The sequence below is a fragment of the Desulfomicrobium salsuginis genome (assembly GCF_054657795.1).
In genome coordinates, this window is record NZ_BAAHYA010000002.1 from 1 (window position 1) to 56,574 (window position 56,574).

Below are 56,574 nucleotides of genomic sequence, written 5' to 3' on the forward strand. Positions count from 1 at the left end.
TCGAATAAGATCTTTGATACGATTTTTTACATTTGTTTCAAAAGTGTCCCTAGAGACAAAGACATATATACTAAAGCCTTCATTCGAAACAACTGTTGCAACAGCAGGATAAAGTTCCCTGTTATTTGCATTTGAAGATACTGTTCTTGCAAATATTTCAGCTGCATTATCCTCTGAAGAACCAACTACTTGTGAATTTTTCGTATCGTAAACTATGAAACTTATGATATTATTTATATCTTTCCTGGTTGAATCCTGAATGCGCTCATTTTGAACATTCAGCAGAGACTCATCGAGGATCGGCCCCTTCCACGCATGTGAGCTAGACAAGAAATTAGAAACTGCGGCACAAATCTCGTTGTATTCTCGAGAAGTGTCTGTCTTTATAAATTCAATTTCTAAAATTGTTCTGTTTACCACATCGTACAAATGACGTTTTTTCTCTGAAATAATGCTTTGAGAAAGTTGCTCAATCTTTGACTGGTACTCTTTTTTCAAATTCAAAAAATAGGGCACACTCATTGACGCTGCAATGAATATTATCGCAACTATACCGCTGAGATAGTAATAAAAACGAATTTTTTGGCGAGCTATTAGTTTCATTTTTTGTTGCTGTTTTCCATAGGCTCAACTGTCCGTGACGGGGCATCCCAATTTGTCCAAATATCCAAACAGTCTGTTACCTAACAGTCCGAATTATTTCTTTCCGTATCGAACATTGCCCACACCTCGCACCTTTTGCAAGTACGAAATGGACGCCTGATTGTATCTCAAGCGTCCTTCAAGATACGTTAAGGCTAACCAGCAACCACGGCTGGCTGGAACTGAATTTTTAGGAAAAGGGGGAGGCGGATTCACAGGGTCCTGGGAATCCAGGTCGCAATTCTGTACGATCTCTACCGTTTTTCGAGTTCTCTTGCCTTGAACTGGTCAAACGAGATCATGATGTGATTGGATGAACGGCCAAATAGCCGTCCCCTATGATCATTTTTTATAATCTTTTTTAAAACTTATTATTTTCTATTTTTTTTAATCATTTCTTCGTAGATGCCTTTGCAGATCATGAACACAAGATGCGGATTGATTGTTAAAATTTCTTCGATTTCAGGTTCAAGCTCAATAATTTTGCGCCAGTTGTCTTTGATTAATCCGTAATTTTCTTTTCCATATTTATTCAGGCGAGGATAAAACTCGTTCTTAATTGCTTCAAGAGTCATGAAATACTGAGACTCAATCGGAGCTTCAAATACTTCTCCAGAATGAATGCAAGTTATCATTTTTGTTTTGGGGTGATTAAATAAGATATGCTTCTTATTTTCCCAGTCTTTTTTTAACTCAGTCGGTGTCACCAAATGAGCTACAGGAAGATAATACATTACAGTGCAATCAAAACAAAAAGTTTTCCAAGAATGTTTGGCTTCAACTTCAAATTCTTTTCCACAAATCCAGCACTTAATAATAACGTTTGGGATCATAGCAATCCCTCCTTAGGAGCTTCATCAAGAAGCTCCTTTTAATTGTTGACACGATTTCACAAAGAGATTTCTGGTAACAAGTTAATAGCTCTTTCTTTTTCTCCCTCCATGTAATGATAATAGGTGTCAGCGGTCATTTTCACCGTTGAATGGCCCATAAGTTTTGAAACTGCTGCTAAATCAGCATTATTTGTTAGCATTGTTGTGGCGAACAAATGACGAAGATCGTACATGCGAATTGGGTAATCAATTCCAGCAAGATCACATGCTGTCTTGAATGACTTTCTGATAGTTGTTACGGATTTTCCTCGAAATTCAATTATGTATTCCGAAGCTGCATGAGCTTTCATCATTTTGAGCTTTTCGAGAAATATTGATTTGACTGGAACGATCCGATAGGTGTTAGTTTTGCTAGCATAAATCTTCACCGTGGATCTTTCGAAATCTACTTGGTGCCACTTCAACGACAGGAGTTCAGACGTTCCAGGTCGTGTTCCCAAGTTAAAGCAGACTTCCATCGCCCACCGTACATGTGGTTCAGCGCAAGCCATGATCCGCTTCATGTCATCCACGGTCAGTTGAACTTCCCGTGGTCTTTCGCGAATTCTTTTCCTCATTTTCATTGGGTTAGAATTCATCAAACCGTTCTGGCAGCCGAAGTTGAAAATCGCATCAAGGTAATCGCAGTATCTGTTGACGGTTACTTTTGACCGTGGTTTGCCTGTCTGGGGACTATCTGCTTGAAAGTGCTTGATGAATGGCAGTATGTGATCGATGTAGGTCATATCATTCACAAGTGTATCCTTACCCAGAAGGGCAAAGAATGAATTCTTCAGCAGGACGGCAACGTTTTTGATGTGCTTCTCGGTTTTCCCAGAGGCCAGGAGATGATCCAGATGCATCCTGGAAAGTCGCCCAAACGTAATTCCTGTTGGACCAGTCTTTCCAATCTCCTCCTCCGGTTCTGATGTTTCTGGAGCAACAATCGCGTTGCCCAGAACCATTCCCGCCTCAACGGTGCATTGACGTGCAGCTTGATCAAACTTTTCAGCTTGCAGCTTCGCATCTTCTCCCCTTCCGAAAGATTTATCCCGCCTTCTCCCTTCTTCGAACCAATAAACGAGCCATCTACCATCACGTTGGTAAACTCCCATAGTTCCTCCATCAATATGAGTTATAAAAAGAATGGGGCTTATTCAGCCCCAGTTTCAAATCGTATGCATCAGGATTTCTTCGACTTCTTCTTCTTTTATCCCAAGATAACGTCGAGTTATCGATGGAGAAGAATGGTTGAGTCTCTTTGCGAGCACCTCCCAGCTTGTTCCGTGGATTTTCCTTTGTTGATAGCAAAAGGTCTTTCTTAATGTATGCGCCCCAACATGTGTTTTAATGTTGAGTTTTCTGCACCAATCTTTGATGTAGTTCATCACAGCATATGTTGTTAATGGAGCATTCTTTCCTTTTCGACTCTTGAACAAATAATGTTCTGGTGTTTTCGGAATATCATTCAGGTAATCCTCAAGTGCGCTGAAAATTTCAGAGTTGATGATTATGACATTGTCTTTTCCTGTCTTTTTCTCCTTGATTGAAATTCTTGATCCAACCTTGCACTCAAGCACGTCGCCTATTTTTAAGGCGAGAATGTCTTGTGCACGTAGGCCGGTGTTGATGCCTAAAATGAACAGCAAACGATCACGAGAATTGTCTTGCAACATTTTTTTGATACGCTTTATGTCTTTCGGTTCTGTTATGGCTTCAACTTTCATGTTTAATCTCCCAATTATTGTTTTCTAAAGAAAACCAAACGAAATCTGACATTCAAAACAAAGCTCAATCACCAAGAATATTCCTGGGACTTCTTATCCGCTTAATATCCTTGAAGATTGAGCTTGTATTTTATCGAATGTAAGTTTTTATGGAAAATCTTACATTTAAAATTGTATATCTTTATAGTTTTGTTGAAAATAACATGACTTCAACTTGCTCAATAAAGGAAAAGAAAAATGCCATGTTTTACCATGGCATGTTAAAGAAGGCTTCATTAGAGCTTTTCAAGGATGATTCGATTATCTTCAGAGTATACAGAGAACTCATCGTCTTCCTTGAATTCAAAATCACCCAAATCGTAATTCTTAAGAATCAGCTTGATTGTTCCATACTTTGTAACCTTCGCCTTAGAAGAACTGTTCATGTAAAGACCAGGAATTTCGTAAAATTGCTTGTCAGAACTAATCAGTTTCAAAACGTACTGCTTCAAAGTTTGCTTGTGCTTGATGTCCAGAATCTTCATGATTTGAACAGCATTGTTTCCGCCTTTAATTGCATCGCGTAACTTTGCTGCGTTGTACTTGCTTTCAATCCTCTTTTTCTTGGTCGTTGCTTCAGCTTTGGATTCGCCCATGATATTTCTCCTTATATGTTGGTGTAGTAAGGATAAATATCTGTATTTTGACCTCAAAAGTGACAGCTTTGAAGACACTTCACTAATCTTGAAGAAGGCTTTTGGGAGAATTCGCACAGAAATGGCCCAAGACGGGCTGTTATGGCGGTGGGTAGGTGTAATCCTCAGATTTTACTTCGGCGGCCCTCAGAATCGAAATATGGACGTCCAGCTTTTCACAGGCTCCTGTAAATTTTGGGCACAAAAAAAGCTCCCTGATCACTCAGAGAGCTGCCGTTATTCAATTCTAACATGACAGCCGCCCATGATTTCCAAGAATGATCCTTTGGAAACCATGGGCCATCGGTAGAATGGTCTGTCACCAGCCAAGCCCCGAATCACAACCGGACGTGCGGTTTTCCCGCATCCGGCTATCCCGAAATAACAACCCCAAAAACAATGTGTTCGAAAGAAAGACTGAATATATGTCGAATTTTGATTAAGCCCAAATTCAGGGGCATCTATAATTACAAAATTTTGATGTGTTTATTATTTGATAGAAAATACTTCTTCATCATCTTAATCGTCAATTTCTTACATTTATCTTTCCGAGGGTTGTTATTTCGGTGTACTCCTTACAAGTACTCAGCCACCCATTAAAAATGGGCTTCCCTTGGTCATTGTCGAATCCATTCAGAATCATCCAGCATATAATCGCTTGCATACATCCGTAAAAGGGATTGGTCTGAACCTTTTCCTGTGTTGAATCATAGATTCAACGACTTCAACTTGCCATGAGTCTCGTCTTATGTATGCGCCACCGTGATGTAGGCTAATTCCTCAGTCTCAGCCCCTCCCCCGTTATCGTTTCCTAAAACGGGTTGGCTGTTCTTCACAAAAAAGAACTTGGTATTTTTTGACTTCCATTCGTTCAGATACGAATGGTCCGCACAACAGCGGCACTTGGACTGGATCAACTGCAAGGCACCCATGACAAATATACTGTCTGTGATGTTTGAAATTGTCTTTCAGATAATGTTTCTGGTCTTTTGATCAAACAAAACGCCAAAACTTCTCATTATATGAAAGAAATATCTGTATCAAACGAATGAAAACTCTTCTCTTGATCAAGAAATGAATGTCAAAATAATATAGATATTTTTGAATCAATCATTGATTTGTTCAGTATTGTCGCGATTCGCCTTCCCCTTTATCGCCAAAAGCTCCGGTTACTTGAACGGCACAAAAGTTATTCAAAATCAAAAGAGTATGATTGTTATCAAAACTTGATTTGAACTTTTCTCAGTCTTCGCAGGTGACGCAGCTAAAGCAGCTAAATTTTCATGTATTTTTTTAATTTTTTTCAAAAATAATAAATAAATTGCTTGTTTTTCACCTTCGATGCCTGCTTCACCTGCGTTGACCATTGAAAAGGGAGGGGGGGGCTGAAGCCAATAATGACCAAGGGAAGGAAAAAATGAAATGCTCAACGAAAAAGGGGCCATTAAGACCCCTTATTTTGTACTTTCGATTAATCTTCAATAATGTAGTCGATGTAGTCTGTTGAATCATTGGTTGTAATGCGTCGAATGAAGTACTTCCTGCCGTTGCTGCCGTTCGATCCTGACATAACCTGAAGATTTGCTTGTTCAAGAATATCTTTGCAATCCTTCAAATTTCTGGACAAAATTGAAGGGTTTGAATTCACCAAATGAGGATCATCGGCTATATCCATAAGCTCGTTTTGAAGATCAATCATAGTTCCTTCCCAAAACTCGTTGTTTTCCATGAATTTGATCACAAGAGAAGCAACAGGGAAACTCTGTAATTTCAAAATACCCTTGGTTCTTAAATTGTTGGTCAAAGCTGTTTCGAATTGTTCTCTGGTGAATCCGAGTGCTTGAGCGGCGGCAATGCCTATTCTCTGGAAGTCTGCAAGTCTAATGTAGTCAGAAACTTCGATATCTCGATATGTTCTCAATGTTTCAACGGCAGCATCAAGGATTCCGCCAATGATCCTCGGCTTTTTTTCCTCAAATGCCTTCATGAGCATTTCTTCAGGAATTGTTTTTCTATCATTTTTGCTTTTTTCAATGACAATACACCTATCAAGAAGATCTGAAGCCGGATTTCCTAAAGAAATTGAGGCAAGAATGATCGGTTTTTTGATACTAAAGGTGAAGTCATCGTCATTGGTGTACTGCTTTCTTTTCGTAAAGTCTGTTCCAGTGAATGCAGCACAAAGCAGGTCAGATATTTCGATGTTAATCTTGGTGAAGTTATCAAAAAAAGGAACGGCGTGATGGTCAATGACCTGGGCCATCTCGCTTGTATTCCGGTACATGAAGTTGCCCCTGGAAACAGGGTCGATCAGTTTTTTGAGGCTCAGCGCCAGGGTAGTTTTTCCCGATCCCTTTTCTCCTACGAACCAAAGGTGGGGACGGGGCATGTTCGTAAACAGACTTGATACCAACCAGGTGCCGATCAGGATTTGCTCATCGGGATTAGTTATAGAAAAGATTGAAAACAGATCATCAAGACTTCCACCAGTTACCGGAGTTGGGATGCTGGTTTGGTGGGTAAACCGTTTGAAGATTACAGGGCTATTCTGAGTGATACTCCATTCTTCCGGTGTAATTTTGATGATGTCATCATTGGTGTTTTGTGTCTCAATGAAAATATCATCACCAAGTCGACCAATCCTATTATAAACCTCTACCTGTTTGCCATTGTTTAGCGCGAGGAGATTAAGGATTGGAATAAGATTTTTAATATCACTTTGTTTCAAGACTTTATAATATGCAGTTTTAAAATATGTTTGTACAAACGCGATGAAGTCTGATGATTCAATGGGCTTCCACTTTTTCTTATTTTGAATTTCTAGTTCGCAATACACAGTTTTATTCTGATCATAGCAATAATTCATCTGCTGAATGATCGTGCAGACATCATTGCTGTTCAACTTCGTAGAAGTTCCGGGTGCCGGCGGCATAATTTGATTAGGGATATGATTGTTATTTGTGTCCATGATTATCCTTGGCTTGACTGCCTATAAATGGGGGGGGCAGTGTTCGGCCCCCGGTTCGTTTGTGAGAAAAAATTCCCAGAGGTCTGTGAAATTTCTCTGGATGTTTAGAGGACAATTCCTTCCGAAATGTGGATGTCGGTTATAATCTGACTCAAATCGTTATAATAGACGGCATTTGCCAGCTCGCGGGAGAGCCCGGCTTTCAGTCCGAGGAAATCATCCATGGTCAAGTCCAGGCGTGCCTTTGTGAATGATTCAAAAACATCCAGATACTTGTAGTCATAGCGGGAGATCGTCCCATTCCGTTTTTGATCGAGGTAGTCCGGGAAGTAGATGATGTCGGTCTTGTTCTGTCCCTGCCGTTCAGGATTCCAAAACCTCACAACCCCTGTAGTTGCATCATCAAGCCATGACTTTGAATCGCATGAAAAGGCTGGACAACCGGCCAGCAAATCAAATTCCGTGATGCCAAACAGATGTACCTTCGCTCCATAATTGTTAAGATAATATACGGCAGGAAACAAATTACTCGGATTCGTTCGGCCTTTACACTGCCCGATAGCAATGTATTCAGGGTTATGTGACAGGTATGCTTCAATTTCACCATTGTTAAGGTTATGAATCACTGGTGCCACATCAATGCCCAGTTCTTCCATATCGAGAAAGTGTTCGTAATTCTTTTCGAATCCATCTGGACCAAATTCAAAATCTGGGCTGAAGATAATTTGATAACGATCTTTATGCTTCTCGCAGTGCTTCTTGAATTTGTGCAAAAGTTGACCTGTCGTCATTCCGATGTTCGAATTCAAGGCTGAAAACGCTCCATTGTCGAGAATAATCGTGCTGATGATTGATTCAAAATTCTTCAAAAACGCTTCATAGTTATTTGGCAAGATCGCCATGCTTACAAGGATATTCAGCCGAATTCCTTCGCATCTTAACATCAATTCCTGCATAAGCCTCTCTGAAGGCGAAGATAAATATACTTTCATTTTAGTATCCTGAAGCCCTCCCGATTTGTCGGGAGGGCTATTCTATGTTACTGCTTCAGTGTTTCTTTAGATGCTGTAAAGTTCTGGCGCAAAGCGGCCAGCGTATTGATAAGGGCATCAAGCTTTTCAAGGTCAAGATTGATCTTGGAAGGGGGGATGGTTAAAGCTTTAGATACGGTCTCACTCAGCTTTGTAATTTCTGCATTGACGTCCCGAATCTTTGGTTTATTGCTCTCGCTGCTTGCTTCAATAGTGATTGGATTGTTGTATTCACTATCTTTGTCGATATACTGGCGATAATCTACGCCGCTATTTTTCATCTCGATCATCTTGTCGATATCCTTCTTGTCAATTGACCTGCCATCTGCCAGTACAGACAAGATGTCGTTCATTGTAATTTCGTCAAGTCCAGATTTTTTAACTCTATAGTGCAAGATCGCTGCTTCACATTTTTCAGTGAAGTCATGAGCCACTCCCGTTGCCATGGTTTGATTGTCAATAGCGTCAATTATATCCTTGATGGGGTCTTCGTCATGAATCATTCCCCTTTTTTCAATTACACCTGCGAGCTTTCCAAGTCTGTCAATTCCAAGATGAAGATATGCTGCTACGTTATTAATTTGAGCAACTTTCGTATACACAGCAAGCGTATTTGGATGGATGTGTTTATCGAATTTTTCACGACGATACTGCAGCCATGCCTTCTTGCTAAGGTTGTTCATAATCACATCTTTTTTGATCAAATTTACAATTATACCAAGCTGCAAACCGACCGTGGCGATAAATTTTTGAGCCTTAGTGATATTGAACTGCGTCTTGTTGTGAACATCGACAAATTTATTGTACTTTTCATCCATGCTCATCTTGGAAACAGACTCATATAGAAGATGCATGGCCTTGACAGGGGTCACTTCCTTGGTCAGTGCTTCGTCGACGCTAGTAGGAATGCCGCCGATGCCGCCTGACCCTCCAATCATCACCTCAATAATTTCACGGTCGTTGTTGCGCAGTTCCTTTTCCAATGCTTCTTTGAAAGGATCAGTGTACGAAGGATGTGAGTCGGGATGAACGTGTGACTCTGATGACGGAGTGTTGCCAGGGCCTCCAGTAGACCCAGGCATGGAGAGGGGCGGGGCAAAAGGGTTCAGAAGGGCTGTAGGGGTGGAAATTTCAGAATCCATAAATACCTCCATAGGGTGGCGCGTCTTCCGGGATGGAAATGTTTGCGCCGTTAATAAACCCTAAAAAGGCAACCACCGTGCCAACAAAGGATGCGGTTATAATATGCAGATATTAAAGGTTTTTTAAGATTGAGGGTTGAGGAGAACCATTCTCTTCGATGGATTTTTGTTTGAATTTCGAAACTTTTCATCTACTTTTCGAAACGTTTTGTTTTTTGAGATTGACCCTTTTTTTCGACCAGCTATGTTGCCAACTTTTTCCTGCGTTGCTTTTCCGTTCCTCAAATGATGAAGGATTGTCTCGAAGTATAACTCCTCGAGGTCGTCCAAGGAAATTTTGTCTATAGGAATTTCTTGGCTTTCAAGATGGTTGATTTCTACTCCGTAAAAATGATCCAGAAAAATGTTGTCTTTGTTAGACGCATGCAAGTCTTTAAGTTGAAACTGCTCTGTAAGATTGATATGTTTTATTTTTGTTAAAAATTTAAGTGATTCGCAAAGACCTATTCGAAGGCACTCAGTCCATGTATAGCTGAGTTCTATGTCCGATTCATAAAATTCAAAACATGATTTTGAGTAGAGTGCTAAAATCATTTTTTTGTTTTTTAACAATTCTTTTTTCGTTTCATTGTCATAATTATGCTTATTTGGGTGTCCATTGCTCAGCGCATAGTCAAAAATTTTATCGGGGACATCTTTGTCGACATTGTCCGTTAGCAATATGAATGAATATAATCCATATATGTGAAAATGAAAGTAAAAATCATTATTGTAAGAATATATGTACAGAAGTGTCTTTTTTAAATCGTTAGAAATTTCTTTGCTAAAAGGAATGTCGTTTCTTTTTAATATTTCAAGGATGCCAGTCTGACCTCTCCGCTTTTCTATTTCCTTGCTTGTATGTTCTTTCATGTCAAAAATATCGTAGTTTGACTCTACATCTTGAAAGAACAATTTGCAAAAAATCAAAAAACCAGAATAGATAGTATTAATTTCAAGTATCTTTGAGCTTAAAAAATATTCTCCATACGTTTTCGATGATTTCGTAATTAACTCTTCAAATTCAAAATCCTTTCCAAAACCTTCTTTGTCATCATTCAAGCTAAGACCACTCGATAGCCAACACATTTCAAGATTTTCTATGTCGACTTCACTAGTGGCAAGTTTTTCTTTAAATATTTCTATATTGTTTAAATTTAAGTCTGTAAAATTTTTTTGTAATGAAAAGAATACACGTTGATCATAACAATCGATTTTTAAATTTTCTGTTAAAAAATTTGTGTTAAGACTATGTATTTCATTAAATATATATGATGCGTTTTGAATCAGTCCGCTACATACTTTTTCGATCTCCCGAACATTACCTGGCCAATTATAGGCCAACAGGCTAAATAGCATTTTGGGACTAAGAATATGTAAAATTCTTTCATTAAAGAATTTCATATAGTAAAGGATGTCAATTCTTCGCTTATGAATTGCTGGTATGGAAACACTGTCAAACCTGTACCATAAGTCATCCCTAAATTTTGTTTTTTGTACATTTGTTGTTGCGAGTATTTGGCACTCGAGTTTTATTGGCGTGACTGAGCCTAGTTTAGAGAAAATTCTGCTTTCTATTGCCAACAACAATTTTGCTTGCAGATGTTTTGGCATTTCTCCCATTTCTTCTAAAACGATTATTCCGTCCTTTACAGATTCAAAATATCCAATTTTATTTTTATCTGCTCCTGTAAATGCACCCTTAGTGTGTCCAAACAAAAGAGAATCAATTAGTGCCGAGGGTAATGCTGCACAATTTATATATGCGATATTAGGAGTTTTGCCTTTTATGTTTGTATATATAAATGCATAGTAGTCGACAAACATGCTTTTTCCTGTTCCTGTTGGCCCATGTATAAGCAATGGTCGACTGTCATTGTTAATATTGTTGATGCATTGAATTTCAAATCTTTTGATTGTCTCCTCAAGCCCTGGAGGGATGAGCCATGTATTTCTTGGTTTCCAGGGCAATCCATATTCTGTATCTTTGTTTTGAGTGACCATATTATGCTCTTGAAATAGTACTGTTTTGTTCAAAAATCAGGTTTTTTAGATTCATACAATGGATCATGAAATATCAGCAACCATTGGCTCTACCAATACGCATGGTTTAGAAACGGGCCTGTGGGTAAAATCAAATGACTAATGTTCCAGGCAACTGGTAAACAAAAAATGGTGTTTCGGTGCATGTATTCCCAGCACCTAATAACGATACGTTTGATGCGTTCAACGGCATCAATTTTTTCTTTGGTCTGTGAATTTTTCTGGTTCATGCCCATATCCTGCTAGTAGCAAGGAAAATAGGGGTTTGCCAAGTTGGCAAGCATCAAATCGATGAAATTTGAGTGGATTCAGAAAAGGTGATCCGGAATTCACGGGTGTCTGTGAATTTGAGACGGGAAAAATAAGACCAAAATGGCCAGTTTAGTGAAACTGGCTGAAATTTCGACTAATTTTACGATTCCGGTGGGGTCGTGGGAGATTTTTGGTCTTTGTTGGATTCTGATTGGTCCTGGCAGCTAGCACCGCAACGGTATTGTCTTGCTATTTCCATTGAAGGGGCTGTTTTTAGGTGTGGATGTCTCAAAACCGTAGGTTTTGACTTTTGGTTTTACCACTTATGGGGATAAATCAGCTATGATGTCACTGAAAATTACCACAATGAAGAATTGTTCGAAGGTGCAGATTAAAGAAGGGTTCAAAAAATCCCCCAATGGGGCGTCTGATCTGGAATATTCGCCAGATTGTCTTTGTAATACGGTCTATGTCTATCCCTGGATTAGTTGAAGCGCCATTTCTGGCAGGGCGTTGGCCTGAGCCAGCATAGCCGTTGCCGATTGTGTCAGGATCTGGCTTTTCACGAACTCTGTCATTTCCGTAGCCATGTCGGCGTCAGAGATGCGGGATTCAGCGGCCTGAAGGTTTTCTGCCTGAATCTCAAGGTTGGTGATGGTGTTCTCAAGGCGGTTTTGGGTAGCGCCAAGGGATGCTCGAATTTTGTCCTTATAAATAATTGCTTCTGTAATTTTATCCAGTGATTTTTGTGCTGATTCTTGTGTCGATATTTCAACATCATTAATCTGCATTCCTATTGTTGACGCGTCATATATTTTTATATGATATGAGTCGTTTTCTGTGTTTAATTTTCCAAAATGAATATTTATTTCTGTGCTAGCAGATAGTGAATCTCCTATTCCAGTATATAAAGCTCTTATTTCTTCGTCGTTAAGCCCTCTTGCGTATATTCTGACGTCATCAATTTTTCCATTCCAAAAAGATTCGTAGAATCCTCCTGTTCCTATATCCATCCTGCTTGATGAAAAGCTAAGTGTACCAGATACATCTCTTTCTGCAACAAGATTTCCGTCGTAGTAAATTCTTGATGTCGTTCCGTTGTTCGTGCCAACAATGTGGTGCCATTCATTGAATGTGACTAGGTCGCTGGACGTAGCTAGTCTGTCAGGTGGGAAACTTGAAAAAGCATCAAACATGATTGACTGGTATCCTCCAGGCCCAGTAGCATCTCCAACTTCGAGTTGAAATCCGAATGGGCCATTTACAATTTGATCATTATGCCCCTGTGATAATTGTTGTACCCATGCACTAATTGTTATTGCGGAATAATCCATGCTAAAGTTATTTACTTCAATTCCACTGTCAATTCCATTGAATAAATATGCGCTATCTGGATTATTAAATCTATCAGTTGTGAGTGTCGCGTTTACAACATTTGTTGGAAAGCCGTTCGATCCTGAATCGTCAGCATTTCCATTGAATTTTCCCCAAAAATGTAAATTACTGTTGAGATCAACACCGTTGACAAATAAGCTCCCCAGAGTCGGATTTTGTACTAGTGGGTTTGTATTATCGTTTATTGAAAGTAATTTTATTCCATTAAATTCTGTCGACGCTGCAATTCTTTCAATTTCTGCCTTCATTGCCTGAAATTCATCGTTGATGATTGCACGCTGGTCGGCGTTATAGGTTCCTGTCGCGGCTTGGGTAGCCAGTTCCTTCATACGGATCAGCTTTTCGTCGATAACCTGGAGTGCTCCATCCGCCACCTGGATCATCGAAATAGCGTCGTTGGCGTTTCGAATTCCCTGGCCGAGGCTTGCAATATCTGCCCTCATAATTTCACGAACTGCTAATCCGGCGGCATCATCCGCAGCAGTGCCGATTCGCAGCCCTGATGATAGTCTTCGGGTTGAAACCCCGAGGCTCCCATAGTGGGTAGATAAATTCCTGGCTGTGTTGATCGCCATCAAATTATGATTGATTGTCAGTGACATACAGCAAGTTCCATTGATTTTATGCTGATCTGTTTTTATGATGCGTTTTTTTCCTTTGGCTCACAGGAAACCTTTGTGGCCAAGCGGATGCGTCAAAAAACGCACTATAGCTGCTATTTTAGAGCAAAAAGTAAACCATGGTTGCTTAAAAGAAATTTTTACTGGGCATAAGCTATCCAAAAAGGATGGTCTTATGGTCAATCTTCTTGAATTATTTGGGAAAAGAATTCGAGGACTCAGACGCGCGAAGGAGTTGACCCAGGAGCAGCTGGCGGAAATTGCCGGGATATCCCTGCAGAATATGGGAGAGATCGAACGAGGCAAGGGGAATCCGACCTTGGTTACTGTGGAAAAACTTTCCGCCGCCTTGGATGAAGATCTATCCAGCATCTTTGATTTCGGTAGTTCTGTCCTGACGAAAGAAAAAGCCGTTCAAGAATTGGAGGACCTGCTTTCAGGTGCGACCAGAGAACAGGCCCAGGCAATTCTTGTCGTGGCTCAGATTATTCTTCAGGAGAAGTAGTCTGTTCCGGCGGGGTAGACCTAACCATCAGCCCTAGCCGTTCACGGAACCTCGCCGTTAAAACCATGCCTATCTCTGAACAAGCATAGACAAGCCTTTCCTCCCTTCCATCAACAGAACCCATCAACAAAAACAAATCTTCCAAAGAACGCAGACAACCAACCAAATCATCATAGCAAGAAAGCTTATCAAAATTTTGATTGGTCATTTTAATCATCCTCTGGAAGCATAATCGTCATTACTGGTTCTCGATCATCTCCTGGGCCAACATGAGCAATGATTGTTGGTCTGTCATATCCGCCTGATTCATTCAGAAACAAAACTTCGAAATATACTCGGTCAGAATCTTTGCTGTTTTGAGCAGCAAGATATGTCATCCAAAGAAGATCATGAAGACGACCCTCGAAGGATTGCCCCATATTTTTTAATTTTTCTGATGGTTCAAGGTATCTACCTAGGAGTGTTGCAGTAACAGCCGTAGGAAGGCGGAAGCCCCTTTGGGAAGCAAAGGCGGTGATGTCTATTAATACGCCGTCTGCAATTGCTTCATTTCTGCTGTAGCTGCTGATCAGCACCCATTCTTCGTCCATGTTGTCCTCCAATGATAAAAAGTGGTGAGATTTCGGAGAGATAATCTGGCTCATGGGGAAGGGTCACGGTGTCCAAGGGAAAAATCCCAGGACCCTGGAAATCGTACATTCCGAGTCTCCTGAGATTTTGGAGCCTGGGACTGCCCAATCATGGGAAACGGGGGGATCGGCCCAGGAAGGGGCTGTTTTGTCCCAAGGAGGGGGCTGGACGATGGTGCCGAAGTATTCAGACCCTAGTTCTAGGGCATGAATGATTGAAGTTTAAAACCAGAATTTTCATCATCTTCAAATCGATGATTTTATTATGAAGATAATCTGGTCAAGAGCCTGCTTGCCATGTCATCTGTTAATATGTATATTTGATAATGCGTAGTAATTGAAGCTAAAAATTCAAACATGAAGTGATGGAGGTTTGACATGGCTAAGGACACTCAAAAAAAAGAAGACAAAAAAAAGAAAATTGAAGAGATTGGAATAAAATTGCTTAAATTTGCACAGGAGAATTCGTCTGACAAAAAAGAGATCGATGTTTCCAGAGCAAAAAAAGAATTTAAGTGTTTTAGGAATGTCATACTTGAAGCATACGCGTTCGGACCAGTAGAACTCAAAGAGTACAAGATCATTGAAGGCAAGTCGCCTTCGCCATTAAAAGAAGTTGAGCCTCCATGCTTAAGTGGCAAGGGAACGATTACCATTAAGAAGTATTATGTTGACGAGTACAACGAGAAGTACTCAAACAATCAAATTAAACGTGAAAGTCCACTTGATGTAGCTTTCGAGGATGGAAAGATAATTCTTTCAAAAAAGTAGTTGTAGTTAATCAATTTTTAATAGTGCTGGGCTCCTTGTTGCTGTAGGCTGATTACAAATCGGGCTTGGTGGAATTCGTGGAATCCCGTCGAATTATCGAAAAGGTTATTGTCGCGCTGTTTCTAGAGACTCAATTACTGAGCATCTTTTTTTTGAAGGGTTAAATTTGAGATGTCTTTAAAAAATAAATTTATCATTTTTCTGAAAAATAAATTTAGTCCAAGTTCTATTAACAGGATTAAGGATTATTGCAGTTATGTGTTACGTGCTTTGTGGTTCGCTATGTATCCATATGCACGCTTTGTGTGCACACCATTAAATCTGCTCAAGAACAAAAGAAAAGATGAAAGAAGATTAGAAATTGGTCCGGGGCCAAGGCGTATTCCTGGATTTGAGACAATCAATGTTGTCTGGGGGAGAGACGTTGACTATATCGGCGATGCTTCAAAAAAGTTGCCATTTGCATCTGGAACGTTCGATCTTATTTATGCTAGCCATGTTCTCGAGCATATTCCATGGTATCAATTGCCGTCTGTTATTAAGGAGTGGGTGCGTATCTTAAAGTCGGGTGGATCTATTGAAATATGGATTCCGAATGGACTTCTAATTGCGCAAACATTTGTCAACGCAGAGCTTGGGATTAAAAATGAAATTGATAACGATGGGTGGTTTAAGTTTAACGAAGGGCGTGATCCATGCGTCTGGGCAAATGGTCGTATATTTTCATATGGGGATGGTACTGGTCGAAAAAATGATCCCAATTGGCACATGGCTGTTTTCTCGCCACGCTACTTGCGATCATTACTCACGGACTCAGGTCTGATTAATATTGACGAACTGAACAGTTCTGAGGTGCGGGGATACGATCACGGTTGGATAAATCTTGGCATGAGGGGATATAAGCCGTGAACTATCGGTCTGTCGCAGATTTATCGCATACCATACGCGAAAACCTGTACAAATTACCTTGTGATATTGATTTGGTTGTTGGCGTGCCTCGAAGCGGGATGCTGGCTGCGAACATGATTGCGCTTTCTCGTAATCTCAAACTAACCGATCTTGCAGGCTATCTGTCAGATAGCCCTTTAAAAATATTCGGGCGTACCCGTGAATGCCTGTTCGCCGAAGTTTTAAAACCAAGTGATGCCAAACATGTTTTAATTGTTGATGATAGTATCTGGTCCGGTGGTTCGCTGGAGAGAGTTCAGGCTCTGATTGCAGAACTCGGAAGGCCGCACGATCTCACCTATTGCGTTGTATATTCGACAAAACAATCCACTCACAAACCAGATATTTTTTTTGAAGTTGTGGAATTGCCAAGATTGTTTGAGTGGAATGTGATGCATAGACAGTTTTTGGAAAAGTGTTGCCTTGACATTGACGGCGTGCTCTGTTTGGACCCAACCGATTCTGAGAACGACGACGGACCGGCCTATATTCAATTTATTCACAATGTTCCTCCATTGGTTGTTCCTAGTTATCGTGTTGGACACCTTGTTACGAGTAGGCTGGAGAAATACCGCCTCGATACTGAACAGTGGCTTAAAAAGCATGGCTTTGAATATGGGCAGCTACATATGTTAAATTTGCCAGATGCCAAAACTAGGCGCAGATTGGGTTGCCATGCATCTTTTAAAGCCGAGATTTTTCTTAACCTTAAAGAAACCGAACTCTTTATCGAGAGTGAAGTCAGCCAAGCTGTAGAAATTGCTAATATGGCCGGCAAGCCTGTTCTTTGCTTTAGCACACAAAAAGTATATTACCCTTGTGCTTCCTATGCTTTAGTCGAGAATAAGGTACATACATTCGCAAGAAGAGTTTGCAATAAACTCATAAGAATCGCAAAGCGAGTGTCTCGGTTATGACCGAAGATAAAATAACGACTCGGCATGGCGTCACTTGGGTTGGGGTTTCACAGGTTGGGAAGGTGTTGATGCAGCTTGTGAGTATATTCACCTTGGCGCGGATCTTGCCGACCGAAGACTTTGGATTAATGGCCTTGGCGGCAACTGTTACCGCATTTGCTGGACTGATGCGAGATATGGGTACCGGAGCAGCCATTATACAGAAGCAGGATTTAAGTTTCGATTTGATAAATGCTGTTTTCTTATTCAACGTGCTGCTCGGTATTATAACTACAGTAATTTTGATAGCGGTTTCATCGTTGGTGTCAATTTTTTTTAAAGAGCCACGCTTGATTGATATTTTATTTGTTTTAGCACCTGTTTTTACAATCACATCACTTGGCACGGTCCACCAATCACTGCTTGAACGTGATTCACTATTCAAACATATTGCTAAAATTGAACTGACTTCTGGATTATGTGGACTAATTTTTGCAATAGTTGTAGCATGGCAAGGCGGTGGAGTATATGCGCTGGTAGTTCAAAGTATCGTGACAGCATCTGTAAGTACCATATTTCTGTGGATTGTCTCAGATTGGCGGCCAGTTTTTAAATTTAAATTTATGGCTTTGAAAGAGATATTTGGATTCAGCTGTAATATATTCTTGTTTAATTTTGTGAACTATTTTCATCGAAACTCAGACTCAATGCTGATTGGAAAATTTTTAGGCGTGGTAGATTTGGGTTTTTATAATGTTGCCTACCGTATTTTGCTTTTTCCTGTGCAGAATATTACATTTGTTATCAATCGCGCCATGTTTCCTGCTTATAGTCGTAAACAGAACAGTCGCTCATTAATTGAAAAACATTATATGGAAACACTTGAAACTATAGCCTTCATTACTGCACCGCTGATGGCCTTAATTTGGGCACTACGTGAACCGCTTGTCAGTGTTTTTCTCGGTGATCGCTGGTTACCTGCTGCGGATGTAATTGCTTGGTTAGCGCCTGTTGGATTCTTTCAGTCAATGGTTAGCACAAGCGGTTCTGTTTTGAATTCAATAGGGCGATCAGACGTATTACGCAATCTCGGGTTGATTGGAGTGCCGTTTCTGACAGCATCTTTTGTTGTTGGTTTGCCGTGGGGCATAGAAGGAGTCGCGGCAGCTTATTGTATTGCAAGTTTTTTTTGGATTTATCCTGTTATTAAAACCGTTCTTAAGTTGCTATGTGGTTCGTTTTTGGAGTTTGTCTTTGTCATTTTTAAGCCAACATTTTTGTCTATTTTTGTAGCATTGTTTGTTTGTTATTTTATAAGAAATATAATGACGAAAAATGATTTACATTTAGCGCATCTCTTTGCTGGAATATTTATAGGACTAGTCTCGTATTTGATATTATCATTATTTTTTATGCGAAAAACAGTAATTAGAATTTTTTTTACATTTCAAAAAAATTGTAATGAAGTTTTTTCATCTGTGAATAAATATATTTGTAAAATTTTGGTAAACTTGATATAGAAATATTATATCGTCAATTGGCAAGTAGTGAATTTTCCAACATAGAATATATAAAAAAGTGAATATTAAAGAGTTTTTGTTATAATTTTGGCAAGCTACACCAGTCTCAAGTCAGGTGGCAAGGTTTAGTCGATTAAAAAAAACAGGTTCCTGAGAGTATTATAGATGTACACGCATGCGACGGAGGGTGCTGTGAAGATAGAAATACAGTTTCAACATAAGTATGTGCAAGATTCTCTAGCGTAGATGGCGATGGCATATTTAATAGGTAGTTACACGATGAATGCAATTATGGGTAATTTATGAAGGTGTTGCATATTGTTGCTGGAGAGTTGAGTGGCGGCGCTGCAAGAGGTGCATACTGGTTGCATTGTGGATTGCGAGAAATCGGTATTGAGTCAAAAATACTTACTAATAGCCGCACAACTTTGGGCGATAATGGTGTTGTTTCTGTAACAAAAAGCAAAAAAGATAAAGCTTTTAATTTTTTTCGTTCTCATTTTGACCACATGCTTGCCGCTTTTTATGCAAAAAGGGAAAAGTTTATATTTAGCAGTGGTATAATTGGATATGATTTTACCAAAAATAGAGAATATGAAGAGGCGGATATTGTGCATCTTCATTGGATTAATGCTGGTTTTATAGATATGCAGCATTTGAAAAAAGTGAATAAGCCTATGGTATGGACTATGCGAGATATGTGGCCGATGACAGGCGGGTGTCACTACGCAATGGGTTGTGAAAACTATAAGATAGGCTGTGGGAACTGTAAGCAACTAAGAAGTGAATCAGGCTTAGACCTTTCGCGCTTTATTCTGTGGAGGAAGAAAAAATTCTTGCCTAAGTCAATAAAAATAGTTGGCATTAGTAATTGGTTGACTGAACAGGCGAAAGCAAGTGATCTTTTTAAATCTTACGACATCAGAACTATTCACAATAACGTGAGCTCGAATGCTTTATATCCAATTGATAAAATAATAGCCAAAAGTATCTTAGGGATTAAAACAGATAAGAAAGTGATCTTGGCAGGAGCAACAGATTTGAATTCGTTTTACAAAGGGTTCAGTAAATATATTGAGGCGCTTAAGTATCTTGATAAAAATCAATATTACCTCTGTTTTTTTGGAAGAGTAGATAACTCTGTCGTTCAAAGTTTGGGTTTTGAATATACTAGCTTCGGTTTTATGTATGATAATGTGTCTTTGATGTTGATATACTCATCTGCTGATGTATTTGTGGCACCAAGTTTGATGGAAGCGTTTGGAAAAACATTGGCTGAGTCTATGGCATGCGGCACTCCAGTGGTCTGCTTTGATGCCACTGGGCCGAAAGATATAGTGACTCATAAGTTTGACGGCTACAAAGCAACACCATTTGATCCTAAAAGTTTAGCGAAAGGGATTGAATGGGTTTTGGATTCGCCTGATTATAAAAAACTCAGTGATAATGCGCGAAGCAAGGTTGTGACGGAGTTTGAGAATAAGGTGGTCGCTGGCAAGTACGCTGAACTTTATGAAGAGATCTTAACCCTGTAGCACTGTTATGCGTACAGATGACTTATCAGGTCGTTGATAAATGGCGATTGAGCGAAAGCGGCCTGTTCTTCTTTTTCGTTTTTTTTTAACAACTTATCCAGACAGGAGTTTCGAAAATTTCAGGCCAAAAACACTGATTATCCGTCAGAGAACCATCACCGTCCAAATCACAAGCGTCTTTGGGTCAAATCGGTCATCACTCCCCATCCAGTTTCCTGAAATTTCTGATCCAAAACAGAAAGTAGGGCGGCAAAAAAAAACCCCTTGAAAATTTTCAAGAGGTTCTGTTCATTTTTGCTTCTTCAGGGGGAATGAATAGATCTCAGGCTGGCCCCTTCTGGGGGCGCCAACTTTTTTGTTTGGCGGGGGTAAACAAGAAAGCCGCCCTTTCGGACGGCTTTCTAGCGGCATTCAAGAATCATTTGAAGCGTTTATAAGTGGTGGAGCTGATCAGGATCGAACTGACGACCTCTTGAATGCCATTCAAGCGCTCTCCCAGCTGAGCTACAGCCCCACAACGCGAAGACGGTTACTGCACAAAGCTCGGCCAAAAGGCAAGCGTTTTTTTAATTTTGAATTTCGTCGAGCATTCTCAGTAGGTTAAGGTCAGATGCGCCGCTTGCGACCAGGGGGACCGATCGGCCGGGTTGGAAGATGCCGTCTGATTTGTTCAGCTCGACGAGTACCATGCCCATGCCTTTGGCCACGGCCGGTACGTATCTTGGGGTATCCTGGGAGGCCGATCTGGCGTCCCCAAGAATCACGCCTACATCCGGGGCTGATCCGAGCAGCGGCAGGATTTCGTCTCGTCCCGTCTGCGTCAGAAGCACGATGGCGTCGGCTTTTGCCACAAGCTGCGGCATGAGTTTGTTCAGGGCCAGCTCGGGAGCGATGAGGTGCGCCCCGGTGATCTTCACGGCTGGGTTCGTTTCGACGAGGCTGATGACGGCGATTGTGTATTGCCCCCGCTTGATGAGGACGTATGGCCTGATCCAGGGCAGGGCGTCTTTCTGGAATTCAAGATTTGAGCAGACGAAGGGAAAGGATGCAATGCTGGCGAGTTCCCGCAGAGGCACTTCGCCCATCTCCAGATCATAGGGGCCCAGGCCCATGGCGTCATAGCCCATGCGGTTCATGGCCCGCACCAGCGTTTTGTTGATGCGCTCGGCACGAGGAAACCCCGAGACGAAGGCGTCACCGGCGTCCAGAAGCACCAGGGCCGCAGCTTCGGCGCGCACCCGCTCGATGACGGGCAGACGCTGTGCGATGCCTCCGACGGGCCCCGTGATGCCGGGTTGTGGGAAGACAACGCCCTGGGTGTCGCCGGTGAAGAGGACGGTGATTTTCGTATTATTCTCGGACGGGTTCGTAGCAGGCTGAACCGCTTGCTCTGGAATGGGGGCCGGGGTCGTTGGTGCGGCCGCCTGTGCATCAGTAGCACCCGTAGATACGACTGCTTCCGACGTGGCGGGTAAGGTCCGGCTCCCGGCGTCAGGCGATGGCGAGGGAGTGTGCTCTTCAGCAAGTTGCCGTGTCGGCGCGGGAACGGGGGACGTTTGCGGCCCCTCGGTCTCGGCCATTGTGGTCGGTTCGACTGACGCGAGAACGTTCGCAGACTCTATCGGAGCGGTCAGAGGCTGGGCATGGATGGGAGCCGGAATTTCGACTGTCTGTCCCTCGCCGATTTGGTCGGAAGGGGCTGGCGCTGCGGCCGGTTGCGAAGCCGGTACCACCTGGGCCGATGTGGAGGACTCGGCCTGCTGCGGCTGTTCCGGCCCTTCAGATGTCGTAATGTCGCCCGCGCGAGAAGGTTCTTTCGTCGTGTTCTCTGCCTGCGCCGCGGGCATTTGAGGCGGCTGGGCGCTTAATTCTGCGTCGGCAATGGCGTCCGGTGCTCCTTCCTCCTCCGACAGCGGCGGCCCCGGAGTGTAGAGGGATGCGGTGAAACGCTTCTCGAAGCTGCGTGTGACCTGGCTGTCGTCCCCGTGAATCCGTGAGGCAATGGCCAGGCTCGCCAGGAGGCGGGCCCTTTCGGCCAGCTCCGGGTCCTGGTCCAGTTCCCGGACCCGCTGCAGCCAGTCCGACTGCGGGAAGTTGGCGGTGAAACCGTGGCGCAGGTAGAGGCGGTCGTTCCGGAACCCCTGGAACTGCCCGTACAGGTCGTTCAGGTGCGCAAATTGGGGCAGAACGGCGGGGGCCGTCGTCACCGGCGCCGGTGCGGGCCGCTTGGCGCAGGCGAGGAGGGACAGCAGGCACAGGGTGAGGACGAGTATCTTCTTCATGCGGCGCTCGGATCGGGTGAACATTGCCGGGGAGGTGAGGGCTCTGCGCGCCCGCCCATGTGTCTATCCGAGTGACTTGGTAAAATAAAGGATATCTTCGCCCGGGGCGTAATAGTCGCGGATGCGGGCCTCTTCGATGAAGCCGCAGGAACGGTAGAACGCCTGGGTCGGGGCGTATTGATCACGCGACGACGTCTCGGCGATGAGCTTGCCGCCGCCCGAGGCGTGCAGCCGCCTTTCGACCTCGTGCATCAGGGCCTTGCCGAGCCCCCGCCCTCTGCCGTCTGCATGGACCGCGATCCAGTAGAGGTCGAAGGAGCGAGCGGTGCAGGGCACGGGCCCGTAGCAGGCGTAGCCCGTCACCTGTCCTTCGGGCGACTGGGCGAAGACGAAGAGATAGCCGCTGGCAGGGCCTTTCTGCAGGTGCTCGCAGACCAGTTCCTCGGCCACTTCGATCTCCTCGGCCGAGAAGAAGCCGGTGGACCTGACGATGTCGCGAACGGACCGCCTGTCGGCCTGGATCACCGTGTCGCGGAACAGCCATTCAGACATGGGGATTGCCTCCATGCGCCCGGTGCAGGGCATCCTCGACGATGGCGCGCACGAGGTCGTCGTGCGTGAACCCCGCCATGCGTGCCGCGGCCACGAATCCGGAGTCCGGGGCGATGCAGGGGTTGGGGTTGACGTCGATGACGAAGATCTCGCCGCGCTCCGAAACGCGGAAGTCCACGCGGGCGTATCCCGCCAGTCCAAAGATTTCCCAGCACCTGAGTCCGGCACGGATCATTTCCGCCGTCGGGGCGCCTGTGCCGTCCAGATCGAAGCTGCGGACCGAGGCGGCGTAGGCCTCGCTCTCCCCGTGCCATTTGGCGGCGTAGCCGAGGATGGCCGGACCCTTCATGGCCGGGTCGAACAGCATTTCGGCCAGGGGCAGGGGGCGCGGCGTCCCGTCTGGTGCGGCCAGCAGGGCCAGGTTGAACTCCCGCCCCTTGACGTATCGTTCGGCCACGCAGTCCCCGGCCATGCGCGGGGCCAGGGTTTCCATGACCCGAAGCAGGGAGGGGGCGTCCGCGGCCTCGACGACGCAGTCGTCATCGAGCCCGAGAGAGGCGTCCTCGAAGCGCGATTTGACAATGTAGCATCCCGGGCCGGGGAAAATGCCCCGGCGCAGCTCCTGCAGGCTCGTCCCGGCGGGGGAGGGGATGCCTGCGGCCGCCATCATGCGCCGCGACAGGGCCTTGTCGGCGGCCGCGGCCAGGGCCCCTTCGTCGGACCCGGTGCAGGGGATGTCCGCCTTGCGGCACAGGGCCGGAGCGACACCCGCCAGGCTGGCCTGGCCGGCGAAGGATTCCACCAGATTGAAGGCCACGTGGGGGACAAACCCGGCGAGTTCGTCCTCGAAGGCCCGGACATCCTGGCCGAGGAGCACCTGGCGGGCCGCCCAGCCGCACTGTTCGAGGCTCTCCGCGACCGCCCTCGCCATCTCCACCGTGTCCAGCGCGTCGGGGGACGCGTTGGCATCCACCTCCTCTCGCATCACCGCGACACGCATGGTCATGCGGCGGCGCCCATGCCCCGGGATTTGGCCCGCTGGGCCGCCGACTCGACGATCTGGGCGATGAGCATGTCGTATTCCAGGCCGATCTTGTGGCAGAGAATGGGCAGGTCCGAGCTTTCGGGGTTCAGGCCGGCCAGGGGATTGACCTCGATGAAGCGCGCCCGTCCCTGGGCGTCCAGGCGCACGTCCACCCGGCCCGCGTCCAGGCAGCCCAGGGCCTGCCAGGCGGCCAGGGCCACGTCGGCGGCCTGCAGGGCCTTGTCGTCGCCGACCACGTCGTAGCGGACGCGGTCGCGCCACTCCTGCTTGTTGGCGTAGGTGTAGGCGCTGCGGTCGCCGTCTTCGGTGGACAGGACCTCCATGACGCCCAGCACCCGCGCGGCCCGTCCGCTGCCCAGAAGGCCCACCGTGAACTCCCGGCCCGGCAGATAGGTTTCGACCAGGGCGGGCTGGCGGTAGGTCGTGAGCACGTGGGCGCAGATTTCGCGCAGCTCCTTGCGGGAGCGCACCAGGGATCTGGCGCTGATGCCCTTGCTCGACCCTTCGGCCACGGGCTTGACGAAGAGGGGGAAGGGCAGGTCGATCTCCTCCACCGTCCCCGGATCGTTCACGATCCAGAAATCCGCCGTGGGCACGCCGTGGGCGTGGACCACGGCGTTGGTCCAGCCCTTGTGCAGGGTCAGGGCCAGGAGCTCGGGGCCCGAGAAGGTGTAGGGGATGCCCCACGCGTCCAGCAAGGCCGGGACCTGGGCCTCGCGCCCCAAGCCGTTCATGCCCTCGGCGATGTTGAAGACGAGGTCCCAGCGGCGGCCTTCGGCCAGGGCCCGGACCAGGCTGCCGATGCTGCCGATGCGTTCCACCGCGTGTCCCTGGGAAACCAGGGCGCGGGCGATGGCCTCCACGGTGACGGGGCTGTCCAGCTCCGCCACCTCGTCGGTCGTGAAGCCCGCGGCCAGGTATTCGTCCTTGAGGTCGTAGGTCATGCCGATGCGCATCAGCCCTCCCGTCCCGCAGTGTCGGGATACCGGAAAACCCGGCCTTCGTAGTTGCGGAGCATGACGTCCCGTCCTTCCCGGTCAAAGGCGTACTGCGGCTGGAGCGGCACCTTGCCGCCGCCGCCGGGGGCGTCGATGACGTAGGTCGGGATGCAGTAGCCCGAGGTGTGCCCGCGCAGGCCCTGGATGATGGACAGGCCTTTCTCGACGGGCGTGCGGAAGTGGGTCGAGCCCGGGATGGGGTCGCACTGGTAGAGGTAGTAGGGCCGCACGCGGTTGCGGATGAGACCGTGCATCAGGCGTTTCATGGTCTCCACGTCGTCGTTCACGCCGGCCAGGAGCACGGTCTGGCTGCCCAGGGGGATGCCGCCGTCGGCCAGGCGGTTGCAGGCCGCCGCGGTTTCGGGGGTGATCTCGTCGGGGTGCGCGAAGTGCAGGCTCATCAGCAGCGGATGGTAGCGGCGCAGCATGCGCACCAGGGCGGGCGTGATGCGCTGGGGCAGCACGGCCGGGACCTTGGTGCCGATGCGCACGATCTCAACGTGGGGGATGCGGCGCAGCTGGGACAGGAGCCATTCGATCTTCATGTCCGGCAGGGTCAGGGGGTCGCCGCCCGAGAGGAGCACGTCGCGGACCTCGGGGTGGGCGCGGATGTAGTCCAACGCCCGCTGCCAGGAGCTCATGTCCGAACGGTGCCCACTTTTGCCCACCAGGCGGGAGCGGGTGCAGTAGCGGCAGTAGGTCGAGCAGAACTCCGTGACCAGAAAGAGGACGCGGTCCGGGTAGCGGTGTACGATGCCCGGCACGGGGCTGTGTCCGTCCTCGCCCAGGGGGTCGGGCATCTCGAAGGGGCGGATGTCCCTTTCCCGCGCGTCGGGCAGGATGCAACGCGTCAGGGCCGGGCTCTGCGAGGCCGTCAGCAGATAGTACGGCGTCACGGCCGCGGGAAACGCCCCGGCGCGGTCAAAGCCCAGCGGCGCGGGCACGCCGAGGATGGCGGCCATGCGCTGCGGCGAGGTGATGCGGTTCTTGATCTGCCACCGCCAGCTGTCCCAGTCCTTCTGCGTGGCGCCGGGAAAATGGGTGGCGAGAAAATTCCTGTGTCTGGCCCAGAAGGCGAGCTCCTGGCCCTGGAATGCATGCGGGGTCGATAGAGAGGGAGGCTCGGCCAGTTCCTGGCCGGTTTCGGGAGGTTCTTCAGCGGCGTATTTGGTCACGCTCATGTCATTCCTCTTCGGTCTGCTGGAATTTTTCGACAGGCGGGATTGCCCTTCGAAAGTTCGACATGCCAGAGCATCGTGTGTGCCAATAATTCAATATGCTGAAATTAAAATGTTTTTAATCTCAATGAGTGAAAGGGGATATAATTGCGGAACTCTCTGTTCCTTTTTTCTTCAGCGAGTTCGGTCTGTGGAAGCCCTGCCGGGAGGGATTTCGGTTGGCCCTGGTGGGCCGTGTCCTACAATCATGAATTTTAGTTCATAAATTTAAATTATTGTGAGAAAAAAAGAACTTTTTTTTCTGACCTTGGCATTTCGGAATTTTTTTTTCCTCAATGAGCGATACGCCGCGTTTTCAATGCGAAATCAAGTGCATGGAAAGTGGGTGCTCCTTCGTATCCGCTGCACAAGGCGAATACATTTTTTACGCATTCGGCTGCAGTCATTTTGCTTCAGGTTCAGGGGGCCTGCGTATTGTTCTCCTCTTCCGGCTTGGGCACAAAATGCTCAATTCACGTGCCACCGGCATCAGGCTCAACCATTTCCAGACAGGCAGGCGTCCATGCGAAACAGTGCCGCAGGTTCAGCAGGGGAGTCATTCGAAGCAGCCTTCGACTTCGTCGAACTGGCGGGTCCGCCGTGCATGGACAACCTCGAAAGCCCTCTCGGCGGGAGATCTTTCATGGGCATCAGCCGGGCAGCCAATCCCGACTGGCCAGGCTGGATCGTTCTCGATCACGGCCTGGGCGTTTGCCCTTCCGGGACCGATCAGCCCGTCGACGGTGACGTGACGGGCGGGTACGCAGACCTGCGCCGGCTGGTGCGCTCATTCTATCTGCACAATTACTGGAAAGGCGTGTTCGCCGACACGATGCCGTGGCCCCTGTCCGTCGTGGTTTTCGACAGCGCCGTGGTGCATGGCCGGAACAGGGCCGTGCGCATGCTCCAGGAGGCCCTGAACAATCTGTACGGCTTCCGCAAACTCGAAGTCGACGGCATTTTCAGGCGCGACTCGCGCACGGCGCTCGCGGTCATCCTCTCGCGGCACGAATGGTATCTGAGGACCCTTGTGGCCGAGCTGTTGCGCATCAGGCAGGGATACTGCGACCTGGTCGCCTGCGGCGACAGGCAGGCCATGCCCGTGTGCAGGCAAAGGGCGCTCGGTTTGCAGCGTCTGGCCGAGAGGTGTTTCGAGGACGCCATGTTCGTCATGCCTTCCGAGGCTTCGGGACTCGGGCTGGCCTGCTGATCGCTTTTCTCCCGATTTTCAAGGAAACCCGCACGGATTGGTTCCCGCTTGACGGGGCGGCCCGGTTCTTCGACTCCTTGAAGCTCCACATACGGCGTCTCAGCCCTTCGGGTGAGTCCGCGATACGGTTTTGCCTGCCTCCCGTCAGTCCGTTCCAAAGTCTCCGGTTATCCGGCTTCTCCGATGTCCCCTCCCACGGCGCGGGAGATTCGCGCCGCGCCTGACTCCCGCTTTCCGCTCCGCCGCATTGCGCTGCGACCCATCCGGCGCTACCGTGAAATCTCGGTGGATCAAGTCCCGTGTTCCCCCCTTTCCCGGATGATCCGGCGAGGCATGGATTCATGACGGTTCCCCCTGAAGATCGACGCACGCTCTGGCACACCCTGGGTGCCGCGGAAGTTCTGGCGCTGCTTGGCGCAGGAAGCGACGGGCTGTCCGCAGTGGAAGCGTCCGCTCGTCTGAGCGCGCACGGGCCCAACGAAATCGTCCAGGCGTCCGGCCCGAGCCCCGTGCGGCTCCTGCTGGGGCAGTTCAAAAGCCTCATCGTCTGGGTGCTCGTGTTCGCGGCCGCCGTGTCCGGGGTCATGGGCGAGGCCGTGGACGCCCTGGCCATCCTGACCATCGTCGCGCTCAACGCCGTCATCGGCTTCTGGCAGGAACTGAGCGCCGCCAAATCCATCGCTGCCCTGCGGCGGCTGGCCGCGCCTCAGGCCAAGGTCCTGCGCGACGGGCACGTGGTTGCCGTCGGGGCCGCGCATGTCGTGCCCGGCGACGTTCTCGTGCTCGAAGCGGGTGATCTGGTGGCTGCCGACGCCCGGTTGCTGACGGCAACGTCCCTGTCCTGCGTGGAGTCGGCCCTGACCGGCGAGTCCGCGGCCGTGAGAAAGGAGGCGGGATTCTGCGCCGCGTGCGACACGCCCCTCGGGGACCGGGCGAACATGGTCTTCCTGGGCACGAGCGTGGCCACGGGCACGGCCAGGGCCGTGGTCACGGCCACGGGCATGGACACGGAGCTGGGCCGCATCGCCGGCCTCATCGAGACGGGGGAGGAGTCCACCCCCCTGCAGAGGAAGCTCGACGCCTTCGGCCGCGTCCTCATCTGGGCCACGCTGGGCATTGTCGCTGTTCTTTTCGTTCTGGGCCGCATGCGCGGCATCCCCCACATGGAGCTTTTCCTGGGCGCCGTGAGCCTGGCGGTGGCGGCCGTGCCCGAGGGGCTGCCGGCCGTGGTCACGGTCGCCCTGGCGCTGGGCGTGACGCGCATGGCCCGTCGCAGGGCGCTGGTGCGCAGCCTGCCCGCCGTGGAGACCCTGGGCGCGACCACGGTCATCTGCACGGACAAGACCGGGACGCTGACATCCGGCGAAATGACCGTGCGGGCCCTGCATGTATGCGGGTGGGATTTCGAAGTCACGGGAGACGGCTACAGCCCGGAGGGCGCGGTCCGCATCGACGGGCGGGAGCCCGATGCCCGCCGGCGGGAAGCCCTCGGGGCGCTGGCTTCGGTGCTCGCGGGGTGCAACAATGCCCATCTGGTCGGCGAGGACGGAGCATGGCGCGTCGTGGGCGATCCCACCGAGGGCGCCATGCTGGCTGCCGCCGCCAAGACGGGAGCGGACCCCGGACGCGTCGAGGCCGACATGCCCCGCGTGCTGGAAATCCCCTTCGACTCCGACCGCAAGCTCAGCACCATCGTCCGCCGACTCCCGGACGGCGCGATGCGGGCCTTCGTCAACGGCGCCCCCGATGTGCTTCTCGCGCGCTGCGCACACATCCTCACCCCTGGGGGCGTGCGCCCGCTGACTGCGGAAGACCGGCGCGTTCTCCTCGATCGCAACGGCCGCTTGGCCCGCGGCGCCCTGCGCGTCCTGGGTTCGGCCTGGCGCGACGTGGCCGCGGAAGACCTGCCCGCGGCAGGGGCGGGCGGCGACTCGGGCGTCGCTCCGGGACCTTCCGCCCCTTCCGCACCCGGCGCGTCCGATCCCGGTGCGCAGTGTCCCGACCCGTCCGTCCTGGAGCAGAACCTGACCTTCATCGGTTTCGCCGGCATGCACGACCCGCCGCGCCGGGAGGCCAGAGACGCCGTGGCCACGTGCCGTTCGGCGGGCATCCGCGTGGTCATGATCACCGGCGACCACCCGCACACGGCTGCGGCCATCGCCCGCGACCTGGGCATCTCGGACACCGGGGAGGCGGTGTCGGGTATGGAGCTTGACGCCATGAGCGACGGGGAACTGTCCCGCCGCGTGGCCGGCATCGACGTCTTCGCCCGCGTCACGGCCGAGCACAAGCTGCGCGTCATCCGCGCCTGGCGTTCGGTCGGGGCCGTGGTGGCCATGACCGGCGACGGCGTCAACGACGCCCCGGCCGTCAAGGGCGCGGACATCGGCATCGCCATGGGCCGCAGCGGGACGGAGGTCACCCGGCAGGCCTCGGACATGATCATCACCGACGACAATTTCGCGACCATCGTGGCCGCCGTGGAAGAGGGCAGGGGCATCTTCGACAACATCCGCAAGACCCTGCAGTACCTCCTGGCCGGCAACACGGGTGAACTGCTGCTCATGGCGGTCTGCATCGTCATCGGCCTGCCCGTGCCGCTGCTGCCCATCCACCTGCTGTGGATCAACCTCGTCACCGACGGCCTGCCCGCCCTGTGCCTGGCCACGGACCCAATCGACCCCGCGGTCATGGCCCGCCGGCCGCGTCCGCGCAGCGAGTCCATCACGGACGGCGGCTTCTTCGGGGGCATGCTCCTGACGGGGTTCCTGACGGCTTCGGTGGCATTTGCGGCCTATCTCCTGGCCCTGAAGGCCGATGGCGTCGAGACGGCCCGCTCCTGGGCCTTCACGGTGCTGGTCTTCGCGGAACTGCTGCGTTCCTTCGGCGCGCGCAGCGCAACCAGGTCCATCTGGGGCATGGCCTCGCGGGCCAATGTGAGCCTCCTGCTGGTGGTGGGCCTCACTCTGGCGCTGCAGGTCCTGAGCCAGCACAACGCGGTCCTGGGCAGTTTCCTCAAGACCGTGCCCATCGCCTGGCCGGACGGGATGCTGCTTTTCGCCCTCGGGGCCGTTCCCCTGCTGGCCCTTGAAATGACGAAGGCCGTGCGTCGCACCCGGGGGCCGATGCGATGACGGTTCGGTTAGCGCAGGGACGGACCTAGTTCAGGTCGATCTCGACGCCGTCGCCGGAGACGCTGAAATTCCGGGTGGCGACGAATCCGTGCCCCACTATTTTTGCGGCGTATTCACCTTTGGGCAGCAGGGCTTCCTTGGGCACGTTCTGATCGATGTTGCTCATGAGAACGAGGCGGCCTGAGGGCAATGCCCGCACGGTGACACAGACCGGCCGCCGTGAGGAGAAAATGACTTTGGGCAGGGGACCCGCATTCGGCGCTTCCAGGGGGAAGCATTGCGGCGGGCCGCTTTCGGGCATCGCGCCGGGGGGCGCGGCCGTCTGCGTCCGACGCGGGGCTTCTGCCTTCCCTTTGAGAGCGCGGATTTCATCGGGGTCGGGTCCCACGACCTCGATCTGGCTGACCTGCCACCAGCGCGAACGCTTTTTGGATTTGAACCCGCATTCGAAGGTTTCGCCCTGGCCCGTAAAGCTGTTCATGCGCACGGTGACCCTGTGGGTCCCGCCTTCATCGTTCAGCACGTGGATGACGGCCTGGAACGGAGTCCTGGCGGGGCCCCCGCTGACTCTCCCGCTGACGCGCACCTCCGTCCCCTTCTGCCAGGCGTGGACATTGGAGAAGGCATGACCCTTGACCTGCAGGATGCCTTCGGCCGAAGCCGTGGAGGAGAGGAGCAGGGCCAGGAAGATGATGCCGGACTTCGTCATGGGAAACTCCTGCGGGATGGCGGGTTTTCGTTTGTTCCCCGTATGTCTATGGCCGGCAGGGCTTCAGTTCCATTCGTGGCTGGCCGATTTTTCATGGCAATGTCTCAGAATATTCCGTATGTTTAAGCTGTTGGATGTAATTATCGGTTTGTAAGATTACACGGCGATCGGCCATTTCCCGTTCAGACTCACGTACGAGGTATCCCATGACCCGTTCCAAGCCGCGCCCCAGGGTGGACAGGAAGAACCTGATCATCCGCCGCGTTTCCACATATCTGCGCACCCTCGACCATCTTCAGGCCAAGGGTGTCGGGATCATGTCGTCCAGGGATTTCGAGAAGATCGAAGGGGTGACCCAGAGCCTCGTCCGCCGCGATCTCGCCGAGTTCGGCACCTTCGGGGTCAGGGGGGTGGGCTACCATGTGTCCGAGCTCCGCGACCAGCTCGCCCATGTTCTCGGGCTGGACCGCCGCCGCAACGTCGTCCTGATCGGCGCGGGGGGATTCGGCAGCGTGCTGATCCATTCGGAATCGTTCACGAAGCGCAACCTCGAAGTCGTTCAGATCTTCGATCAGGACCCGGCGCATACCGGCGGGTCCATCGAGGGCATCCCGGTCCACGACATGGCCGCCCTCGAACAGGAGCTCGATGCCGACAGGATCGACCTGGCCATCGTCGCCGTCGCGCCGCCCGAGGTCCAGGGCGTCATCGACAGGATCGGCAGGCTCGGCGTGCGGGGCGCCCTTTATTTCGCCTCGCGCGCCGTGACGGCGCCGGAGAACATGGTGGTTCTGAACATGGACATAACGGTTGAACTCGGATTGCTGACATACCTGCTGGGCTGACCTTTTGCCGCCCTTAGGAGGGATCATCCGGGTTGAGCGTCCATGAGCGTGTGAGCCGCGAAAGGTCAACTCTGGACGCATTCAAGCAGGATGGATCAATGTGGAAGCCAGTCATGTATAGACCCGCCCTCAGTGTCAAAACATTTTGCAACATTGCGAGGAGTCTTCGACGCGGCAATCCAGTTTTTCACGGTCTTTTCCGGTTGTATTCCGGCGCACGCCGAGGATGGATCTCGCGCGTTGCCCGACCAGGCCGCGCTACGCTCGAGATGACGGGTCACATGTGGTGATACGCTCGGATCAACGTTCAACGACGTCAGTGGGCATCCAATAACCGCTTGGACGTTCTAACCGGAAGAGCCTTAGGAAAGCCAGACGCCCCGTCCCGGATTTACGGAACGGGGCGTCGGCGTTTTCAGCGCTGCGGCGTGCCGGGCGAAGCGATGCCCGAGGCCGGTCGGTTCTACGCCGCGCTTTTTCAGGCCCTTAGAGTTCGAGGGCTCCCCTGGCGCCGATGAAGCTCACCCGACGCGTCCGGACAGCGCCGTCCTGAACAATGCGGGCCGTGTAGTGGCCTTTCCTCAGTTCGACTTCCCGCGACTCCCCTGGCCCGAGTTCGAGGCTCAGCACCGTTTTTCCGTCCTGTTCGTCGACCAGGGTCAGGGACGTGTTCCTGGCGGCCGTGATCCTGAGGATGCCGTTGGCGTCGGACCGCGGCGCCGCATCGGTGCGGATCGTCTGCTTCCGCGTGACTTCGGCCTTGGACGGAGCCTCGCCGGTCAGCCAGGTCACGGGGTTGAAGGGCATGTCCGGGAATTGCGCCGTGTTGTGCAGGACGTGGGCCCCGCCTGCCAGGACCGACGCCATGGCGGCGAACTTCAGCAGGTTCATGAAGCGCAGGTGGCTCGGGCCCGTCCGTCCTTTGGGTCCGGCCTGCTTCGCCTGCGGCCCTGGTGCGGCGGGGCGGCTGAACACGGTTCCCGCGATCCGGGCCGCGACGGCCGCAATGTCGCTCTCGGCGAGGATCGGCGTGTTCCTGGACGCGACGTAGTCCGCAAGCCCTTTGCCCCGCGTCACGTTGTCGGGCATGGGGTGGGCGAATTTGGCCTCGTCCGTGAAGGCGATGACGGAGAACAGCTTGTCCTCCCCGATCCCCGCCAGATTGCCCAGGGCCAGCTTGCGGTTGAAGTTGGGACGCAGGGGGTTGGGGAATTTGATGGTTTCGTCCCGGAACGTGCGGGTCCAATCCGGGTCGAAGGCCTTGCCGGCGATCTCGCCGCGCTCGTCCATGCTCTGGATGACGAACACGCCGAAAGGGGAGACGAGCACATGGTCGATGTGCACGGCGCCTTCCCGGGTCTGGAAGGTGACGTCATGGAACTGGCGGTATGTGGCGGGGTCGAGGAGCGCTGCGGCGAGTTTGCGGGTTTGCCGGGCAGCGCGTCTTTCCCGGTTCCGGCGGGAGGTCAGCAGCGCCGCAACCGCGATCACGGCCACGATGAACGCGAGCCACGGGGCGGCCGCGGTGGCGAAGGGCCGGGCGTCCTCCAGGCGGGCGATCCACGGGGAGGCCGCCCAGGCGGCGGAGACGGTCGGAAAGGACGGCATCGAGGTCATCGGGGAGTTTCCTTTGGGGGCCTTGACGGAAAAGACGGGCTATTTCCGGATCAAGAAAAATATCAGCGGGGCCGGGAATGATCAAGGCGGCTCCCCGTAGGTTCGCCTTTGACGCGGCGCCCCGTTCGGCATAGGGCCAGCCCCGTCGCCATGGATGCCTGGTCTTTCCGGCGATGCGTCCGGGACGGGATGGACGCATCGCCGCGCGCAATGGGCCGGGCCGCGCGTCTTGTGCAGCGTACGGCGCGCGTGCAGTCCCGTGTGCACGCAGGTGCACCAATCGCGTCCGGGCGCGGCGGAACCCGCCGCATGGAGTTGCGGCCTGTCGCGGCAACCGGCTGCGGGGGCCCCGCGCCGGGCAAAGTTGCGTTAAGGGCCGTCGCTTCAGCATGAATTATGCTGCACGCCCATGCGCCTCCCGACGCCGTCGCGCGGGAGAAAATCAACATCGAGAGAGTTCACATGAAAGCGTTACGAAATATCCTGGCCGCCGGTCTTGTCTGCGTCCTCGCGACGGGGTGCATGTATCCTGGCGGCCGGCCCGACTACACGGGTTCCGGAGCCCTGGGCGGTGCCGCCGCCGGGGCGGCCATCGGCAGCCTGGCCACGCATTCCGGCCAGGGGGCGCTGCTGGGAGGGGCCATCGGCGCCATTGCCGGCGGCCTCATTGGCCACGGCATGGACGCGCAGCAGGAGGCGCGGCTGCAGGCCCAGGCTCCGGCCACATACGAGCGGGTCCGCGAGGATAGTCCGCTGGAGGTGTCGGACGTGAAGGAACTCGCCCGCGCCGGAGTGGGCGACGACCTGATCATCAGCCAGATCCGCAGTTCGCGCACGGTCTACCACCTGGACACGGCCGAAATCATCGATCTCAAGAATTCGGGAGTCAGCGAACGGGTCATCGATTTCATGATCAACACGCCGGACCGGACGGATTCGGCCGAGGTGGCCGACACGTCGCGCTCCCGCCCGCCGGCGCCGGTTCCTGAGCCCGTCTTCGTCGCCCCCGGTCCTGGGTATGTCTGGGTGCGCGGAGCGTGGATGTGGTACGACGACCACTGGGCCTGGCACCGGGGATACTGGAGCCGTCCGCACTGGTGGTACGGCCACGGTCCGCGGAGACACTGGTAGCGGCCCGTGCCTGGCGCGCAGCCTGCACCGTTTGTCAAATCCGATTCGTGCTCGGCGACCCGAAAAGGGCGGCGGCAGGGGAAGGCGGTTCCTACTCGAAGCAAAACTCCAGGGTGAAGGAGCCGGCCTGGCAGGAGAAGGGGATGGCGATGGCCCGGGACGAGGCGCGGTAGACGATGGTGTGGTTGTCGCCCATGACCACGGACGGGGTGGAGCCCTGCAGCTTGAGGCCCATGTCGACGAGGCCCAGGCGGGCGTGGCCGGAGATCATGTTCGTGATCTCGCCCATGGCGTCCTGGACGTCCTGCACGATGTCCTCGATGGCGTCGCCGAGCATCTGGCGGACGATGTGTACGGCGGTATTGCGGTCGAAGGAGATGGCGAAGGTCCCCCGGCGGTCGCCGGTGATGCCGATGAGGGCGGAGACGCTGCCCGAGGCCGATCTGTTCTGCTTGACGTAGGGCTTGCCCGCCATGACTTCGAGGGCCGCGGTGTTCAGGAGCACGTGCTTGGTCGCGTTGATGAAAGGCTTGGCCAATTCGGGACTCATGGAACCCTCCCGGTTCGTGCAGTGCGGGACGCGGGAACATGCGCCGGGGCAGCGGCCGGAAAAACCCGGACGCCTGTGGGGGCCGCACGGACATGATCTGCAACGAAGGGCATTACAGCCCATTTTTTCGCGCTGTCAACAAATCCTGATGTATGACGGGTTGTTGCCGGACTGCATGCTTGGGGCGAAGCGGCGCAGGCGTGTCATACGCCGCGTTCATTCCGGCCGGGGGACGGCCGGGGATGGCGGTTCGCGCATCCCCGGTGGAGTGGGGTGGTCTTGTCGGAAGCGCTCTGCGCGGGCGGGGAACCGTCACTGACAGGTACGGCCCTGAATCCTGGCGGGATTGACGGCGCATGTTCGGCGGGTCTCATCGAAAGGCCTCCGCTCTCAGCGCGGCCTGGATCTTGTCGCGCTGAGCCGGGTTCACCCGCGCCTCGTCAGCGTAATCCCGCCAGCGGGCAACGACGGCCTGCACCTCGGCAACGATCGTTTCCGCGCGTCCGCGCTTCATCGAAGCGTTCTGTGCGCACGCCTTGAAGTCGTCCAGGGTGAAGTCGTCCCGTTTGCCGTTCATGGTCATTTGATGGCTCGACGTCCATTTTCCGCTCGGTTGGTAACTGAAGGTCATGTCGAAGGCCGGTGCGAGGGACCATGCGCCCGACCGGTCCATCAGAAAGGCGATGTTCTTGACGTGGTCATCCTGGTTGCGGGCGACGATATTGAACGCCATCCGCCGGAACTGCTCCTCGATGGCCGCCATGGACAACCCCAGTCGGCGGATGACCTGCAGCGCCTGCTCGTAGCCGTATGCGCCAGCCTGGTTGAAGTCGTAATGCGCCATGCCGCACAGGGACTGCATGTGCAGCTTGCCACCGCCATCCAGGCGGTCGAACCGTTTCGTCATGAAATGGCGGCGTCCGTTCTCCTCGAACAGGCGGCTCGGACTCATGGTGATGCCCGCGTCGACGGCCATTAGGTAATAGGCGTACTCGATGGCGCCGTACCCCTTCGGGTCCTCCAGTTCCTTGTCCTTGTTGCCGCTGACCCCGTCGAATTTCATCAGCCAGTATTCAAACCCGCTGCCCGCCTTGACCTGGCCCGAACGGACCTCGCCCGTTTGCGGGTTCCAGGCGAGCACCGCCTTGGCCCGCGCCCCGCCCGCGGAAGTCCCGACGCACAGGATGTCCCGGAGCGCAGCTTCCTTGCCGTCCTCATCGAACCATCCGTGCAGGTTGTCGCGATGGGTCAGAATCTCCGAAGCCAGTTCCACCAGCTTGCCGACTTCGACACGGGATGCGCCGGACAGGCCCGACCGGATTGCCGGTGCGTATTCAAGGGCTCCCATGCCGCGCGAACCCGTATAGCAGAGGCGCTCCACCGCGTTGAACGATTCCGGCAGACGGCCGGACCGGGCAAGCCAGGCATCGATCAACGCATTGCCGAACCGGTCGGGCAGTGAATCCGCCAGCAGCCCGGGCAGGCCATGAAACGTCTCCGGCCGCAACGCCGGGAATGCGTAGAGCCGGCCGGACAGCGGCATCGTCAGCGGGGCCACTTCTATGCCGCTCCTGATGAACGCCCTGTCGTACTCGAACGTCGCGGTCGCGGCCCCGTCTTCGAGCGACACCGCGCCGATGGTGCGCCCCCAAAGATTGACCATCGCCGTCGCGCTCACGTTTCGTCACCCCATTGCCACGGCCCTGCATGTGCGGCCTGGCGCTTGCCGCTGGCTCTTTTGCGCGCCTTGCCCTTGAGTCTGACCAGATCCATGGGCCGGGGGCCGGCCTCGGGAACCAGCGTTTCCAGTCGGTCCAGGAGTTCCAAGACACGCAGAACCCGGATCAGCGTCGACACCTGTGCCGTGGCCCCCGCTTCGATGCGTTCCACCGTCCGCTTCGAAACGCCCGCCTGCTCCGCCAGCATTTCCTGCGTAAGCTGAAGCTCCAGCCGACGCTGCGCAAGTCGCCCGCCCAACTCCGCCAGAATGGCTTCGTCCGTAAACAATCCGTCGATCTTCATCGTGTGCGCCCTCCATGATGGGTGTGTTTTTATCGTAATTTTTGACGAAAAAAAAGATTAATCTGTTTTTTTTCGTCAATAATGGCGATTTGGAGATATGAATTTGATTGATTTGAGAGGGCGGACGGCGGGATGTCGGGCTGGCAGGAATAAGACGCTACTTAATGATAATAATTCAGTATATTAAATGAAGTTCACCGTAAGGGTAGAAGTTTGTTGTTGTGCCGTGTTCATGCCGGCCGGTGAACGGCCGGGGATGGAGGTGGCGCATGCTCGATTGGCCAAAATCAAGATTCAAGTTCTGTCCCTCGACATCCCTCGGAACTCCCTGGCATCACACCATGTACTTCAGTTCATACCCGCAGGTGGGGTATGCCCACACGGTATCCCTGACCTTGGAGACGGGGATTCCCTGACGGACGATCAGCGCGAAGAGGTTTATCATCTCCTCGGCGTTGTGCCCGAGAATATGCGCGCCGAGAACGCGGTCGTTTCGTTCGTCGACGAGCACCCGCGCCCTGCCGACCGATTCACCCAGCCGCTTCCACGAAAACGAGTCCGCAAGATCGGTCTCCTTGACCTTGAATTCCAGACCGCGCTCCCGGGCCTCGGCTTCCAGCAGCCCCACCTTGGCCAGAGGCGGCAGAGTGAAGCAGACGCTGGGGATGCCCGTGTAGTCGACCTTGGCCGAATCGGGATGCAGGATGTTCGCGGCGGCCACCCGGCCCTGGATGGTGGCCACGGGCGTCAGGGCCAGGCCCTGGTCGGCGACGTCGCCGATGGCATAGACATGCGGGTTCGACACGCTCTGCATGCGGCTGTTCACCGCGATTCCCGCAGGACCGTGCTCAACCCCGGCCTGGGCGAGATCAAGCCTCGAGACGGCGGCTCTGCGGCCGGTGCAGTTGAAGACCGTGTCGGCCTCGACGACGTCGGAGCCGTGCTCCCCGCAATGAACGCGATAAACGCCGGACACGCGCTCGACGGCCTGGACGGGTCTTTCCAGCCTGATGTCGATCCCGGCGGCTCTCGATGCCTCGACCAGCGCCTGGCTCAATACGGGGTCGAAGTGCCGCAGAACGCGGTCGGAGCGGTTGAGGAGGACCACTTCGGCACCGGCCATGCGGGCGATGTGCGCGAATTCGAAGGCGATGAACCCGCCGCCGATGAAGACGATGCGGCGCGGTAATTGCTTCAGGTTCAGAAAATCGTCACTGACGGGCAGACCCTCGCCGCCGGGAACCGGGAGCGGGCTCGATTCCTGTCCCACGCAGACGCAGACGTGCGGCGCGGTGAGCGTCTCGCCGTTGACCTCCACAGCACGCGGGCCGACGAACTTCGCAGCGCCCAGCCACGTCTCGATGCCCATGCCTTCGTAAGCCTTGCGCGCGCTTTCGGGGACCGGGTCCACAAAGGATTGTTTGAAACGCATGAGCTGCGGCCAGTCGATGGAGATGCCGCCCGAAACTCCGTTTCCGGTCATGCCGGCGACCATGTGCATGGTCTCGGCGCCGCTCATGAGGACCTTCTTCGGATTGCAGCCGCTGAGCGGACACACCCCGCCATACGCAACGGCCTCGATCATCGCGACCTTCTTCCCCGCACGCGCCAAGGGACCGGCCACCCCGCCGCCTGCCGGCCCGCCGCCAATAACGATGACATCATACTGCTTCATGCCCCACCTTGTTCCGTTCTGGTTTGCTCGTCACAATCAGGCCGCAACTCCGCTGCCGTGATGGTTTTTGATGCACGAATCCGCATCAGGTTGCGCCACGATGATTGCTGTAAACCATAGCGCACGGGTTTGCCTACCGGCTTTTCAGCACCGTCAACGGCGAATCGGGGGGTAACGCGGGAGCGCTCCGCTCGGGAAGAGGATCGATATTCACATCCCCTCGTTGAAAGCGATGGCTGCGCAAACGGTGAACGCCTGCCGGGATGGATACGGTTCGTCAAAAGAGGACCCACCCGCCTTGCCTTTGCCTGAGATACCCTGCATTCGCACCAAAGCGTATGCGGGGTGTCTGTTTTATGACGAATTCTATGTATGACGCATGATGGCGGTCTGCCCTTGTTGAGTAGTCTGTCTGACAACATTTGTTGCTGACCCAGGATGGGGGGAGAGTTATGAGCGGAGGAAAACGGAGGTTTGTGATGAGAATGTTCCTTGTGTGCGCGGTGCTCGTGTTGATGGCCGCCACTTCCTGGGCTTGGCAAGGGAAGGTGGTGGGGGTTTCGGACGGCGACACGATCACGGTTCTTCGCGACGGGCGCGATCAGTACAAGATCCGGCTTTACGGCATCGATGCGCCGGAGAGCGGCCAGCCCCACGGCAAGGCTTCGAAGTCCAATCTCGGCGAGCTCGTCTTCGGGAAAACCGTTGATGTCGATCCGACGGACACGGACAAGTACGGCCGCACTGTGGCCAGAATCTCCGTGGCCGGGACGGACGTGAATGCCGAGCAGCTTCGCGACGGCTATGCCTGGCTCTACCGCCAATACTGCGACGGCCCCATGTGTTCGCAGTGGGCCGGGCTTGAGGCGCAGGCCAAAGCGGGCAGGCTTGGGCTATGGTCCGACAAGGAGCCCGTCGCGCCCTGGGAGTGGAGGCATGGGGGGCAGGCGTCGGCCCCGAAGGACAACGGCCCGATCCTCGTCGCCGCAGGCGGCGGGCCGTATCATGGGAACACAAAGAGCGGTGTTTTTCACCGGCCCGGATGCCGGAATTTCAATTGCAAGAATTGCGTCGCCGTCTTCGCGACCAGGGAAGAGGCGGTCGCCGGGGGATACAGGCCATGCGGAACGTGCAGGCCATAGGGGCGGATATCAAGGAGTGGCCCTACCGCGACCTGTTTGACAAATCGTTCGTTAAAAACAGACCTCCATCGGCTTTTTCATGTCGTGAAAAATGACGATATCCGCCGGTTATTTATATGTTTTTCGCCATAAATGGCGACCGAAGAGAGTACCCGGGAAGAAAGGGGGCGCTCAGTCGCTGCCAATAAAATGAGTGATTCATATTGCATAAATATGCATAAAGCCATATATATGATGCATGTCACCCAAAAAAACGTCTGCCCACGACCTGCCGGGCAACCCCGCTGCCAATCTTGAGCGCCTGGGGCGCAACATTCGCGCCGCCCGGAAGCTGCGGGCCTTAAGCATGCAGGATCTGGCCGCGCGCACCATGACCACGCGCGAAACCATCCGCCGTCTGGAAAACGGGCACCCAGGGGTGTCCCTCGGGGTGCTGGCCCATGTCCTGTGGGTTCTGCAGCTCGATGACCAGCTTGGCGGCATGGCGTCCCTGGAATCCGACCCCGTAGGCAGGGCCATGGCCGTGAGCAGGCTGCCGCGACGCGTCGCAACGGAGATGAGCGATGATCTCGACTTCTGAGCGGGCCGTGGTCTTCATCCGCCTGCCCGGCATGGACTACGTTCCTGCGGGGCTGCTCCGGCATGAGGACCGGGCGTATTTCTTCCGCTACGGCCGCCGCTATCTGCAGCGGCCGGACGCCATTCCCCTCGACCCGGCCCGGCTGCCCCTGGCCGACATGGAGTTTTCCGGAAGCAACCTTTTCAGCGCCCTGCGCGACGCCGCCCCGGACCGCTGGGGCCGTAAAGTGCTGGGGCTCATGGCTGGCCGCGCCCCCGGAACACTGAGCGAATTCGAGGTCCTGACGGCGGCCCATCACCCGCAGCGCATGGGCGCCCTGGCCTTCGGCCCCACGCCGGACGGTCCGGCGTCCCTGGCTCCCTGGGCCACGGGCGATGCGTTTTGCATGGTGCCCGAAGACCTGGGGCGGGTGGCGGCCATCGTCGCCCGCGTCGATGAGGTCGAGGACGACGAGGAGCTCGATGCCGTGCGAAGCGGCATGCCTGAAGACGTGTTCCTGGCGGCCCTCGCCTCCAGCCTGTCCCTGGGCGGCGCCAGGCCCAAGGCCATGGTCACCGTGGACGGAACGTCCTGGATCGCCAAATTCTCCAAACGCGGGGACCCGTGGCGCGAACCCGTAGTCGAGCACGCGACCATGACCCTGGCCGCACGCTGCGGCATCACGGTCGCATCGACACGGCTGATGGAACTGGACGGGCATTTCGTCCTGCTGGTCGGGCGTTTCGACCGCCTAAGCGACGGTTCGCGGCACGTCATTTCGGGCTTCACGGTGACGGGGGCCGAGGAAGACGGCGACGGGGGCAGCTATCAGAACCTGGCCGAACAGGCCCGCAGACTCGGCGACGCGGACTGCGGGCGTGAGATATTCCGCCGCATGGCTTTCAACGCCCTGTGTTCGAACCGGGACGACCACCTGCGCAACCACGCCTTTTTCGTCTCGCGCAAAGCCATCGCCATGACCCCGGCCTACGACCTGGTGCCCTCCATCATCCGCTTCAGGCAATGGGACCTGTCCCTGCACTGCGGACTGGAAGGCCGCGCGGCCACGAGGTCCAATATCCTGAGCGACGTCCGGCCCTTCGGGCTCAGCGAAAGCGAGGCGACGAGAATCTGGGAAGAGATGCGGGAAGCGGCCGCAGGCTGGCGAGAGCATTTTGCCGGGCACGGCGTGACAAAGCGGGAGATGGAGGAACTCAGGCACCGCTTCACATTGGCGGAAGTTGCATCAACGGGCCCATAGTCCGGAATCCTATGCGGCCATGCCGGCGTACGAAGCATGTCCTGTCGAAATCGCATTCTGTGCCATGCTCGTAATGGCAGAATATCAACCGTCGATTCCCGAAAAGACCGATATGTCCGTTATTGTCGGTCGATTTTTCCGAAAAATTCAAGATTCAAGATGCGACCCCAGATTGCGCAAGAGCCCCAGCCCTAAATGAGCCTGTATGACAATATTTGTTGCTGACCATCAGGAAAATGCATGTTACGGCCGCATGGAAAAAGGAGGTCAAGCATGCCCTCACTGGAGCGCGCCGTATGGGTCCTTGCGATAGCCCTAGCAGGAACCATCGGATTTCTCATTGGCCAACGAAGCATCGAGGCTGAGCCGAAGCCCGTCGTCGGGGTTGATGTTGTCTCGGAGAACACCGACGTCCACAACGAAATCAGCAAATCATTCGGATGGGCGAAGGCGCCTGCAAATATCAACCTTGAGGCTGTCGAGGCCTTCAGGGGGATCAGGCCGGGAGGCGATGAGTATCCTCACCCAATGCCCGCGCTTACCCTTGCGCTCAAAAAGTAAGCGCTCAGCGAAGCCCATCTTCCAATAATTTCAAGCTATGAGATAAAGGACCTTCAATCCAAGGAGGTCCTTATGAAATCTCACATCCGCCAGAACCGCGCTGCCCGATGGCTCGCTCATGTTGAGCATTGGCGGCACAGCGGCATGAGCAAGGCCGCGTATTGCACGGCGCACGGCCTGAATTTCAGCTCATTCCGGTACTGGCTGCGTAAATCGCGCTCGGCATCAGTGGACGTGTCCGCCTTGCCGCCCGCAATCGTCCCTCTCCCATTCACCCTGGCACCGAAGGCTCCGTCCATCGGATTGATGGTCGGCACCCGTTACGCCCTCGATATCCCGGCCGACTTCGACGAGGTCACGCTGACCCGGCTGTTATCCGTGCTGGAGCCCCGATGCTGAGGATGCCCGCGGCCAAGGTCTATCTCGCTCCCGGCACCACGGACATGCGGGCCGGTATCGACAGGCTGAGCATGATGGTCCAGGGAATCCTTGATCTGGATCCTTTCTCCGGGCACCTCTTCGTCTTCTGCAACCGCAGGCGCGACGCCATCAAGGTGCTGTATTGGGACCACAACGGATTCTGTCTCTGGTACAAGCGCCTGGAGAAGCATCGTTTCTGCTGGCCCGAGCGGGTGTCCGAGGTCATGAACGTCACCCCGCAGCAGCTCGGCTGGCTCCTTGATGGACTCACGCTGACGCCGCAAGGAGCCCATCAAAGACTATACTACAAATCGGTTCTCTAGCAATAAAATCCTTGCTATTTCAATGCATTATTGCTAAATGCATTTGCATGGGAGACATTGAAAACCTTCCCGACGACGTCGGGCAACTCAAGCATCTGGTCTGCGACTGCTACCAGCAGATTAACCATCTCCAGGACCGCGTGGCCCTGTTGCAGGCCGCCCTGTACGCTCCCAAGTCCGAGAAATCCAAAGACCTCTACCAGGGCATTCTGCCGCTTCCCATCGTCAGGATCGCAGAGGCGAAACCGGTAGAAGTACCCGTCGTCGAGGTCCCGGCCCACACCAGAGCAAAGCGGGGACGTAAGCCCCTGCCGGACAATCTGCCGCGCATCGAAATCACTCACGATTTGCCCGAGGACCAGAAAGTCTGCGCCTGCGGGACCTGCCTGAAGCGCATCGGCGAAGAAGTCTCCGAAAAGCTCGACTACGTCCCGGCCATCATGCAGGTCGAGCGCCATATCCGGCCCAAGTACGCCTGCCCGGCCTGTGACGGCGAGGAGGGCATGCCGGTGGTGCGCATTGCGCCCATGCCGCCGCAGATCATCCCCAAGGGCATCGCCACGCCGAGCCTGCTGGCGCAGGTCATCACCGCAAAGTTCGTCGATGCCATGCCGTTCTACCGCCAGACCAAGCAGTTCGCCCGCCTGGGCGTGGACATTCCGCGCCATTCCATGTCCGGATGGGCCATGGCCGTGGCCAAGGCGCTGGAACCGCTCCATGAACTGTTCCAGGCGGAGATCCGATCCGGCCCGGTCATCAACATGGACGAAACCACCCTGCAAGTCCTCAAGGAGCCTGGACGATCCGATACCTCGACGTCGTACCTGTGGCTCTTCCGTGGCGGCAACCCCGAGCGGCCGACCGTGGTCTATCGTTACGATCCGTCCAGATCGGGTTCCGTCCCCAGAGAGTATCTGGGCGAGTACAAGGGCTACATCCAGACCGACGGCTACTCCGGGTACCAGACTCTCGGTGAATCGGATGGCATCATCCATGTCGGCTGCATGGCCCACATCCGTCGTAAGTTCATGGACGTCCAGAAGGCGACCTCGAAAAAGATCATGCACGGGACGGCCAAGGAGATCCTGGATCTCATCGGCCTGCTCTACAAGGTCGAGCACAACATCAAAGAACTGGAGCCGGAGGAAAAGGTCGCCAAACGCAGGGAACTGGCTGTACCCATCCTCGACGCGATACGGACCATCCTCGATGAGCGCATCGATCACGTCCCGCCCAAAAGCCTGCTCGGGCAGGCCATGACCTACGCCCGAAACCAGTGGCGCCGGGTCGTGCGCTACGTGGACTGCGGCCTGCTCACGCCCGACAACAACGCGGCCGAGAACGCCATCCGCCCCGTGGCCCTGGGTCGGAAAAACTGGCTCTTTGCCGGCGCCCCCAAGGGCGCTGACGCCAGCGCCATGCTCTTTTCCCTGGTGGAAACCGCCAAGGCCAACGAGATCGAGCCCCAGGCCTACCTGAAATTCCTCTTCGAACGCTTCCCCGCAACGCAGACCACGGAAGACATGCGGGCGCTCATGCCGCAGCACGTGGACCGATCCCTTCTCCCAAGCCTCCCCAAGCCCAAACCGCGCAAAAAATAGGGTATTTTTCCTTCATGCCTTATCGCAGATCATTTGCCACCATGGAAGATGGGGGCGATTGAGCGGTTACCTCAAAAATATCGGGGATGCCGACCTGGAGAGCTTCGGGGTCAGCGTCTTGATCTTGGACGAGGAGAACAAACGGCGGGTCGCCAGCTATGGTCAGGCCAGCGGCTCAATCAAGCAGGGGTGGACATCCGAGAAAATGCTGCTGCAGGCCACGGAGACAGACTGGAAAGATGTTGCCGGCCTGGATAAAATTGACTTTCCGGTGACCATGCTGGTCTATGTGGACACCGTGGCCGGTTTGAAAGAACTTTTGCGGGTAGCGTTTGATCCCTCAGAGATTGAGCGCCTTCCGGAACTTCAGTACTGACGAGGATGACGTGAGTAGAGCCTGTGTCGCGATAGTCTTCCTCTTGCTGGTTCATTTCACCTGCTCACCTGCTTTCGCATCCCAGTCCAGCCGCACCATCACGCGGAGCGACCTTCCCGATACCATCAGCGAAGCGGTCGCACTCCTGCAGTTGATGGCCGACGAGCCGGGCCGAACGCAATATCATGTCGTTTTCGATGTGCCCGGGGAGATCACCGTCTTCGGTTGCGACTTGGTCAAGGAAGTCCTGATCAGGGTCCATCAGAGGCCATCTGGTCGCGGATCTCAAGAGGTCTGGGCTGGGTATGTAATGGAGCGTCTGCGCGCCGGCGCCACAGGAGAGACCCTCAACACCACGCCCCTGGGCAAAATCTTCGGTACCCACGAGTCGTTTTGACAGGGAGGCATCTATGACGATGATCCCATGCCCCAAATGCGGGCAACACCTCGTCCGCGACGATGACGCCGTGTGTCCGGACTGCAAAGCCATAGCCGATGCCGAGTCGCAGGCAAAACGATCTGCGATCGACAGAAAGGTTAAAGCTGTGGCCATGCTTGTGGTGGACATGTCCAAGGCATTGACTCCAATTTTCAAGCCCGTTGTTGAGCGGATGCTCGCCAAGCCAATCACCTCCATCGTCTTCCTACTTGTTGGCTGGGCCATCTTGTCCGGCCCGAGCAAAGACACCACCCCAGCCAGATCTCAATCATCATCGGTATCCAGCTCTTCGTCTGCCCCGAAGGAGGTTGTCTACAACTCTGCCTGGGACGGGTCCGTCCGCCAGGTCGAGCAGTACCTGGATCGCAACCTCAAAGACCCAGACAGCTTTGAGGCCATTGAGTGGAGTAAGGTCATTGGTAACGGAGATGGGTTTGCGGTGCGGTGCAAATACCGCGCGAAAAACAGCCTCGGGGGCTACGTCATCGAGGAGCAGATCTTTGTGATGAACAAACGCGGGGACGTGATTTCCGTTTACGACTGGGGGCGGCCATGATCCGCATCATTGCGCTCGCCCTGATCCTGGCGTCCGCATCGGCCGAGGCCGGCTTCAAGATGTTTGGCCCAAACGGTCAATACATGAACAGTACGTCGCCGCCTCAACCGGCAAAAAGCTCAGCGGCTTCAGCAGAGACTTATGCTCCTCATGTACCGGAGCGGCCAACCGCCCCTGTGTATAGGAGCGACCCGGAAGACAACGTCGACATGAGCGGCGTGGAATGGCGCCAAAGCCGTGGGGCGTACTCTGGCCGGAACTCCGAGTACACGAAGCCGTTCGGGTACAGGGCTGGCGTCTACACACTCGAATATACCTACAAAGGCCGTGGGAACTTCATCGTCTGGATGCACACCAGGAAGGGTCAAAAGGACCTCGTACTCAACAACATCGGGGCTCAGCGCGGAGAGCGGACTGTTGTACTCAAGGCCGATGACGAGATCTTTTTCGACGTGCTGGCCACGGGCAACTGGGCGATCACCTTCGAGCGTAAACGCTAAACAACCACATGCCTGATCCTGAACGCACTCCCCGCCGCACCGCCGATAAATTGCCGCCAGGTATCGCAACCCTGACCATTTGCCTGACATCGTAGGGGGTTGAGGTTGAGACCCGCACTGTTAGGTCAGGTCGCACGTGCACCGAGACCGAGCCGACGCCGACAGCGACGACGGGGCCGGTGGCGATCTCTGGGACGGCGCGACGGGGGAGGATGGACGATGGCGTGATTGGCATGGTTACCTCACAATCAGCACCGACACAAAAGGAAAGGGGGGCAAGTCTTCCTTTGGCTTTTCTCAAGGCCACAAGTAGCAAATTTTGTTGCTAGGTATTCCCTGCTTCTTCTGATTGCAAGCCTTGTGGGGGCTTTGGCATCAGTTCGATCGAAAATCAGAACTCTAAAACTCCGGTAGTTCCGATAAAACTCACAGTCGATACCTCTCGCTTCCCGGCCCGCAGAATCTCCGCCGTATAATACCCTTTCCTGATCTCGAAGTCCTTAATTTGTCCATTTTTCATTTCGGTGCGGACAGCTCCCGCATTGTCTTTGTCGTAAAGTGTAATGTACATATCGCTTTTGGCGGAAATCGTCAGTATTCCATACTCATCAGAGCGGGGAGTCTTCGTGGGCTTCGGAGCATCGTGGGGTTGAAAAACAATAGGATTCTGCCGTGCCACATTGGATGTCGTGATTTTTACGGTCAAATCGGGTTGATGCGTAGAGAATTTGAGTTTGTGTTGGACGAAAGCGACAACCATGATTCCAATTGCAACGCTCGTTATCAGCAGATTTCGTTTCTTTTCGCTGTATATCTCATCAACGCTAGATCCGAACTTCCTGTTGAGGTTGAGAATGTGCTCCCTGGATGTCGTTCTGGATCGTTCCAGCATGGCGCCGTTTATCTTCAGCAGGATTCGCTGAACTTCGCTTTCGGTCAGAAGGGGTGCGTCCTTTGTGCGGACATACCTAGCCAGTCTGCCGCTGCGGATGACGTTATCGGGCATGTCCGTTTTGAATTCGGCGTCTCCTGCGAACACCACAACGGAAAAGAGCTTGTCCTCCCCGATCTGCAGGAGGGCGTCGAGTTCCTTGATATGCTTGTAGTTCTGTCTGAGCGGATTCTGGAACGAGTTTTTGCTCCTGCCGATTGTCTGCGTCCATTTGGGCTGGTTCGGGTTGCCGAATATCCAACCTCCCATGTTCTTCGTCTCGATGACGAAGATGCCGTAAATGGAAACGATGATGTGGTCGATCTGCGTCGTGCCGTCTGATGTGGGGAGCGTGACGTCGTGGAGTTGTCGGTATCGCTCTTCGTCCAGTTGAGCCCGGACAGCGCGCCTGACCTTGCTTTCGCCAAGCCAGCCCTTGAAAGATCTGGAATTCAGTGCGGCTTTGATAAGGATGATACCGATGCAAATAGCCGTGAACATCCAGACAATGCTCACCAAGGGCCTGACGTCCATGACCGGCGCAGCCCAAGCGGATTCCGGCATGATAAGAATCGTTGCGGAAATGGCGTAGTTTCTCATTGTCAGGGTAATGTGAGTGCGCAATTCCATACATCAACATAGTGATGGACAGGGATACGTAACAGTACATTTCGCTATGATCAATGGGAGATACTGTATGACATGAAAAAATTCGGTACGTATTTCATGCCACCAAGCGGATGGAGACCTGCCCGGCTCTTTTCAGGCCGGTCATTGCCGGAGATCGAGCGAAGGCGAATCGCGTCTGGAATGTGCTGCGTTCAGGGCAAGAGCCTGTTCATGGAATGAACGTCCTGGGTTCGGGAGAGCGAATAGGCGGAGCAGGCCTGACGGCAAAAGAAAAATGGCTCCGTGACTATCGCGAGTATCCGGAGCCGTTGAGTCGGCTGGCGCCCGTCCCATGACTCGAATACGGGCAAACCGGGATCAGGAAGTACAAAAGCGCCTGTTGGCCTCAATCTGCGGGGCTTTGCCCGGCTTCAAAAAAAGCTCGGACGCGTCCCCGGCCGACGAGCCTTGAGAATTTTCTGTATTCGTTCGCCTTGTATTGCACGCGGCCCGCGACGATGGAAACGTCGACATCGCACTCCTGGGCAAGTCGGATGACCGACTCCAGGGTTGCCGCTGTCGGGTCCGGGATAATCGAATGGAATGTTTCGGCCGGGATCGTCACGGCTTCCACCAATTCGTTCGCTTCGCGTTCGACCTTTTCCAGATCGTCGGGGTCAAGAAGGTCGTCAGCCAAATAATCCTGCACGTGGCCGCATACGATGTGCGCGGCTTCGTGCAGGAAGGTGAACCAGAAATAATCCTTCCGGTCGTAGCGCAAACTCAGGCCGATGGCCGGGCGCCCCCCGTCGAGAACCACCACGCCGCCGTCAATCTTCGATTTTTTGTAATGGGCAACGTGGACGACGGGAATTCCGCGATCTGCGAGATGGCGGATGGCCAACTGTATCCCGTTTCGCTTTTTTGACAGATGCGCGAGGTCGGACAGGTCGGATCGGCTCAGCCCCTTGTATGGCTGCGCTGGAAGATTGTCCTGCGCCCGTTTGGCGACTTCGACGAGCCAGGCCTTGATGGCATACGGGTCGCTTGCCGGACCCGGCCTGAGGCCCTGGCGCAACCTGGCCGCAGCGAAGTCCAGCCGCGCATCTCCGATGAGTCCGGTCACCAGTTCGCGCGCTTCGGCCGCCAGGGTTTTGAAAGGGGCTCGAAGGTATTTTTCCCCGAACAAGCCTCTCCTCGCCATTTCAACCAAGGGGAAGGCCTCCCAGTTCACGGATGACTCTTCGCTCGTCCCTCCGACCAGCGCCGTCAGGGGAATTTTCAGTTCATTGGACAAGATGCGGATTTGGTTGACGGTCAGATCCTTGGACCCGTTCAGGATTTTTGAAACGGCGCTCGCCGACCCGAGATATTTGGCCATATCCTTGGGGGTCAGGTTGTTCTCTTCCATGAAGAGCTTCAGCACCTCCGACACCGGGGCTTCCGGAATAGGGTAGTGCTCCTCTTCGTATTTTTCGACCAAAATCGCCAGCACTTCCAGTTCGTCAGCCTCGGGCGATCCTTCGGGGGCCGAAATGAGCTCTTCGATTCGAGCCAGCGCCTGCATGTGGTCCGCATGGTCACGGATAGGCTTCATGGTCCCCGCCTCCTATCTTGAGTTGTCCACGGTATCGACGTCGACGGCGTCGTACTCCGGATGATTGCCTACGAATTTAACGTAGACGACCCCTGCCGCATAATTGATGGACGTCACGATTCTGAGCTTGTTGCCTGCACAGTTGAAAACGACCCGCCCCCCTGGGCGGATGCTGGCGTTTCCAAAGGTGGCCTTGACATCCATTGGGGTTTTCCATCGCTGCCCTTTGGCGATCCTGTGCCAGGCGGACAGGGGATCTCGGGCATAGGCGTTTTCTGGTGTCCTTTCCCAATAATCACGCAATAATTTGATGGAAATGACGTGCATATGAATGACGTCTAATTTTTGGACATATCCTTGTCAATATGTCATTTTCCAAAATAGAAACTATTATGCTGGCATTGCTCGATCCATCAGGAACGCACAGGAGCTTGCTGTGGAAAAGGTGGGGCAGGGCTGACCGTAAAAGAAAAACGGCTCCGGTGACTATCGCGAGTAACCGGAGCCGTTATTAATCCGAGCCCTAATTTGTTAACATTTTGCCGCCGCCCCTCCGACCAGCAAGCGTTAGCGGGTAAGTGGCGTTAACTATTTCTTCGTCGGAGTAATAAGTCGGCTGGTGCCCCCACCATGACTCGAACATGGGCAAACCAGGATTAGGAAGCGTTTAGATTTCAGAAAACCGGCCAGGCACCGACCGGAATGTGTCCGGATTTGTAAGGTTTGTGCCAGACATGGTGGCGTTTGGGGTGAGCCCTTCTGAGATGCATTGCGGCCGTGTGCAAAGAAAGTGATGGAGAGAACCGTCAAGTTTAGGCGGAAACCTCATGCCCGAGGCGAATCAAGGATTGGGTCGTTTCGCGACATCGGCTTCCAGCAGCATGCGCACGTAGCGGGTATAGGGCACCCCCTTGGCCTTGGCCTTGGCTTTGACCGCCTCGAGCAGGCCCACGGGGATGCGCATGTTGAGCGCCGCGTCCTTGGGTTCAATTTCAAAACGCATCGGCTTGAAGCCGGAAAGGTCGTACTGTGACAGGTCGGCCTGCTCGACAAACTCCTCGGCCTCCGCATCATTGCGCAGGGAAGGCATCTGCTTAGATTTGGCTTTCATAGTGTGTGGTCTCCTTCTTGTGCATGTAGCGGGCGCTGATCGGACGCAGCTTAATCCAGCCGTCGATTTCCCGCATCATGAATACGAGGAAAACATATCGTCCGGCGTGAGTTTTGCCGATGGCCCGAATACGAGGTTCTTCGGGACATGGGTCGGGCATCACGGCCGGTTCGCCAAGCAGCACCTGCTCGATTTCTTCGCGTGACACGCCGTGCTTGCCGCATTTCGGCCAGTTGCCGCTGTCCCAGTCGAATCCCGCGATTTTCATGTTAAAAGTGTAGTCATTTGTGTAGACAAGCGCAACCGGGTCGCTGAGCTTTTTTTCTGAGTATGTTTCTGCAAGGGGGGATGGCCGGGTGGCGCGGGAAAAAAGAAAGGTTCCGGCGAGTTGGTAACTACGCGGAACCTTTTTTGAATCTGGTGCCCCCACCATGACTCGAACATGGGCAAACCAGGATTAGGAATCCTGTGCTCTATCCACCTGAGCTATGGGGGCACGTTGTGGAGGAAATTTCTTAGGCGAGGCGGGGGGCAAAATCAAGGGGAAAGTGGGCGGGACAGCGCCGACCGTCACAGGCGGCGGGGCAGGAACGCGTTGAACATCAGTGCGGCATGGTGTATTTTCCCCGTGTTGTTCTGGTTCGGGTTCTGAAACGCGGTCAATGCAGGGGCGGTGCGCATGGAAAAGGATACGCGGGATGCCATAGGAAACGCCATCTTCGACTACGCCATGGCCGGCGGCAGGTTCGTGTCCCTGACCGAGGACGCCGGGTTCGTGGAGCTGATCAAGAACGTGCTCTTCCGCAGCCTCGGCCTGCCCCGGACCAGCTTCGTCCAGTACACCCGCCTCGACGACCTTTTCGCGCTCCTGCGTCAGGACATACAGGCCAAATACGTCGTCTGCCTGGACCGCAACTCCGCCGAATCGACCCTGGCGCAGATCATGGACACCGTCCAGCGCCTCTGCCCGGCCGTGCGCATCATCGTCCTGACCAAGGAAGTGGACCAGTACACCACGGCCCTGCTCATCGAACAGGGCGCCCACAACATCATCACCAAGCCCATCTCTGTGGCCTCCTTCGCCGAGAAGCTGGCCTTCACCATCGCCCCGCAGGGCCGCCTGAGCAAGCTCATCGACAAGGGCAAGCGTTATCTGGACGCGGGCAGTTGGGGCGAGGCCATGCTCGTGGCCGAGGAAATCCTCAAGCAGAAGCCCGAGAGCGCGGCGGCCTACATGATCAAGGGCGACGCCTACCGCGGCATGGACATGATGGCCCGGGCCGAGGAGATGTACCAGCTCGCGGCCAAGAGCTCCGAGCTCTACCTGGCGCCCCTGAAGCGCCTGGCCATGCTCTACGAGCAGTCCGGGGACCCGGAGAAGCAGCTGCAGTACCTGCGCCGCCTGAACGAGATAAGCCCCCTCGACACGCAGCGCATCCTGAACATCGGCGAACTCGAGATTTCGCGGGGCAACAATTCCCAGGCCGAGGAGATGTTCGAACAGGTCATGAAGCTGGCCAAGAAGGAGGCCGCCGACATGCTCTCCAACCTGTCGAGCCGCATCGCCACCATCTGCGCCAACCGCGACCCGGACATGGCCATCCGCTACTCCAAGCGCGCCCTGGACCTGCGCGGCGGCGAGCTGACGGCTTCGGACATCGCCACGGTCAACATCCTGGGCATCTCGCTGCGCAAGCAGGGCAAATGGCGCGAGGCCATCGCCGAGTACCGGCGCGTGCTGGCCGTCATCCCCGACAACCCGGGCCTGCTCTACAACATGGCCCTGGCCTACAACGAGGGCCGGGACATCCCCAAGGCCCTGGCCATGATCCGCAAGGCCCTGGAGGTCGACCCCGGCCTGCCCGACTCGGGCAAGAACGTGGCCTACAACATCGGCACCATCTTCGAGAAGGCCGGCCTCTCGGGCGAGCAGTTCTTCAAGAAGGCCTACGAGCAGGACCCCAACGACAAGCTCATGTGGGAGGCCCTCAAGCGCTCCCAGGCCCTGGCCTGAGCGAATTTCTTCGGGACCCGTCAGACCCCGCCCATGGCGGACGGCCGACGGCGCATCCCGATCCACCAACAAGGAGCATCCATGGCAGCACATCCCCTCGCCGGCACGCCCGTGCCGGAAAGCCTGCGCATCAACGTGCCCAGGCTCGTGTCCGACTACTATACCCTCGAACCGGACCCGTCCGCGCCCGACCAGGCCGTTGCCTTCGGCACGTCCGGCCACCGCGGCTGCGCCTTCAAGGCGTCCTTCAACGAGGCGCACATCCTGGCCATCACCCAGGCCGTGTGCGAGTACCGCGCCATGCAGGGCATCGACGGGCCGCTCTTCGTGGGCATGGATTCCCACGCCCTGTCCGAGCCCGCCCAGCGCACGGCCCTGGAGGTCCTGGCCGCGGCCGGCGTGGACTGCCGCTTCCAGCGCGGTCTGGGCTACACGCCCACGCCCGTCATCTCCCACGCCATTCTGACCTACAACCGTGGCCGGACCGCGGGCCTGGCCGACGGGCTGGTCATCACGCCGTCCCACAACCCGCCCGAGGACGGCGGCATCAAGTACAACCCGCCCCACGGCGGCCCGGCCGGGACCGACGTCACGGGCTGGATCGAGAAGCGGGCCAACGCGCTGCTGGCCGACACGTCCGTTGTCCGCCGCGTCCCGCTGAAGAAGGCCCTGGCGCAGGGGCTGTGCCGGGAGCACGATTTCATGGGCCCGTACGTCGAGGACCTGGCCAACGCCATCGACATGGAGGCCATCAGGAATTCGGGCATCAGCATCGGCGTCGACCCCCTGGGCGGGGCCGGGCAGGCCTACTGGGAACCCATCGCCGAACGCTACGGCCTGAACATCCGCGTGGTCAGCACCGTCGTGGACCCGGCCTTCATGTTCATGAGCCTGGACAAGGACGGCAAGATCCGCATGGACTGCTCCTCGGCCGCGGCCATGGCCAAGCTCATCGCCCTGAAGGACTCCTTCTCCATCGCCTTCGCCAACGACCCCGACGCCGACCGTCACGGCATCGTCACGGCAGGGCACGGCCTCATGAACCCCAACCACTACCTGTCCGTGGCCATCGACTACCTGCTGACGCACCGGCCGGGCTGGCCCGCGGCGGCGCAGGTGGGCAAGACCCTGGTCACCAGTTCCATGGTCGACCGCGTCGTGGCCTCCCATGGCCGCACGGTCCGGGAGGTGCCCGTGGGCTTCAAGTGGTTCGTGGACGACCTCCTGGCCGGGACCTGCTGCTTCGGCGGCGAGGAGAGCGCAGGCGCGTCCTTCCTGCGCCGCGACGGCGGCGTGTGGACCACGGACAAGGACGGGCTTCTGCTGAACCTGCTGGCGGCCGAGATCACGGCCGTGACGGGCAGGGACCCCGGCGACCTCTACCGGGAGCTGGAGTCCCGCCACGGCAGCCCCATCTACGAGCGCCTGCAGGCCCCGGCGAACATGGCCCAGAAGAAGGTTCTCTCGTCGCTCACGCCCGACCGGGTCACTTCGGCCGAGCTTGCCGGCGAGCCCATCCTGGCCAGGATCACCCACGCCCCGGGCAACGGCGCGGCCATCGGCGGCCTCAAGGTCGTGACGGAAAACGGCTGGTTCGCGGCGCGGCCCTCGGGCACCGAGGACATGTACAAGATCTACATCGAGAGCTTCCTGGGCCGCGAGCACCTGGAGCGCATCAAGACCGAGGCCCAGGAGATGGTCGACGGGGTGCTGAAGGGGGCTTAGGAGACCGTAGGATTCTCTTCCGCACTGGTTCCTGCGAAGCGCGGGTTCTTCTTAGGGTAAAGGCCCGTCGTCCGTTTGCGGATGGCGGGCCTTTACCCGTCGTGCGGGGAGGCTTCGGAGGCGAAAGTCATGGATTCCCGCCTGCGCGGGAATGACATGAGGTATGTCGAAATTGATGTGATTTGGCGGCCTGTCGGACATCGCTGCGCACGTACTGGCCATCTCCGCGTCATTCCCGCGCAGGCGGGAATCCATGCCTTTGCCTGTGTTCGGGCACGGCATAGATGTGGCTTTGGGCCTGGCCGGGCAACGTGCGGCATTGACGGCCCGCAACCGCGTCATTCCCGCGCAGGCGGGAATCCATGCCTTTGCCTGTGTTCGGGCGCGGCATAGATGTGGCTTTGGGCCTGGCCGGGCAACGTGCGGCATTGACGGCCCGCAACCGCGTCATTCCCGCGCAGGCGGGAATCCATGCCTTTGCCTGTGTTCGGGCGCGGCATTGATGTGGCCTTGGGCCTGGCTGGGCAACGTGCGGCATTGACGGCCTGCAACCGCGTCATTCCCGCGCAGGCGGGAATCCATGCTTCGGCCGTGTCCAGGCCGTGACGAAAAACGCCCGCCTTCGTTTTCGAGGGCGGGCGTCGCGCTGTCCGGGAGGGTTGTTATTTCTTCTTGGCCCGCTCGCGGCGCAGCCAGTCGTACCAGGCGTCCATGCCCTGGCCGGTGGTGGCCGAGAGGGTGAAGATCTCGATGTCCTTGTTCACGGAGCGGGCGAAGGCGCTGGCGCGTTCGACGCTGAAGTTGACGTAGGGCAGCAGGTCGACCTTGTTCAGGATCATGACCTTTGATTCGGCGAAGATGAAGGGGTATTTCTCGGGCTTGTCGTCGCCCTCGGTCACGCTCAGGATTGTGACCTTGTAGTCTTCGCCGACGCTGAACTCGGCCGGGCAGACCAGGTTGCCGACGTTCTCGACCACGAGGATGTCGATGCCGTCCAGGCCCAAGGAATCGGCCGCGTCGCGGACCATGGCGCTGTCGAGGTGGCAGCCGCCGGCCGTGTTGATCTGCACGGCGCGGGCGCCGGTGGCGGCCACGCGGCGGGCGTCGTTCTCGGTCTGGCAGTCGCCCTCGATGACGGCCATGGAAAATTCGTGCTTGAGATCCGTCAGGGTGCGTTCCAGGAGGGTGGTCTTGCCCGAGCCCGGCGAGCTCATCAGGTTGAGGGCCAGGATGCCCTGCGCCGTGAAGCGGGCGTTCAGGTCGGCGGCAACGGCGTCGTTGGCCTCCAGGATGTTGCGTACCACATCGACTTTCATGCAATCCTCCAGGTTATTCGGCTTCGATGTTCTCGATGTACAGTTCCCGCCCCGAGATGATCTCGTGCCCGAACTCCGTCGCGCACTTGGGGCAGGGCATGATCAGGCGCTCCTCGTAGGAGGGGCTGAACTCCTCGCCGCACTGCCGGCAGCGGACGGTCATGGGCTTGACCTCGCACTCGACCTTGGCGCCTTCGAACGGGGTGTTCACGGTCAGGACCTCGAAGGCTGTCTCCAGGGCTTCGGGCACGATGGCCGAGATCTGACCGTAGACGATCTTGACGTTCAAGAGCTTCGTCAGGCCGTGCTTGGCCATTTCCTCGCGGATGATCTTGAT

Annotated in this window: 55 protein-coding genes, 2 tRNA genes and 1 pseudogene (1 of these 58 only partly in view); 23 read left to right on the forward strand and 35 right to left on the reverse strand. The window is 54.5% G+C overall.

All coding sequences use genetic code 11. From position 1 onward, the window contains the following. The 13 genes and pseudogenes from ACYQ3G_RS07165 to ACYQ3G_RS07225 form a co-directional block, all read right to left on the reverse strand. On the reverse strand, positions 1–603 hold a 603-nt coding region (locus tag ACYQ3G_RS07165), incomplete at its 3' end, for a hypothetical protein (protein WP_459824220.1). Between the two features lie 410 nt (positions 604–1,013). Next, positions 1,014–1,475, reverse strand: a complete 462-nt coding sequence (locus ACYQ3G_RS07170; RefSeq protein WP_459821201.1) for a hypothetical protein — start codon at positions 1,473–1,475, stop codon at positions 1,014–1,016. Positions 1,476–1,531: 56 nt separating this feature from the next. After that, a complete protein-coding gene (locus ACYQ3G_RS07175) occupies positions 1,532–2,629 on the reverse strand; it encodes a tyrosine-type recombinase/integrase (protein ID WP_459821199.1) in 1,098 nt (365 codons plus the stop codon). 54 nt (positions 2,630–2,683) lie between these two features. Continuing rightward, positions 2,684–3,241, reverse strand: coding sequence for a tyrosine-type recombinase/integrase (locus ACYQ3G_RS07180; protein ID WP_459821197.1), 558 nt, complete (start codon positions 3,239–3,241; stop codon positions 2,684–2,686). A gap of 275 nt (positions 3,242–3,516) precedes the next feature. Beyond that, a complete protein-coding gene (locus ACYQ3G_RS07185; RefSeq protein ID WP_459821195.1) occupies positions 3,517–3,876 on the reverse strand; it encodes a hypothetical protein in 360 nt (119 codons plus the stop codon). Between the two features lie 1,238 nt (positions 3,877–5,114). After that, positions 5,115–5,360, reverse strand: a complete 246-nt coding sequence (locus ACYQ3G_RS07190; RefSeq protein WP_459821193.1) for a hypothetical protein — start codon at positions 5,358–5,360, stop codon at positions 5,115–5,117. A 26-nt stretch (positions 5,361–5,386) separates the two neighbouring features. Beyond that, positions 5,387–6,883, reverse strand: a complete 1,497-nt coding sequence (locus tag ACYQ3G_RS07195; RefSeq protein ID WP_459821191.1) for a hypothetical protein — start codon at positions 6,881–6,883, stop codon at positions 5,387–5,389. 104 nt (positions 6,884–6,987) lie between these two features. Continuing rightward, a complete protein-coding gene (locus ACYQ3G_RS07200; RefSeq protein ID WP_459821189.1) occupies positions 6,988–7,875 on the reverse strand; it encodes a hypothetical protein in 888 nt (295 codons plus the stop codon). Positions 7,876–7,922: 47 nt separating this feature from the next. After that, entirely contained in the window at positions 7,923–9,056 is a 1,134-nt protein-coding gene (locus ACYQ3G_RS07205) for a hypothetical protein (protein WP_459821187.1), read from the reverse strand. 123 nt (positions 9,057–9,179) lie between these two features. Further along, positions 9,180–11,099, reverse strand: coding sequence for a sigma 54-interacting transcriptional regulator (locus ACYQ3G_RS07210; RefSeq protein WP_459821185.1), 1,920 nt, complete (start codon positions 11,097–11,099; stop codon positions 9,180–9,182). A gap of 89 nt (positions 11,100–11,188) precedes the next feature. Next, on the reverse strand, positions 11,189–11,368 hold the full coding sequence (locus ACYQ3G_RS07215) for a hypothetical protein (RefSeq protein ID WP_459821183.1): 180 nt from the start codon (positions 11,366–11,368) through the stop codon (positions 11,189–11,191). A 495-nt stretch (positions 11,369–11,863) separates the two neighbouring features. Next, positions 11,864–12,985 (reverse strand): LamG domain-containing protein, encoded by a 1,122-nt coding sequence (locus ACYQ3G_RS07220; RefSeq protein ID WP_459824201.1) that lies wholly within the window; start codon positions 12,983–12,985, stop codon positions 11,864–11,866. Then, a pseudogene (locus ACYQ3G_RS07225) lies at positions 12,965–13,387 on the reverse strand (flagellin N-terminal helical domain-containing protein); the annotation flags it as partial. The pseudogene ACYQ3G_RS07225 and the gene ACYQ3G_RS07220, both read right to left, overlap by 21 nt. A 193-nt stretch (positions 13,388–13,580) precedes the next feature. On the opposite strand from ACYQ3G_RS07225, the gene ACYQ3G_RS07230 reads away from it, so the two are divergent. After that, a complete protein-coding gene (locus tag ACYQ3G_RS07230; protein WP_459821181.1) occupies positions 13,581–13,910 on the forward strand; it encodes a helix-turn-helix domain-containing protein in 330 nt (109 codons plus the stop codon). On the opposite strand, the gene ACYQ3G_RS07235 is transcribed toward ACYQ3G_RS07230, so the two are convergent. Together ACYQ3G_RS07235 and ACYQ3G_RS07240 are read right to left on the reverse strand one after the other, a co-directional pair. Further along, positions 13,891–14,118, reverse strand: coding sequence for a hypothetical protein (locus ACYQ3G_RS07235; protein WP_459821179.1), 228 nt, complete (start codon positions 14,116–14,118; stop codon positions 13,891–13,893). The two genes, ACYQ3G_RS07230 and ACYQ3G_RS07235, sit on opposite strands and share 20 nt — an antisense overlap. Position 14,119: 1 nt before the next feature. Beyond that, positions 14,120–14,500, reverse strand: a complete 381-nt coding sequence (locus ACYQ3G_RS07240; protein ID WP_459821177.1) for a DUF6573 family protein — start codon at positions 14,498–14,500, stop codon at positions 14,120–14,122. A gap of 417 nt (positions 14,501–14,917) precedes the next feature. Between ACYQ3G_RS07240 and ACYQ3G_RS07245 the strand changes: the two genes are divergently transcribed. The 5 genes from ACYQ3G_RS07245 to ACYQ3G_RS07265 all read left to right on the forward strand — a co-directional run bounded on the left by ACYQ3G_RS07245 (position 14,918) and on the right by ACYQ3G_RS07265 (position 20,209). Further along, positions 14,918–15,310 (forward strand): hypothetical protein, encoded by a 393-nt coding sequence (locus ACYQ3G_RS07245; RefSeq protein WP_459821175.1) that lies wholly within the window; start codon positions 14,918–14,920, stop codon positions 15,308–15,310. 171 nt (positions 15,311–15,481) lie between these two features. Continuing rightward, the gene (locus ACYQ3G_RS07250; protein ID WP_459821173.1) at positions 15,482–16,219 is read left to right on the forward strand and encodes a class I SAM-dependent methyltransferase; all 738 of its coding nucleotides are present in this window, start codon (positions 15,482–15,484) and stop codon (positions 16,217–16,219) included. Further along, positions 16,216–17,175 (forward strand): phosphoribosyltransferase family protein, encoded by a 960-nt coding sequence (locus ACYQ3G_RS07255; protein ID WP_459821171.1) that lies wholly within the window; start codon positions 16,216–16,218, stop codon positions 17,173–17,175. Before ACYQ3G_RS07250 ends, ACYQ3G_RS07255 begins: the two co-directional genes overlap by 4 nt. Next, positions 17,172–18,674, forward strand: a complete 1,503-nt coding sequence (locus ACYQ3G_RS07260) for a lipopolysaccharide biosynthesis protein (RefSeq protein WP_459821169.1) — start codon at positions 17,172–17,174, stop codon at positions 18,672–18,674. Before ACYQ3G_RS07255 ends, ACYQ3G_RS07260 begins: the two co-directional genes overlap by 4 nt. Positions 18,675–18,976: 302 nt before the next feature. Beyond that, positions 18,977–20,209: a glycosyltransferase family 4 protein gene (locus ACYQ3G_RS07265; RefSeq protein WP_459824223.1), complete on the forward strand. Its 1,233-nt coding sequence runs from the start codon at positions 18,977–18,979 to the stop codon at positions 20,207–20,209. 438 nt (positions 20,210–20,647) lie between these two features. On the opposite strand, the gene ACYQ3G_RS07270 is transcribed toward ACYQ3G_RS07265, so the two are convergent. The 6 genes from ACYQ3G_RS07270 to ACYQ3G_RS07295 form a co-directional block, all read right to left on the reverse strand. Further along, a tRNA-Ala gene (locus ACYQ3G_RS07270) sits at positions 20,648–20,723 on the reverse strand. 52 nt (positions 20,724–20,775) lie between these two features. Next, complete coding sequence (locus ACYQ3G_RS07275; protein ID WP_459824226.1) at positions 20,776–22,491, reverse strand: bifunctional UDP-sugar hydrolase/5'-nucleotidase; 1,716 nt, start codon at positions 22,489–22,491, stop codon at positions 20,776–20,778. A gap of 63 nt (positions 22,492–22,554) precedes the next feature. Further along, complete coding sequence (locus ACYQ3G_RS07280; RefSeq protein WP_459824229.1) at positions 22,555–23,043, reverse strand: GNAT family N-acetyltransferase; 489 nt, start codon at positions 23,041–23,043, stop codon at positions 22,555–22,557. Further along, on the reverse strand, positions 23,036–24,049 hold the full coding sequence (locus ACYQ3G_RS07285; protein WP_459824231.1) for a D-alanine--D-alanine ligase family protein: 1,014 nt from the start codon (positions 24,047–24,049) through the stop codon (positions 23,036–23,038). The genes ACYQ3G_RS07280 and ACYQ3G_RS07285 overlap by 8 nt, the downstream gene beginning before the upstream one ends. Further along, complete coding sequence (locus tag ACYQ3G_RS07290) at positions 24,046–25,044, reverse strand: D-alanine--D-alanine ligase family protein (RefSeq protein ID WP_459824233.1); 999 nt, start codon at positions 25,042–25,044, stop codon at positions 24,046–24,048. The genes ACYQ3G_RS07285 and ACYQ3G_RS07290 overlap by 4 nt, the downstream gene beginning before the upstream one ends. Beyond that, the gene (locus ACYQ3G_RS07295) at positions 25,044–26,267 is read right to left on the reverse strand and encodes a KamA family radical SAM protein (protein WP_459824235.1); all 1,224 of its coding nucleotides are present in this window, start codon (positions 26,265–26,267) and stop codon (positions 25,044–25,046) included. Before ACYQ3G_RS07295 ends, ACYQ3G_RS07290 begins: the two co-directional genes overlap by 1 nt. 559 nt (positions 26,268–26,826) lie before the next feature. Here ACYQ3G_RS07295 and ACYQ3G_RS07300 point away from each other — a divergent pair. After that, entirely contained in the window at positions 26,827–27,513 is a 687-nt protein-coding gene (locus tag ACYQ3G_RS07300) for a glycosyl hydrolase 108 family protein (protein ID WP_459824237.1), read from the forward strand. A gap of 341 nt (positions 27,514–27,854) precedes the next feature. After that, positions 27,855–30,647: a cation-translocating P-type ATPase gene (locus tag ACYQ3G_RS07305; RefSeq protein WP_459824240.1), complete on the forward strand. Its 2,793-nt coding sequence runs from the start codon at positions 27,855–27,857 to the stop codon at positions 30,645–30,647. A 25-nt stretch (positions 30,648–30,672) separates the two neighbouring features. Here the strand turns inward: ACYQ3G_RS07305 and ACYQ3G_RS07310 are convergent, their stop codons facing one another. Further along, complete coding sequence (locus ACYQ3G_RS07310) at positions 30,673–31,356, reverse strand: hypothetical protein (protein ID WP_459824243.1); 684 nt, start codon at positions 31,354–31,356, stop codon at positions 30,673–30,675. A gap of 206 nt (positions 31,357–31,562) precedes the next feature. Between ACYQ3G_RS07310 and ACYQ3G_RS07315 the strand changes: the two genes are divergently transcribed. Then, positions 31,563–32,201, forward strand: a complete 639-nt coding sequence (locus ACYQ3G_RS07315) for a redox-sensing transcriptional repressor Rex (RefSeq protein ID WP_459824246.1) — start codon at positions 31,563–31,565, stop codon at positions 32,199–32,201. A gap of 486 nt (positions 32,202–32,687) precedes the next feature. On the opposite strand, the gene ACYQ3G_RS07320 is transcribed toward ACYQ3G_RS07315, so the two are convergent. Then, positions 32,688–33,818, reverse strand: a complete 1,131-nt coding sequence (locus ACYQ3G_RS07320; RefSeq protein WP_459824248.1) for a nuclease-related domain-containing protein — start codon at positions 33,816–33,818, stop codon at positions 32,688–32,690. A 462-nt stretch (positions 33,819–34,280) separates the two neighbouring features. Between ACYQ3G_RS07320 and ACYQ3G_RS07325 the strand changes: the two genes are divergently transcribed. Then, complete coding sequence (locus tag ACYQ3G_RS07325; protein WP_459824250.1) at positions 34,281–34,949, forward strand: YXWGXW repeat-containing protein; 669 nt, start codon at positions 34,281–34,283, stop codon at positions 34,947–34,949. A gap of 91 nt (positions 34,950–35,040) precedes the next feature. Here the strand turns inward: ACYQ3G_RS07325 and ACYQ3G_RS07330 are convergent, their stop codons facing one another. The 4 genes from ACYQ3G_RS07330 to ACYQ3G_RS07345 all read right to left on the reverse strand — a co-directional run bounded on the left by ACYQ3G_RS07330 (position 35,041) and on the right by ACYQ3G_RS07345 (position 39,196). Further along, positions 35,041–35,499, reverse strand: coding sequence for a chemotaxis protein CheX (locus tag ACYQ3G_RS07330; RefSeq protein ID WP_459824252.1), 459 nt, complete (start codon positions 35,497–35,499; stop codon positions 35,041–35,043). A gap of 370 nt (positions 35,500–35,869) precedes the next feature. Continuing rightward, positions 35,870–37,177 (reverse strand): type II toxin-antitoxin system HipA family toxin, encoded by a 1,308-nt coding sequence (locus ACYQ3G_RS07335; protein ID WP_459824254.1) that lies wholly within the window; start codon positions 37,175–37,177, stop codon positions 35,870–35,872. Beyond that, entirely contained in the window at positions 37,174–37,521 is a 348-nt protein-coding gene (locus tag ACYQ3G_RS07340; RefSeq protein ID WP_459824256.1) for a helix-turn-helix domain-containing protein, read from the reverse strand. Before ACYQ3G_RS07340 ends, ACYQ3G_RS07335 begins: the two co-directional genes overlap by 4 nt. A gap of 334 nt (positions 37,522–37,855) precedes the next feature. After that, positions 37,856–39,196: a dihydrolipoyl dehydrogenase family protein gene (locus ACYQ3G_RS07345; RefSeq protein ID WP_459824258.1), complete on the reverse strand. Its 1,341-nt coding sequence runs from the start codon at positions 39,194–39,196 to the stop codon at positions 37,856–37,858. Between the two features lie 479 nt (positions 39,197–39,675). Here ACYQ3G_RS07345 and ACYQ3G_RS07350 point away from each other — a divergent pair, with 479 nt between their 5' ends. From ACYQ3G_RS07350 to ACYQ3G_RS07400, 11 genes are all read left to right on the forward strand, one after another. Next, positions 39,676–40,338: a thermonuclease family protein gene (locus ACYQ3G_RS07350; RefSeq protein ID WP_459824260.1), complete on the forward strand. Its 663-nt coding sequence runs from the start codon at positions 39,676–39,678 to the stop codon at positions 40,336–40,338. 238 nt (positions 40,339–40,576) lie between these two features. Further along, the gene (locus ACYQ3G_RS07355) at positions 40,577–40,918 is read left to right on the forward strand and encodes a helix-turn-helix domain-containing protein (protein ID WP_459824262.1); all 342 of its coding nucleotides are present in this window, start codon (positions 40,577–40,579) and stop codon (positions 40,916–40,918) included. Next, the gene (locus ACYQ3G_RS07360) at positions 40,902–42,158 is read left to right on the forward strand and encodes a type II toxin-antitoxin system HipA family toxin (protein WP_459824264.1); all 1,257 of its coding nucleotides are present in this window, start codon (positions 40,902–40,904) and stop codon (positions 42,156–42,158) included. Before ACYQ3G_RS07355 ends, ACYQ3G_RS07360 begins: the two co-directional genes overlap by 17 nt. Positions 42,159–42,431: 273 nt before the next feature. Further along, on the forward strand, positions 42,432–42,719 hold the full coding sequence (locus tag ACYQ3G_RS07365) for a hypothetical protein (protein WP_459824266.1): 288 nt from the start codon (positions 42,432–42,434) through the stop codon (positions 42,717–42,719). A 72-nt stretch (positions 42,720–42,791) separates the two neighbouring features. Beyond that, positions 42,792–43,118 carry an IS66 family insertion sequence element accessory protein TnpA gene (gene tnpA / locus ACYQ3G_RS07370; RefSeq protein WP_459821402.1) on the forward strand — a complete coding sequence of 109 codons (327 nt, stop codon included), beginning with the start codon at positions 42,792–42,794 and terminating at the stop codon, positions 43,116–43,118. Beyond that, positions 43,112–43,462, forward strand: a complete 351-nt coding sequence (gene tnpB / locus ACYQ3G_RS07375; RefSeq protein WP_459821400.1) for an IS66 family insertion sequence element accessory protein TnpB — start codon at positions 43,112–43,114, stop codon at positions 43,460–43,462. Before tnpA ends, tnpB begins: the two co-directional genes overlap by 7 nt. Positions 43,463–43,509: 47 nt before the next feature. Next, positions 43,510–45,063: an IS66 family transposase gene (gene tnpC, locus ACYQ3G_RS07380; RefSeq protein ID WP_459821398.1), complete on the forward strand. Its 1,554-nt coding sequence runs from the start codon at positions 43,510–43,512 to the stop codon at positions 45,061–45,063. 58 nt (positions 45,064–45,121) lie between these two features. Beyond that, a complete protein-coding gene (locus tag ACYQ3G_RS07385) occupies positions 45,122–45,439 on the forward strand; it encodes a hypothetical protein (protein WP_459824268.1) in 318 nt (105 codons plus the stop codon). A 10-nt stretch (positions 45,440–45,449) separates the two neighbouring features. After that, the gene (locus tag ACYQ3G_RS07390; RefSeq protein WP_459824272.1) at positions 45,450–45,836 is read left to right on the forward strand and encodes a hypothetical protein; all 387 of its coding nucleotides are present in this window, start codon (positions 45,450–45,452) and stop codon (positions 45,834–45,836) included. Between the two features lie 13 nt (positions 45,837–45,849). Further along, complete coding sequence (locus tag ACYQ3G_RS07395; RefSeq protein ID WP_459824274.1) at positions 45,850–46,434, forward strand: zinc ribbon domain-containing protein; 585 nt, start codon at positions 45,850–45,852, stop codon at positions 46,432–46,434. Beyond that, positions 46,431–46,934 carry a hypothetical protein gene (locus ACYQ3G_RS07400; RefSeq protein ID WP_459824276.1) on the forward strand — a complete coding sequence of 168 codons (504 nt, stop codon included), beginning with the start codon at positions 46,431–46,433 and terminating at the stop codon, positions 46,932–46,934. Before ACYQ3G_RS07395 ends, ACYQ3G_RS07400 begins: the two co-directional genes overlap by 4 nt. Positions 46,935–47,325: 391 nt before the next feature. On the opposite strand, the gene ACYQ3G_RS07405 is transcribed toward ACYQ3G_RS07400, so the two are convergent. The 6 genes from ACYQ3G_RS07405 to ACYQ3G_RS07430 form a co-directional block, all read right to left on the reverse strand. Continuing rightward, the gene (locus ACYQ3G_RS07405; RefSeq protein ID WP_459824278.1) at positions 47,326–48,429 is read right to left on the reverse strand and encodes a nuclease-related domain-containing protein; all 1,104 of its coding nucleotides are present in this window, start codon (positions 48,427–48,429) and stop codon (positions 47,326–47,328) included. Between the two features lie 451 nt (positions 48,430–48,880). Then, on the reverse strand, positions 48,881–50,071 hold the full coding sequence (locus ACYQ3G_RS07410; RefSeq protein WP_459824280.1) for a helix-turn-helix domain-containing protein: 1,191 nt from the start codon (positions 50,069–50,071) through the stop codon (positions 48,881–48,883). A 12-nt stretch (positions 50,072–50,083) separates the two neighbouring features. After that, the gene (locus ACYQ3G_RS07415) at positions 50,084–50,398 is read right to left on the reverse strand and encodes a type II toxin-antitoxin system HigB family toxin (RefSeq protein WP_459824282.1); all 315 of its coding nucleotides are present in this window, start codon (positions 50,396–50,398) and stop codon (positions 50,084–50,086) included. Between the two features lie 514 nt (positions 50,399–50,912). Continuing rightward, positions 50,913–51,182 carry a BrnA antitoxin family protein gene (locus ACYQ3G_RS07420; RefSeq protein WP_459824284.1) on the reverse strand — a complete coding sequence of 90 codons (270 nt, stop codon included), beginning with the start codon at positions 51,180–51,182 and terminating at the stop codon, positions 50,913–50,915. Next, a complete protein-coding gene (locus tag ACYQ3G_RS07425; RefSeq protein ID WP_459824286.1) occupies positions 51,166–51,615 on the reverse strand; it encodes a BrnT family toxin in 450 nt (149 codons plus the stop codon). The genes ACYQ3G_RS07420 and ACYQ3G_RS07425 overlap by 17 nt, the downstream gene beginning before the upstream one ends. Further along, positions 51,601–51,678 (reverse strand) — tRNA-Arg (locus ACYQ3G_RS07430). Before ACYQ3G_RS07430 ends, ACYQ3G_RS07425 begins: the two co-directional genes overlap by 15 nt. 183 nt (positions 51,679–51,861) lie before the next feature. Between ACYQ3G_RS07430 and ACYQ3G_RS07435 the strand changes: the two genes are divergently transcribed. Together ACYQ3G_RS07435 and pgm are read left to right on the forward strand one after the other, a co-directional pair. Next, a complete protein-coding gene (locus ACYQ3G_RS07435; RefSeq protein ID WP_459824288.1) occupies positions 51,862–53,196 on the forward strand; it encodes a tetratricopeptide repeat protein in 1,335 nt (444 codons plus the stop codon). An 81-nt stretch (positions 53,197–53,277) separates the two neighbouring features. Next, positions 53,278–54,921 (forward strand): phosphoglucomutase (alpha-D-glucose-1,6-bisphosphate-dependent), encoded by a 1,644-nt coding sequence (gene pgm / locus ACYQ3G_RS07440; protein ID WP_459824290.1) that lies wholly within the window; start codon positions 53,278–53,280, stop codon positions 54,919–54,921. Between the two features lie 662 nt (positions 54,922–55,583). Here pgm and hypB read toward each other — a convergent pair. Further along, positions 55,584–56,237 carry a hydrogenase nickel incorporation protein HypB gene (hypB, locus tag ACYQ3G_RS07445; RefSeq protein ID WP_459824292.1) on the reverse strand — a complete coding sequence of 218 codons (654 nt, stop codon included), beginning with the start codon at positions 56,235–56,237 and terminating at the stop codon, positions 55,584–55,586. Positions 56,238–56,250: 13 nt separating this feature from the next. Next, on the reverse strand, positions 56,251–56,574 hold the 3' portion of the coding sequence (gene hypA, locus ACYQ3G_RS07450) for a hydrogenase maturation nickel metallochaperone HypA (protein WP_028577460.1). It continues 30 nt past the right edge of the window; the window shows 324 of its 354 coding nt (coding positions 31–354); its start codon lies beyond the right edge, outside the window — the gene reads right to left on this strand; the stop codon is at positions 56,251–56,253.

Coding starts and splice junctions, on each gene's coding strand:
- ACYQ3G_RS07170 (WP_459821201.1), bottom strand. CDS start 1,475: ATGATCCCAAACGTTATTATTAAGTGCTGGATTTGTGGAAAAGAATTT.
- ACYQ3G_RS07175 (WP_459821199.1), bottom strand. CDS start 2,629: ATGGGAGTTTACCAACGTGATGGTAGATGGCTCGTTTATTGGTTCGAA.
- ACYQ3G_RS07180 (WP_459821197.1), bottom strand. CDS start 3,241: ATGAAAGTTGAAGCCATAACAGAACCGAAAGACATAAAGCGTATCAAA.
- ACYQ3G_RS07185 (WP_459821195.1), bottom strand. CDS start 3,876: ATGGGCGAATCCAAAGCTGAAGCAACGACCAAGAAAAAGAGGATTGAA.
- ACYQ3G_RS07190 (WP_459821193.1), bottom strand. CDS start 5,360: ATGGCCCCTTTTTCGTTGAGCATTTCATTTTTTCCTTCCCTTGGTCAT.
- ACYQ3G_RS07195 (WP_459821191.1), bottom strand. CDS start 6,883: ATGGACACAAATAACAATCATATCCCTAATCAAATTATGCCGCCGGCA.
- ACYQ3G_RS07200 (WP_459821189.1), bottom strand. CDS start 7,875: ATGAAAGTATATTTATCTTCGCCTTCAGAGAGGCTTATGCAGGAATTG.
- ACYQ3G_RS07205 (WP_459821187.1), bottom strand. CDS start 9,056: ATGGATTCTGAAATTTCCACCCCTACAGCCCTTCTGAACCCTTTTGCC.
- ACYQ3G_RS07210 (WP_459821185.1), bottom strand. CDS start 11,099: ATGGTCACTCAAAACAAAGATACAGAATATGGATTGCCCTGGAAACCA.
- ACYQ3G_RS07215 (WP_459821183.1), bottom strand. CDS start 11,368: ATGAACCAGAAAAATTCACAGACCAAAGAAAAAATTGATGCCGTTGAA.
- ACYQ3G_RS07230 (WP_459821181.1), top strand. CDS start 13,581: ATGGTCAATCTTCTTGAATTATTTGGGAAAAGAATTCGAGGACTCAGA.
- ACYQ3G_RS07235 (WP_459821179.1), bottom strand. CDS start 14,118: ATGACCAATCAAAATTTTGATAAGCTTTCTTGCTATGATGATTTGGTT.
- ACYQ3G_RS07240 (WP_459821177.1), bottom strand. CDS start 14,500: ATGGACGAAGAATGGGTGCTGATCAGCAGCTACAGCAGAAATGAAGCA.
- ACYQ3G_RS07245 (WP_459821175.1), top strand. CDS start 14,918: ATGGCTAAGGACACTCAAAAAAAAGAAGACAAAAAAAAGAAAATTGAA.
- ACYQ3G_RS07250 (WP_459821173.1), top strand. CDS start 15,482: ATGTCTTTAAAAAATAAATTTATCATTTTTCTGAAAAATAAATTTAGT.
- ACYQ3G_RS07260 (WP_459821169.1), top strand. CDS start 17,172: ATGACCGAAGATAAAATAACGACTCGGCATGGCGTCACTTGGGTTGGG.
- ACYQ3G_RS07265 (WP_459824223.1), top strand. CDS start 18,977: ATGAAGGTGTTGCATATTGTTGCTGGAGAGTTGAGTGGCGGCGCTGCA.
- ACYQ3G_RS07275 (WP_459824226.1), bottom strand. CDS start 22,491: ATGAAGAAGATACTCGTCCTCACCCTGTGCCTGCTGTCCCTCCTCGCC.
- ACYQ3G_RS07280 (WP_459824229.1), bottom strand. CDS start 23,043: ATGTCTGAATGGCTGTTCCGCGACACGGTGATCCAGGCCGACAGGCGG.
- ACYQ3G_RS07285 (WP_459824231.1), bottom strand. CDS start 24,049: ATGACCATGCGTGTCGCGGTGATGCGAGAGGAGGTGGATGCCAACGCG.
- ACYQ3G_RS07290 (WP_459824233.1), bottom strand. CDS start 25,044: ATGCGCATCGGCATGACCTACGACCTCAAGGACGAATACCTGGCCGCG.
- ACYQ3G_RS07295 (WP_459824235.1), bottom strand. CDS start 26,267: ATGAGCGTGACCAAATACGCCGCTGAAGAACCTCCCGAAACCGGCCAG.
- ACYQ3G_RS07300 (WP_459824237.1), top strand. CDS start 26,827: ATGCGAAACAGTGCCGCAGGTTCAGCAGGGGAGTCATTCGAAGCAGCC.
- ACYQ3G_RS07305 (WP_459824240.1), top strand. CDS start 27,855: ATGACGGTTCCCCCTGAAGATCGACGCACGCTCTGGCACACCCTGGGT.
- ACYQ3G_RS07310 (WP_459824243.1), bottom strand. CDS start 31,356: ATGACGAAGTCCGGCATCATCTTCCTGGCCCTGCTCCTCTCCTCCACG.
- ACYQ3G_RS07315 (WP_459824246.1), top strand. CDS start 31,563: ATGACCCGTTCCAAGCCGCGCCCCAGGGTGGACAGGAAGAACCTGATC.
- ACYQ3G_RS07320 (WP_459824248.1), bottom strand. CDS start 33,818: ATGACCTCGATGCCGTCCTTTCCGACCGTCTCCGCCGCCTGGGCGGCC.
- ACYQ3G_RS07325 (WP_459824250.1), top strand. CDS start 34,281: ATGAAAGCGTTACGAAATATCCTGGCCGCCGGTCTTGTCTGCGTCCTC.
- ACYQ3G_RS07330 (WP_459824252.1), bottom strand. CDS start 35,499: ATGAGTCCCGAATTGGCCAAGCCTTTCATCAACGCGACCAAGCACGTG.
- ACYQ3G_RS07340 (WP_459824256.1), bottom strand. CDS start 37,521: ATGAAGATCGACGGATTGTTTACGGACGAAGCCATTCTGGCGGAGTTG.
- ACYQ3G_RS07345 (WP_459824258.1), bottom strand. CDS start 39,196: ATGAAGCAGTATGATGTCATCGTTATTGGCGGCGGGCCGGCAGGCGGC.
- ACYQ3G_RS07350 (WP_459824260.1), top strand. CDS start 39,676: ATGAGAATGTTCCTTGTGTGCGCGGTGCTCGTGTTGATGGCCGCCACT.
- ACYQ3G_RS07355 (WP_459824262.1), top strand. CDS start 40,577: ATGTCACCCAAAAAAACGTCTGCCCACGACCTGCCGGGCAACCCCGCT.
- ACYQ3G_RS07360 (WP_459824264.1), top strand. CDS start 40,902: ATGATCTCGACTTCTGAGCGGGCCGTGGTCTTCATCCGCCTGCCCGGC.
- ACYQ3G_RS07365 (WP_459824266.1), top strand. CDS start 42,432: ATGCCCTCACTGGAGCGCGCCGTATGGGTCCTTGCGATAGCCCTAGCA.
- tnpA (WP_459821402.1), top strand. CDS start 42,792: ATGAAATCTCACATCCGCCAGAACCGCGCTGCCCGATGGCTCGCTCAT.
- tnpB (WP_459821400.1), top strand. CDS start 43,112: ATGCTGAGGATGCCCGCGGCCAAGGTCTATCTCGCTCCCGGCACCACG.
- tnpC (WP_459821398.1), top strand. CDS start 43,510: ATGGGAGACATTGAAAACCTTCCCGACGACGTCGGGCAACTCAAGCAT.
- ACYQ3G_RS07395 (WP_459824274.1), top strand. CDS start 45,850: ATGACGATGATCCCATGCCCCAAATGCGGGCAACACCTCGTCCGCGAC.
- ACYQ3G_RS07400 (WP_459824276.1), top strand. CDS start 46,431: ATGATCCGCATCATTGCGCTCGCCCTGATCCTGGCGTCCGCATCGGCC.
- ACYQ3G_RS07405 (WP_459824278.1), bottom strand. CDS start 48,429: ATGCCGGAATCCGCTTGGGCTGCGCCGGTCATGGACGTCAGGCCCTTG.
- ACYQ3G_RS07410 (WP_459824280.1), bottom strand. CDS start 50,071: ATGAAGCCTATCCGTGACCATGCGGACCACATGCAGGCGCTGGCTCGA.
- ACYQ3G_RS07415 (WP_459824282.1), bottom strand. CDS start 50,398: ATGCACGTCATTTCCATCAAATTATTGCGTGATTATTGGGAAAGGACA.
- ACYQ3G_RS07420 (WP_459824284.1), bottom strand. CDS start 51,182: ATGAAAGCCAAATCTAAGCAGATGCCTTCCCTGCGCAATGATGCGGAG.
- ACYQ3G_RS07425 (WP_459824286.1), bottom strand. CDS start 51,615: ATGGTGGGGGCACCAGATTCAAAAAAGGTTCCGCGTAGTTACCAACTC.
- ACYQ3G_RS07435 (WP_459824288.1), top strand. CDS start 51,862: ATGGAAAAGGATACGCGGGATGCCATAGGAAACGCCATCTTCGACTAC.
- pgm (WP_459824290.1), top strand. CDS start 53,278: ATGGCAGCACATCCCCTCGCCGGCACGCCCGTGCCGGAAAGCCTGCGC.
- hypB (WP_459824292.1), bottom strand. CDS start 56,237: ATGAAAGTCGATGTGGTACGCAACATCCTGGAGGCCAACGACGCCGTT.